Source organism: Bradyrhizobium sp. C9, from assembly GCF_002532045.1.
Lineage (GTDB): Bacteria > Pseudomonadota > Alphaproteobacteria > Rhizobiales > Xanthobacteraceae > Bradyrhizobium.
In genome coordinates this window covers 67555-122408 of record NZ_NWTG01000011.1, presented here as the reverse complement: position 1 = coordinate 122408, position 54854 = coordinate 67555, and the positions used below count along the sequence as shown (strand labels likewise).

The following is a 54854-nucleotide window of genomic DNA, read 5'->3' as shown; positions in this document are numbered from 1 at the left end:
CTGCCCGGCGGCGTTCCCGACGATTTCTACGCAAGGCTGGCAAGGATGACGAAGCAGCATGGCGCCAGGATGGTTCTGGACACATCCGGGCAGGCGCTTGCGGCCGCTGTCGCCGAAGGCGTTGACCTGATCAAGCCAAACTTGCGGGAAATGCGCGAACTGACCGACAGCGAGCCATCCGACGCTACCGAATGGGAAGCCACCGCCAGATCCCTCGTCCACCATGGTAAGGTGGCCGTCATCGCCCTGACCATGGGTCACCTCGGCGCCGTCCTGGTGACCCCGGACCAAGTCTTGCGAGCGGAGCCGCTTCCGGTCACGCCAGTCAGCGCGGTCGGCGCGGGCGATAGTTTTCTTGGCGCACTGATCTGGCGACTGGCGTCGGGAGCCGATCTCGAAAATTCCTTCCGGCATGCCGTCGCCGCCGGCGCTGCGGCCCTTCTCAATCCGGGGACCGAACTTTGCCGGCCGGACGACGTCAAATGTCTTGCCGACGACGTAGTCCTTAGAAGCGCCTGACCGAGCCGACGGGACTGACGGTCTTTTCGCGGTCGGCGGGCGACACCTCATGATTGAGTTGGTCAAGCGAAAGCAACAAGCCGCCGACCCTTTCCAGCGAAGAGACCCAATCGGCAACGCGGCTGTAATTATCGACAAGCCAGTTGAACGATCCCTGGACAAGCGTGAAGGCGGCGGCGGCCTGGGTGAGTTCGCCGAGCGTCATTGCGTCGGCCAGGAATTTCGGGGCGCACAGGACGAGCCCGATGATTGGTGCCAACAGCGAGTTTCCATGCGATACCAACGTCGTGCGCATGAGCTGCCAGCGCAGCCGTCGCCACTGCATCATTGCGTCCTGCAGTGCCTGCCGGAGGCCCCGCTTGACTTTGACTTCAGCCTCCTCCCCTTTCTGCGTTACTCCCTCGCCGATGTCCCGGAGCAGATGAGCCGCCGTGATCAATTCAGCCTCGGCCTGATCCTTGATCTGAATGACCCTCGTCAGCGGCGAACCTACCAGCAGCATCGCCATCGTGACGATGCCGGAATACACCACGACACTGACGACGAGATAGCCGGGAATCCAAAGCCTGTAATCAAACACCGAAAAGGCAGCTTCGCCGCCGACATTCCACAGGATCTGAATGAAGATGATTGCAGTCAAAAGGGATGAGACAAGCCCGAGCGCAAAATCGATCGGCGCGTCGGTTGCAATCCTCGCATCCTCCGCGATGCGATATTCAGGAATCTTGTGTTCGCCCTGGACCTGGGCCAGACGGGCATATCGCTCGTTCTCCACCCAATAATCGATCAGATGGGTGGTCAGCCATTCGCGCCATTTGCGCTGCACCGTCATGCGCCCCCAGACCGAGGCGACCGCGAGTACGATGCTCGCGCCGCACAAAGGAACCAGCAACAGCGCCTGGGTTCGCAGCCGATCAGGACTCCGGCTCTCCAGCGCGTTGAAGAAGTCGCGGTTCCAGTAGTTGAAGCGGAACTGCACGTAGAGTTGCAGCACAACGATAACGACGAGCAACGCGCAAAACAGCCAAACCCGCCACGCCGCCAAGCCTCGCCAGAAGCCAGAAGCGCTTTGCCAAAATCGGAGCCACTCTTGATGCGGGTTGCCGGTGCTGTTCTCGGACATCGTTAGATTAAAATATTAAAGGCACATCATCGACGGCGGTTGATCTTTCGCAAAGTCCACCATGCGCCGAGCGACCAGAGTGTCCACAATTGGATCGGCTCGTTGACGTCGAAACCGACCGATGCTGCAGCGCGGGAGAATGCGCGATGGATATTCCTGGTTACGTTCGATGGTTCGAGGATATCCGGCTGGAGGACGTTCCTCTGGTTGGGGGCAAGACCGCTTCGCTGGGCGAGCTCTATTCAGCGCTTTCGTCGCAGGGCGTCCGGGTGCCCAATGGTTTCGCGCTGACGGCGAGCGCTTATCGCGACGCGCTGACGCAGGCCGGAGCTTGGGACGAACTCCGTAGCCTGCTTGCCGGGGTCGACAAGCGGCGGATTTCGGATCTCGCCAGACGCGCCGCCGCGGCGCGCGCCATCGTCTATGCCGCCGCGGATCAGGAGGATTTGCGCCGGGAGGTGACGGAAGCGTATCGAAAACTCGAGAGGGAATACGGTGGAAATGTCGCGGTCGGCGTGCGTAGTTCGGCAACCGCCGAGGATCTGCCGACCGCGAGTTTCGCGGGGCAGCACGAAAGCTTCCTCAACATTCGCGGGCCGCACGATCTCATGGACGCCTGCCGGCGCTGCTTCGCCTCGCTCTTCACGGACCGTGCGATATCCTATCGCATCGACAACGGATTCGATCATTTCAAGGTCGCGTTATCGGTTGCGGTCATGAAGATGGTCCGTTCCGACCTCGCGGCAAGTGGCGTGATCTTCACGCTCGACACCGAATCGGGCTTCCGCGATGTGGTCTTCGTGACCGGCGCCTATGGCCTCGGCGAAAATATCGTCCAGGGGGCTGTCGATCCGGACGAGTTCTATGTACACAAACCGACCTTCATTAAGGGATTCCGCTCCGTATTGTCGCGCCGATTGGGCGGCAAGGAGAAGCGGATGATTTATGGGCGAGGGCACGCAACCACCCGCAATGTGAAGACGCCGCCGGCGGATCGCAAGCGGTTCTGCATCGGCGACAACGATGTGCTCGAACTCGCGCGATGTGCACTCGTCGTGGAAATGCACTATTCGGACAAGGCGGGCACGCCCACACCGATGGACGTGGAGTGGGCGAAGGACGGCAGCGACGGCAAGCTCTATATTATCCAGGCGCGTCCGGAGACCGTTGCATCCCGCCGCAAGCCGGAGGCCCTCGAGAGCTACGCTCTCAAATCGACAGGCAAGGTCGTTGCTACCGGTCGCGCTGTTGGCGAGAAGATTGCAGCCGGAAAAGTCCGCCTGATCACCAATGAACGCGATCTTCGTGCTTTCAAGCCTGGCGAGGTGCTGGTTGCGCCTGCGACAAGTCCGGATTGGGAGCCGGTGATGAAAGTTGCCGCCGCCATCGTCACCGACCATGGCGGCAGAACCTGTCATGCGGCCATAGTCGCCCGCGAGCTTGGCGTACCGGCCGTCGTCGGGACCGAGAGTTTCACACGGAAAGTGACGAATGGGAGGCCCGTCACCGTCTCCTGTGCAGAGGGCGATATCGGCCACGTCTACGACGGCAACCTGCCATTCGAGGTCGAGCGGATCGCGACCGACAGCCTCGCAAAGCCGCGTACTGAAATCATGGTCAATCTCGGCAATCCGGAGCTTGCGTTCAAGACGGCAATGGCACCGAGCGATGGCGTCGGACTGGCCAGGATGGAATTCATCATCAATCAGCATATCGGCATCCATCCGATGGCTCTGGCCCAGCCCGAAAAAGTCAAATCCGCACGGGATCGCCGGACGATCAAGCTCTTGACCGCACGCTACAAGAAGCCGTCGGACTATTTCGTCGAGCGCCTGTCGGAGGGCGTTGGAACCATTGCAGCGGCATTCTACCCGCGCCCGGTCATCGTGCGGCTGTCCGACTTCAAGACCAATGAATATGCAAAGCTTATGGCCGGCGCCGATTTCGAGCCGGAGGAAGAAAACCCGATGCTCGGCTTCCGTGGCGCTGCGCGCTATGCCCATCCCGCCTATGCCGCGGGGTTTGCGCTGGAATGCGCGGCGCTGCGGCGGGTACGAGACGTGATGGGCCTGACCAATCTCAAGATCATGATCCCGTTTTGTCGACGCCTCGAGGAGGCACGCAAGGTGATCGAAGCGATGGCCCAGCACGGCCTCAAGCGGGGTGAAGGTGGCCTCGAGATATTCATGATGTGCGAGATTCCGAACAACGTGATCCTGATCGATCAGTTCGCCAAACTGTTTGACGGATTTTCAATCGGCTCCAACGACCTGACGCAGCTCACCCTTGGCGTCGACCGGGACTCCGATATTGTCGCGTTCGACTTTGACGAGCGAGATCCGGGAATGCTGCAAATGCTGACGATGGCGGTGACGGGCGCCAAACGCAATCGGCGTCATGTGGGTATTTGCGGCGAAGCCCCGGCGAACTATCCGGAGATGGCCCGCTTTCTGACCGGGCTTGGCATCGATTCAATCAGCGTCAATCCGTCCAGCATCCTGCGTACATCGGAGATTGTTCGCGAGGCCGAGCAAGTGACGATCAAATCACAGGCTGTCGGAAGTTAGCGCGCTGCCATCCCCAGCGATGATGTTGGAATAGCGGTAGTTGACCTTGCTCAAAATTCGCTTTCCGGACACCCGGTAGGTTTTATCAATGAAAGCGACACAATCATCGTCAGCGACCTGGCTTGACGTTCCGAAAAGCATTTGGGCGCTCGGCATTGTTTCGCTGCTGATGGACGTCTCGTCCGAGCTCATTCACAGCCTGCTTCCCGTGTTTCTCGTGACCGTGGTCGGCGCCAGTACGACGGCGGTTGGCCTGATCGAAGGGGTTGCCGAGGCCACCGCAGCGACGGCCAAGGTTTTCTCAGGCGCCCTTTCCGACCGCATCGGCAAGCGCAAACTCCTGGTCGTCATTGGTTATGCACTGGCCGCGGGCACCAAGCCGATATTTCCCCTCGCGAGCACGGCTTGGGAAGTTCTGGTCGCGCGTTTCGTCGATCGCGTCGGCAAGGGTATCCGCGATGCACCGCGCGATGCTCTTGTGGCCGACATTACTCCACCCGCAATTCGAGGCGCTGGCTACGGCATCCGCCAGGCGCTCGATACAGTGGGGGGATTTGCGGGACCATTGCTCGCGATGATGCTGATGGCGCTCTATGCGAACGAATTCCGCTCCGTGTTTTGGTGGGCGGTGGTTCCGGCCGCCTTGGCAGTACTGCTCGCTATTGTCGGCGTGCACGAGCCAGACAGCGCCAAGGGAACGAAGAAGCGCGGCTCGCCGATCCGCAAGGACGAACTGAGGCGCTTGTCCCGAGGCTTCTGGGTGGTCGTGATGGTTGGCGCCATGTTCACGTTGGCCCGTTTCAGCCAAGCTTTTCTCGTGCTGAAGGCACAAGCCGAAGGACTTGCGCTGGCCTTGATTCCGCTGGTGTTCGTATGGATGAATTTGGTCTACGCCCTGGTCGCAACCCCGGCCGGAATTCTCTCGGACAGGATAGGGCGGCCGAAACTGCTGTCTTGGGGGCTGGGAACATTGTTCTTTGCCGATCTCACGCTGGCCTTTGTCCCCGGCCTTGGCGGCGTGCTCGCGGGTGTCGCGCTCTGGGGCCTTCATTTGGGACTTTCGCAAGGGTTATTGTCGGCGTTGGTCGCCGATACCGCCCCTGAAGATTTGCGCGGCACCGCCTTCGGCCTGTTTAACCTTGTAACGGGGGGTACGCTCCTTGTCGCGAGCGTCCTCGCGGGTTGGCTGTGGCAGGCTTTTGGGTCGACGTCGACATTTCTCGCCGGCGCGGCCTTCTCAGGCGCGGCGGTGTTCATAATATACGTTGCCATGAAGGCAGAAACGACACCGGCAGGCCCGCGCGCGGGAGATCGCTAATACATAAGGACCTTCTGAAGAAACTGGAACGACGTTTTGGACGAGTGCATGCGAAACGGCGGCTGGGGTCAAGACCGATCACGAAGCGCATTCGGACAAGGTCTGACTCTCTTCCACATCGAGAACTGATATTGGGCTCGTTCCGTGAGCCGAAACACGCTCGAGTTAGTAGGGTTCATCGCGCAGGTGGGCGCGGTAGAGAATGCGCGACAGGACGACCTCACCGACAAAGAACATCCCTACGCAAATTGCGATGTCGACCGCCGTCAGTGCGAGCGCCGCACGGCACGCCAGTAGCGACAACAGAGATTCCGGCAACTGGTCTATCCCGAGCGCCTGACTGCTTGGCGGAAATTTCAATCGGCGTTTGACGAAGCTGGATCCGAGATCGCCTGCCATGGCAGCAGTTGCCGCGATCGCACCGACGCTAAAGTCCAGGCCGATCAGCGGCGCGAGTGCGGTTGTCACCGCAACGGAAAGCAATATCCCGCGGATGGTTTTCGATCGGCCGAATAGCGGCTGTCCATCCAAAAATACAAGGCCGCCATCAAGTGGCAGCGCAAAGGATTGCCCGAAAATCTTTTTGGCGACGACGGGTGTGCCGTTAGCCAGCGCCAGCAAGGCGAGCGCCTGTAGGATCGAAAACGGCTGCAACTGCAAGAATCACCTCCTGATCCGACCGCCGATGTTCAATGATGCCATGGGTAGTCAGAAAGTCTGACGTCTGTTTCCCGCCGACCGGCGTCCCTGGTTCACGCGCAAAAAGCTCAGAAATAAAAACAAAAAGCCCACTTGGACTATCGACGGATATCTACCGCAGGATCGGCGGCACTGGCAGGCGCGATTCGATCGCGAGGTGGGGGTGGTCAATTCCTCGGGAGCCCTCAGCTCGCGGACCGGCCATCCTGACCGCGACCGGAGAGCGCGAGGATAGTCTCCGTCCACCCGGCGCGTCGCTCGGAGTACAAAAATGCGAGCCGGCGCGACCTGGCGACCGTCGCCTCGCGCTCGCATTCGGGTCGGTGAGCCGCGTCCGCCAAGAAATGCGCGTGTTCGGGCGGGATCCCGACCGATCGGACGGCGAAACCGGGAACAAAGGGAAACATTTCCTCCCCGAAACATCGCTGGCGTCAGCTGGCGGCTCTCATCGGCTACCGGATTTTGGTCTTGCGGCGACCATGTATGTCTCCAAATCTGAGTCGCTGTCCGCCTGAAAACGGGGCACAATGGAACTTGGCTCGTGGATTCAGCTCAAGAAAGGGAAAGGAGAAGTCGCGCCGTGCCGGAATTTGTGATGCAGGCCAACATCGCCCATTACAAGGAGCTGTTAGGCTCAGAAACCGACCGCGATAAGATCGCAGCCCTCCGCAAGCTATTGGCGGAGGAAGAGGCCAAGCTTGCCGAATGGCGAGCCAAAAATCGCAGGACCCCTGAAAAGAAGTGAAGATGCTTCCGCATTGATGCGGTGCTTTTGACGATCGTCAAACGGTCCTGCTGGGACAGTGACTATTTTTACAACTATGCCATGGATGAGCATAGAAAGTGCCCCCTTCGAACAGGACTTGGAATTGGCCGTCATTGAGGCCGATGAGGACATACATGCCGTGGTCTTCCCCTGCCGTCGCGTTGTCGGCGGTTGGACCAAAACTGCTACCGGCAGTCGAGTAGAGCTTCATCCGACGCACTGGCGATACTGGGAAAAGAAATAGGCCGCCTCAGTTGGCGACCGCGTTCGATGTGCAGAGCTGGTGATGCTCTCGCTCGGTGCATCGGATTGCCCCCCGATGTGATCCAGATCAAACGGAGCCTCACGAGATTCGTATCATGCAATTTTTAGGCAGTGGGAACACGTCATGGTCGAACAGCCCCATTTTGCTTCGTATTCGGTCCCAGCGCGCGTCTGTCTCGGCATCGCGATCTTCAGCGCCGCGTTGCTTGTCACGGCTACGCTAACGCACGCCTTCCTCATGCAATGAGAGCATAGACTTCGCAGGGCGTTTACGAGCCGCTCGCGGCCATCGCGTGAACGACGACAATGTCGCTGTCGTCTTGGCCAAGCTTCGCAGTGCGCACCTGCTTGCTGTGAAGAAACACGGGGCGGCAAGCAGTCGAGCTCAAATCCCAATGGGCCACCGTGTCTCTCTCTGGTATCGATCGCTCAGAAGAAGCGGTTTGCGCCACCGGGATGGCGTCGTTGGTGGACAGGTATAGGTGAGTCTTCGGTAGCAAAAGCGTGATTGCGAAAATGGCGAGCTTCAGTTCCAGGCGCATGCCTAACCTCCCGCTCTTTACTCATGTCGCGCGCGCGAAGCCTGCATGTGGCGCGAGCTTACCGTCCGCCGTTGCTGGCCTCTGCACAGCGTTGGTCTTCCTCAAGCGGCGAACGACGACGACTCCGGTGTCGGTGGTGCTTCTTCGCTCTGAACGTGCTGCTTTCCACGCGCACACCTGCTGCTTGAGGTTCGAAGCCCAAGCCTCGTCTACAGCTCGACGAACGTGGGGCGGCACAATTTCCGGCATGATCGTCACCGAGAGCGCCTGTTGATAACCCGCACCGCGGCCGGTCTCGAATTTTTGTAGAGGTCCCAAACGTGAGCGCCGAAGAGGCCGACGCTCACCAAATAAAGCGAGATCGCAATCATGGCTGCCTCCGTTCTCATTGCTATGTGGTAGAGTAGCAAAGGAAGCCGCGTCTCGAAATTTCGGTAGTTCGCTTAAGTAGTTTTCCGGAAGCCATTCAAGCCGGCATTCCATGCCCCCTCAACTCGCTTTCGGTGCGGGGTATTGAGCCAAACCCCACAAAATCAGCTCGGGTTCGATTGCTTTGACCTGGATCAACGGCTGGCGCAACGGGGATTTAGCCTCCACGCCTGGCGCTGCTCGATCTCTTGCGGAAGCTGTCGATTCCCGGCGACCGCTGGGAGCGGATATTTGGTGCTCCTTTCGGTCCCCAGTTCTCACGTAGACCCGCGTAACCATATTGCTCATTCAACCTTGAAGGCTTCGCCCCGGCCAAAATCGATTCAGCCCGGCTGGATCCTTCGCTGGTCACCTGGCATCGAACCGATGCTCGAGGGGCCGACGGTTGAAGAGGTCAGCTATACGTTGGAAGCGTTAAGCAAGACCTCGATCAATCTCGCCATTGGGCCACAAAAGATTTGTCGCCCTGTCTCACCGATCTCGGCCTGCTACCATCGTAACCCAGCTAGATTTCCGATCCTGTTTGACTTTCGGATTTCAATTGCGATGTGGGCCTTCGGCCGACAGCACCTCCTTGATCACACGAGTTTCTCGGGACTGGCAAAAACTTCACCCAGCGTTTCCAGGAAGCGCGCGGCATCCGCCGTCGAACACCATGCGATGGTCGCAGCAAAGGGTGACGAACGTTCCCTCCGCACGAATGGCGGCGACCGCGAGGATTGCGGAAGCACCGGCCGGCACCACCGCAACGAACGACTCCACCCCTGCAAACGTACCGAGATTCGACGGATAGAATGTAGCGCCACGATAGTCGGCAAGCGCCAGGCGCTTCGCGTTGACCTTGCCGAACAGGCTCCGTCAATCGCTGGCGAGCTCGGCGGCGGAACGCCCTGCGACGTCGCGGAGCACCGGTGCAAACAGGCTGCCCGCGGCGTCGACTGCGACGCCGATATAGATCCGTGTCCGATGGGCAAAACCGTGCGTCATATAGGCGGAATTGAGCAGCGGATGTGCCGAGGTCGCCGCGGCGCAGGCTCGCGCGAGCAAGACAGTCAACGAGAGACTCTGCTTTTTGCCAAGGGTCTGCAAGGGTTCGAGCGAAGATCGTGCCGTTACCCGGAACGTCGGCGGCGCCCTTCCTGCTTCTGATCGTTGCCCACTGTCCTCCGCCAGTCTGCCGAAGGAGCGCCTCCACCCATTTCTTCCAACCCGACTGCCAGCTGGGGGGCGAGCTGGCAGCCTTTGGGGTAGTTGGGGTACGCAGTGGGGTCTGCGCAAATTAAGTGGATCAGATTGCAGACGCGCTGATGTTGATCTGAATCAATCGCGCTTGCGACGGCCGTCTTGCTTGACCAGGGTCAAATACGATCGCCGTGCGGCCGCTAAACTTTTTAGAATTGATCTTATGAGGATATCCACAAATGCCCCACAAGCAGGTTCTTTTTCACGCAGCTGCTCGCGAGAAGGTATTGCGCGGCGCCGCGCTTCTCGCGGATGCCGTACGGGTCACGCTGGGCCCGAAATCTAAATCGGTGCTGATCCAGAAGGGCTGGGGCACGCCAATCGTCTGCAATGACGGTGTGACGATTGCAAAGGAATTCGACCTCAAGGATCCCGAAGAAAACCTCGGCGCACAAGTGCTCAGGCAGGCGGCCGAGAAGACCGGCGACGTCGTTGGTGATGGAACGAGCACTGCGACAATCCTGGCGCACGCGATCCTCGCTGACGGGGTCAGGAACGTCGTTGCGGGCGCCAGCGCCATCGACTTAAAGCGTGGGCTCGACCGCGCGGCGCGTGCTGCGACCGCAGCACTCCGCGGGATGGCCCGGCCTGTCAAGACGAAAGAGGAAAAGGCGCAGGTTGCCACGATCTCGGCGCACAACGATCCGTCGATCGGCAGCCTGGTCGCCGACGCCCTAGAACGGGTCGGTGGCGAAGGCGTGATCTCGGTCGAAGAGTCCAAGACCACCGAGACATCCCTCGACGTCGTAGAAGGGATGAAATTCGATCGCGGCTTCCTCTCCCCCTATTTCGTCAGCGACGCAGAGCGGATGGAAGCGATCCTCGACGACCCCTTCATCCTGCTGTGTGACCACAAGATCAGCGCGTTGAACGAACTCGTACCCCTGCTCGAGCAAATCGCCAAGTCAGGACGACCACTGCTGATCATCGCCGAGGATATCGAGGGTGACGCGCTTGCAACCTTGGTCGTCAACCGGCTTCGCGGCGTCCTGAAGATCTGCGCCGCGAAGGCTCCGGGATTTGGCGATCGGCGCAAGGCGATGTTGGAAGACATCGCGATCTTGACCGGCGCCCAAGTGATATCCGGCGAGGTCGGGCTGAAGCTCGAGAATGTCACTGTGGAACAGCTCGGCCACGCCTCGCGCGTCGTCTGCGACAAGGAAAATACCACGCTGATCGGCAGCAAGGGCGGTCGTGCGCTGATCGAGGCGCGCTTGCAGCAGATCCGGCGCGAAATAGAGAAAACGACCAGCCAATACGACAAGGAAAAGCTCGAGGAGCGGCTCGCAAAGCTGTCCGGCGGGGTCGCGGTGATCAGGGTCGGCGCGCCCACCGAGGCGGAGATGAAGGCCAAGAAGGAAGCACTCGACGACGCCATCAGCTCGACCAAGGCAGCTGTGGCCGAAGGCATCGTCCCGGGTGGCGGACTTGCCCTTCTCAGGTGCACGGATGCCGTCAGCAAGGAGGAAGCGGCTTGCGAAGGTGACGAGAAGACCGGGATTCTGATCCTGAAGCGCGCGCTCGAGGCTCCAGTCCGCCAGATCGCCGAGAACTCCGCGGTCGACGGCGGCGTGGTGGTGGCGCGCATGTTGGGCGGCCAAGGCAATTTCGGCTTCGATGCAGCGCGCAAGGAATATGTCGATCTCGTCGAGGCCGGTATCGTCGATCCGGTCAAGGTGGTGAGGATCGCACTGGAAAACGCCGTGTCGGTCGCAAGCATCCTGTTGCTGACCGAAGCAACCATGACGGAGATTCCGGAGCCGAAGCGCGACCGCATGCCTGAGCCGGATATGGCCTTATGAGGAAGACGGCTTGCAGGAGTTGGCCAGTTGGTCCACGCCGATCGCGTCAGACGCGTATCGTATCCTCCATGACCGCCGCTGGGTCACCCCAAGCGGCATAAAACGCTGACCTGGATCAATCTGGCCGGACGGATGACGCGGCGCTGCTTCATCCGTATTTGTGCTTAGGGATCGGTCCCGGATTTTCAGGCGCGGATTCACCGGGCAGACTGACTTCACCGAGCCATCTCGAGAAGCAGCCGTGAGCCACTCCTTCCACACAACAGATCGGGCGACCTACCGCAAGATTGTCGTAGTCGCTGTTGCAGCAATCGTCGCGATGACCTTCATCGCGTCGTATGGTCGAGGAGAGAGCAAGGTCGACACGTCCAATCGCAAGGTCGCTATCTACCGTCCCTCCGCGCCAAGCGCTTCTCAGGCGCTTGCTCTTGCCGAGCTGAAGTGAAGTCGAGGCAAGGGAAGATTTGATCTGACGCAAACGCGGCGTCCGTATGGACATGTATCGTTTTGCCGTAACGTCAATCCAGCACATGAGGTACGAAAATGGCAGAGAACGTAAGCAAGCTTCCCGTCAAGGCTGACGACAAGGCTGCAGCTCTCGCGTCGGCATGGCGTCCTTTTGAAAGCCTGCGCAGCGAAATGAACCGCCTGTTCGACGATTTCGATCGCGGCTTCTGGCGTTCGCCCTTCCGCAGCTCACTCCTCGACATCGTCCCGCAGCGCCAGGCTGCTTGGGCGTCCGCACCGGCTGTCGACGTGGTCGAGAAAGACAATGCCTACGAGATCACGGCCGAGCTGCCCGGCATGGACGAGAAGAACATCGAGGTCAAGGTCGCCAACGACGTCCTGACGATCAAGGGCGAGAAGCGCGAGGAAAAAGAAGAGAAGAAGACGGACTACTACCTCCAGGAGCGCAGCTTCGGTTCGTTCGAGCGATCCTTCGCCATGCCGCAGGGCGTCGATGCCGACAAGATCGAGGCAGCATTCGCCAAAGGCGTGCTCTCGGTGAAGCTTCCGAAGAAACCCGAAGCGGTCAAGTCCGCGAAGCAGATTCCCGTGAAGGCAGCCTGATCATTCAAGGACTCCCCGACTGCCCCGGACGCTCCATGCGTCCGGGGCATGTTCTTGCGCTTCGGCCGACAGGCCTCGCTCCGTTCGGTGGTGACCGATAAGCCCCTCTCGGGGTGAGAACTACGGCACCCAGCGTAGAATGACCGGTGGCTTGCGGGAACCGCCGGCCGGCACCGCGCGTGGCACGCCCAGGATGATTGGGGCAATGGCCGCGCCGCTTTCCGGAATTCCGAGCTCCGCCTTGATCTCAGGCGCATTTAGAATGCCGACCGCAAACCCGATGCAGCAGGTGCCAAGCCCCTGCGCGGTGGCTGCGAGCATGAGATTCTGTGCCGCCAGCCAGCAATCCGCCTCGACGAACGGCCCCTTCGCCTTGCAACACACGACGATTAGCGTGCCGGCGTCATAGAACACGTTGAAGTTGGGGTCGGACAGCATCGCCAGTGCGCGCGGCTCGGCCTTCTGGAAATGGGACGTCGCTTGCTGCTGGCCGAGCAGCAGGGCCTTGGCGCGATCTGAATATTGTCGCAAGCGTGCCTTGTCCTGAATGACCACAAATGCCCAGGGCTCCGCATGAAGCGCTGTGGGCGCCTGCACCGCCGCGCCAAGCAATTGTTCGATCGTGCCTCGTTCAATTTCATCGGGCGCATAACTTCTCACGGCCCGCCGCTGATAGATTGCCGTCAGGGTGTCGAGCTTGGAATAGGTCAGCATCAGCTTCTCCTTGCGAAAAGCCAATATCAGACCTTCATGGCAATCCACACCTTGACCCAGCGCAATTGCGCCATCCATCGACGCGTCCTGCTGGCGAGTTCACTGTGGCGCCTGCACTGGCAGGTTGATGCGCATCAAGCCATTATCGGCTCGTTCCGCGTTATTGTTATTTTTGAAACTGTTTTCGTGACGTCGGAACTTGACTTGGCTGCTCCGCGAGCAAGTCAGTCGGTGAACGCTTGACGGAGATCCGTTTGCCGTACCGCTTGAACGAAGACCTTCCACTCCCGATCCGCAGTCATCTGCCGTCTCACGCCCAGGACATCTATCGCGAGGCCTTCAACCATTGCTTTGCCGCGCATGCCGGAGACCGCCGGCAAGAAGAGATCGCTCACCGGACCGCATGGTCCGCGGTCAAACGTTCGTACGTCAAGCTCGGTGATCATTGGGTTGCCCGGTCGGATCGTCGCTAGACTACGCCCGCCGCACAATTGTCATGACCTCCATAAGTCGATTGACGGGCCGTACAGCAGCCGGCCTAGTGCGACATCATCAAGCAGATGGGAGCTTGCTGGAGCAGACTCCGCGTCATGCCACCAAAAATCCATTCACCAAGCCGGCTGTGCCCGTAACCTCCGGTGACGATCAGGTCTGCCCCCTCTCTCTCCGCCAGCCTGATGAGATAATCTCCATCCGGTTCGGCCGCATGGACGCGGACCTCGAACTGGCAATTGACGCCGTGCCGCTCCAGGTAGCCGGCAACGTCACGCAGCCGACGGGCCGCAACGTCCTGCTCATCTGACGTACAGATCTCGGCAACCGTTACTTTCGAAGCCCGGGTCAGGAACGGCAGCGCGTCCCGAATGGCCAGCCGCGCCTCGCGGGTGTCCTTCCAGCCAACGACGATGCGATCTCCCGACAGCTTGGTCACGCCTTCCGGCACCGAGAGTGTCGGACGCCCCATCCGAACGACGGCCTCGGCCGAGTCGAGGTAGTGAAAACGATCGGATTCGATTTTCCTGCGCCTGAAGACAACGAGATCCGCAGCTCTTGCCTGCTCCGCCAGGAACGTAGTTGGGGATTCCAGGGCCGAGCGCCATTGCACCTCATGGCGCCCCCCGCGAGCGATCTTGCTGAACCATTCCGCCTTCGCCGCGAGATCTGCTTGCTTTCTCTTCAGCTCCTCCTCTGTCGTTTGCTCGATGACCACTCCATCGACCACGAGGGGAGGATCGATGGGAGATGCACAAACGCCGATGATCGATGCGTGGAACGTCTCCGCGATCCCTGCAGCGACACGAATCTGCCCCTCGTCCTGCTGCCCGGGGTCGACATACACCATGACATTGGCCAAGAACATTTGCCTGCTCCCTGGATCGATCTCACCGATCATTCCGCCACCCTTCGCATTTCAGCCGATCGTCATACGATCCTCGACTGATTGAACCCCGGGTGCCGACCACGCGGCCCGCTCGATTGCGCGCCGCTCCTGCCAGTTGTCGACTTTTCCCTCGAGCAGCACATTGTCGTTGTCGCGGACGGTCACGCGGATCGCCTTTGCCTGCGTCGCGGCGTGCCGCTTCAATGCGTCCTCGATCTTGGCCTTGACGTTCTCGGACTTGATGCGTGGAGCAATCTGGATGTTATTGCTGAGGCCGCTGATGCCGGACAGCTTCTTGATATCATCCTCGGCGGCCCGCTTCTGGAAATGCCAGTCGACGTTTCCCGACAGCGTGACCCAGCCATCCCGGACCAGAACGGTAATCCCGGGCGGCACCACCGTATCCCAAGCGAGCATGTCCAGCGCCCTCTTGGCGATTTCATCATCGGCGGTCTTCTTGTCAGCCGGAGCACGAACATCGATCTCGTCCGCGATCGCCTTCACGCCCTTGACTCGGCGCGCCGCCGAGATCGCTGACAGCTTCTGCAGGTAGCTCTCGACGTACCCGCTCAGCGTGACAACGCCTCCTTCCGCCGTGACACCGATGTGGGCAGCGTTCACGCTGGGTTCGAACTCAAGCTCGTCCAACACGTTCTGACGCAGTTCCAGTGCACTCATGACTGCCTCCGGTTCCTTTTGAAATTGCTATGAAAGCGCCGGTCAGCCGCCGCTTCCTTGCGCTGGATCAACCCCGCTCGCCCGCTCCAGTTATTGATCGAACATAGGACGCTCAGCTTCCTCGGCGGCGTCTCGTTCGACCGGCTCGTTGTTGCCGAGAGGCACATCGCGCTCCACGTCGACCTCGTGACCATCGACAAGGCTGGGCGCCTCGTCCAGTTCATCGACCGGCCCGCAACGTTCCCTTCGCGGACCCAACAGCATATCGCGCATCGTCGACAACTTCGTTTTACCTGCAGCCCGCTCGCGCGGACAGTACCGGTCAATTCAGCAAATGCTTCTCGATTTCCCAGATCGGATGCTTGGTGAGGTCCTTTGCAATCTCGGCGACGATATGGTGCTTGACATCGGGATGCAGCACAGTCCTCAGCTCAGCCAACGTTCGTGGCGGCGCAACGATGACAAGCGCCTTCGCTCTTCCACTGCGAACGATCAGCTCAGCGGCCTCCGCCACCTGCTTCGTAAAGCGATGCTCCTCGAGACGGTGCCAGTCTGTCGATTCGACAGCGCTCCTTTGCCCTGAATGAAGTCCTTTGGCCAGGTGCCCCGGTCGGTCAGTGCCTTGCATGTGCGTTGCCGGGTTCTGATCTTCGAAGACAGCTTCGGGCTTCAAGTTGGGAACTCTTTCGTCGCCTTCATTGCGAAGAAACAGCGCCTTGCGCCCGTCGCCAACAAACACGAGAGCATTATGCGGAATCCTCGTCATCGAACTCCCTCCACTTCTGGGGAGAATTTCTAGAGCAACGATAGCTCCGACCAATTGATCGGGATCAACCACGATAGGGACCGATCCTGCGATATGGCACTTTGCCTGTTCACAGGGAGCCCCGTCATGCAAGCACGCGATGTCATGGTTTCGCCCGTCATTACCGTTGGGGTAAATGCGACGGTGCAGCGAGTTGCCGCCATTCTGCTGCAGCACCGCATCAGCGCTGTTCCTGTCGTCGATGACGGCGGCAAGGTCGTCGGCATCGTCACGGAAAGCGATCTGATGCATCGGACCGAGGCGGGCACGGAACGTCCCTATTCGTGGTGGCTGCGGCTGCTGTCCGGCGATGCGCAAATGGCCTCCGACTATGTGAAGTCCCATGCCGTCAAGATCAGGGACATCATGACCCGAGAGGTCGCAACCGCGACGCCCGAAACTCCTGTGCATGACATAGCGGCGCTGCTCGAAAAGCACCGGATCAAGCGTGTTCCGATCGTCGATAAACATGGCCAGCTTGTCGGCATCGTCAGCAGGGCCAATCTGCTCCAGGCGGTCGCGAGCGCCCGCCCGAAACTTGAGATTTCACCTGCCGATTCAGTCATTCGGAAGAAGTTGCTTGACGAGCTTCGGAAGCAGCCTTGGGCGCACATTTTCAACCTGAATGCGACCGTTCAGAACGGCGTCGTCGACCTGTGGGGCTATGCTTCTTCTGCCGCCGAGCGAGCGGCGATTCGCGTTGCCGCCGAGGCCATCCCCGGCGTCACCGCCGTGAACGACCACCTTCTGGAGACACCGATACTCGCGTACTGATCCCAGCGATGGCGAGACGCTAGGTACGGTGGCCAAGGCAATTGAGCTCACCTGCGGTCACGTGAATGTCGGCAGGCGTCGGAAGAAAGCGCGGCCGTCGATCATCCCGGATGCCTTCGCAGCTGCTATTTTAGCTGAATTCGGTTCAGATAATCGATGATGGCGAGGATACGTGTTCGCACAACGACCTCCCGCAAATCCCGCGAAGGATCGAGCGCGTCGTAGGGCGGATCGACTATGTGAGGCAAGCTCTTGACGGGGTTGAATCGTTCTCCCCAAATCGGCATTTCATGCGTGCCGTGCGCTGAGATTGTTCTCCGTCCATCTATGGCTTCATAAACGGCGCTTATAGGAAAGACCCCGTTATTGTTCTTGGCCAAGGTCGTCAGATCGGCAGGCGGCACCTTCAGCAGCTCACTGACGGGTCCTCTGCCCTTTCCATCCGCACCATGGCAGCTTGCGCACGAGGCTAGAAATTCGGCCTTGCCGACATCGGCATCTTCAGCGTGGACGGCGGCACTGAAGGCAGCGGTAAGACCGGCAATCACCAACGACTTCAGGCAATGGGTCATCATGTCGGGCCCCCGATTTTCGGATAAAGCCGCTTGGCGGCGCGGGCTTTCTTCAGCTTGACTGAAGTCCATGAATAGCCCTCTCCCCCCGCCCTTGCGGTGCAGTTAGTCCTATCATTCCGGAACGGCGGAGTGGAGAATTTCATGCGCAGCGACCAGCTTGTGGCTAAGACCAACGGACGTGTGTCCATCCATTCCTAACCATCCGCTGCTGACCGCGCGCTAGGCCAGACGTTTCCCAAATCTGGCTCGTTCAAGCGGCCTTCCGCGACGTCTCGGTTTCGCCATTGGTCCGTGACGCGAACAGATTCAGCTCGATATTGCCGAGCGCCCGTGCCGTCTCGATAAAGTATGTTGCGTCCTCGGCACTGCGCAGCGTGACGCCCTTGATCCAGTCCTGCAGGGTCTCGATCCGTTCAGTGACCGAGGTGGTGGTCCCCAACTTTCGAAATAGCTCCCAGGCTTCATTCGATTCAGTTTGAATCTGCTCCATCCAGTGCTTGCTCGCCTCGATCAGCTTTTCGGAGAACTCCGACTGGACCACCATCGCGCGCTTTGCACCGGCCTGAATGGCCTCCACGGAGGCATTTGCGTGCACTTGATTCTCACTGCGATCTGTCATGATCAATGCCTCGGTTGTAGACATTCCCTTATCGCCTCGGGCGTCAAACCGAGCGTTGATTTGAGTCAAGTGCATCTCAGCACCGTCGACCGGCTCCAGCTGCACCTGTCATGATTGGCGGCTAACGCCGGCCGTAGCCAGGCTCTTCTTGCGGAAAACCACCTCGCTCCAAGAGGAGCTGACAGGGGCGCTGACAATCATCTCTTTCAGGCGGTGTCAGAGGGCACCGGTAGCGAAGCGGATAATTCAAATAGATGCGCTCGTCGCAGACTGCGGCGGGCCAGATCGGTCCGAGGCTGGACACTTCACTTGGTTCGGGTTGGAGGCCGGAATATCCCGAAAGCAGTTCTTCCCATTCCTTCGCTTCCCTCATCCAAAATGCCTCATTCTCGCCCTCAAACACGGAGCGCTGGCGGCAGAACGCCACCATGGCTCGGCAGTGCGCAAGCATGTCCATTGATCTTCTCCAATCCAGACGTGCCCAGAGGCTATTTCGATTTGTCTTTGCGTGGCTCGGCTCAAATCGTCTGTCATCTCGAAACAAAGCGGCATCGGCCACTGGTACACGACACGGAACATGTTGAAGTACATCAGCTCACCCCGCAAATTGACTCATGTCAAAATGGTCAACCACGGTCGGAGGCAGCCAGTCTGTGCGCACTGCTCCGCGCTTTGGTCAACTTCGGATAAGACCAGAAGCTGGCCGCCAAGCCGACTTCACGGTGGCGCCCGACGAATTGCCTCGCCGGGCCTCGACCGCAGGGCAACGTCCGTGAGAACAGCCACGGGATCGTGGCATGCGACCTATCGCCGCGCCATTGACGTTTGAAAGCGAGAGGATGTCAGCCTACCTGTTCATCAACCTGGTACCCGCCATATCAGACTCAACTCGGTGCGGGTCAATCTCGCAAGCGGAATGACACCTTAGCGTGTTGCTGTTGCTTGCGGTGGCAAGCTGCGCGTTTCCTCGAGGCACGCCAGACGGTGCCGTACTTGAAAGCCCGCCCAAATGGCGGCCTGGTTTTTCATCCCCTAATTCATTGTCGCAATGCGAATCGAAGTCGATCCGCAATAGTCCGAGTCGAATCCTATGTCAGCATCCACAACGAGCAGGATCGCACTGTTTATTGACGGCGCCAATCTCCACGCTACCGCGAAGGCGCTTGGTTTCGATATCGACTACAAGCTTCTCCTGAAGGAATTTGAACGCCAAGGGGCGCTTCTGCGTGCGATCTATTACACTCCCGTCATCGAGGATCAGGAATTTTCTTCGTTTCGTCCGTTGATCGACTGGTTGGACTACAATGGATTTAGAGTTGTCACCAAGGCGGCCAAAGAGTTCGTCGACGGCAGCGGCCGACGGAAAATCAAAGGCAATATGGACGTCGATCTGGCTGTCGATGCCATGGAGATGGCCGAGCATATCGATCAGATGGTGCTATTCTCCGGCGACAGCAATTTCCGCTCATTGGTGGCGGCGATGCAGCGGCGCGGCGTGCAAGTTACCGTGGTCTCCACAATGATCGGCCGGCCATCAATGATTGCCGACGAATTGCGCCGACAGGCTGATACCTTCATTGACATTGCCGAATTGCAATCCAGGATCAGGCGCGATGCGGCCGACCGTCAAAGTCCGCGCGAAATACTTAGTCCGCTCAAGCCACGATGAACGGAGGTGCGCAACCTGCGTCAGGAAATGTGCGTGCGGGTCCGTGCAATGATACCCGCGGCGATCTGCATGGACGCACCAAAAACCCAGCCCCAAAACTCGGCTCTAGCGCCTTGAGGACGTGCGACCTCGTCGAGAATAATGCTGCTCACTGCAATAACGGCCATAATCGCGGTGAGAAAGGTGCCGGCTGCACTGAGCACTTCGACCGCGTCCGCCCTGGACCCGAAGCCCCTCGGGGACAGCTCTCTGATTAGCTTCGGAGCAGGAGGCAGATCGATGCCAAGATAGTAGCCGGCGGCGCCATACATCATCACGACTGCGATCACGCCATCGGAGCCGATCAGACCGAAATCGGATCTTGCAGTATAGGCTGCCACGAACAGCCCACACGATCCACCGGCCAAGGCAAGCCCCGTTCGCTCCACGATATGAGCGAACCTGCTGAGAAGGGAGCGTGTTCTCCAGTTTTCGCCATTTACGACCATCTTCTTTTGATAGCGAATTCTCAAGTCCTTCCGTTGACCAAGATCAAACGGTGCACCGCTTGCAGCGGGATCGAAGCGAAGCGGGACGATTGAACCGAGAGGCCAAAAATCGAGCTACGCGACCACCTGGATGCCGCTCGATTGCCCCGTATGGCAAAGCGGCGCGAATTGCTCGGCCGTCAGGGTTTCCTGCTTGATGAGGATCTCGACCCCATCCTCCAAGTCCTTGCGCCGTCTCTGCAGGACATCCTGCGCGGTTGCGTCACCCGCCTCGACTAATCGCCGCACCGCAAGATCAATCTCACGGCTGGTCTCCTGGGCTGCGCTCGCGACAACGTCCTGCATCGCGGGCATGAAGGCCTGCGGCTTCGGAGCGTAAGTTCGCTGTCCGACGTTCGCGTCCATTCCATATTTGGTCACCATCTCGATTGCGATCTCGGTGGCACGCTGCAGGTCGTCGGCCGCTCCGGTCGAGACATCGCCATCGAAAATCAGGCGCTCCGCCGCGCGACCGCCCATCAAGACCGCTATCCTGTTCTTCAGCTCGCTGACCGTCAGGAGGAACCTGTCCTCAGTAGGGCGCTGCATCGTGTATCCGAGCGCACCGACGCCCCGCGGGATGATCGACACCTTTTGCACAGGGTCGACGCCAGGAAGACTGGCGGCCACTAGGGCATGACCCATCTCGTGATAGGCAGTCCGCCTGCGCTCGCTCTGATTAAGCGTTCGGCTCTTCTTTTCAATACCGGCAATGATCCGCTCGATGGCAGCCGTAAAGTCGTCGAAGGTAACCTCATCGGCATTGCGTCGCGTCGCTGCAATCGCCGCTTCGTTGATCAGGTTGGCCAGATCGGCGCCCGTGAAGCCGGTGGTCAGGGCTGCAATTCGGTCCAGATCCACGTCAGAACCAATCCTGATCTTTCCAACGTGAACCTTGAGGATGGCAAGTCGTCCGGACCTGTCCGGACGATCGACCAGCACCTGACGATCAAAACGACCGGCGCGGAGCAACGCCGGGTCGAGAATCTCCGGCCGATTGGTCGCAGCCAGCAGAATTACACCTGCCCGCGGATCGAATCCATCGAGCTCGGCGAGCAGTTGATTGAGCGTCTGCTCTTTCTCGTCGTAGCCGCCGAATGCGCCGGGCATCCGGCTGCGGCCGAGCGCATCGAGCTCATCCACGAAGATGATGCAGGGCGCGGCCTTCCTTGCCTGCTCGAACAGATCGCGCACCCGTGCCGCGCCGACGCCGACGAACAGCTCGACAAACTCCGATCCCGATATCGAGAAGAAAGGCACGCCCGCCTCGCCGGCAACCGCTCGCGCCAGCAATGTCTTGCCCGTTCCCGGTGGGCCGACCAGCAATATCCCTTTTGGAACGTGTGCGCCCAATCGGCCGTAGCTCTTGGGATCCCTGAGAAACGAGACCACCTCTTGCAGTTCGAACTTGGCCTCGTCGACACCCGCCACATCGGCGAAAGTTACCTTGATGTCTTTCTCAACGTAAACCTTGGCGCGAGATTTTCCGATGCCCAAGAGGCCGCCGGCTCCTTGCCGATCGCCAAGACGGCCGAACATGAAATACCAGAAGCCATACATGAGAATGAGTGGAAAGACCCATGAAATCAGGTTTCCGAACCAGCCGTCGGACGCAGTCCCCGTCACCGAAACGCCCTTGGCGGCGAGCTTCTCCGCCAACGGCATGTCCACCCGCGTCGTCACGAAGGCCGATCTTCCGTCCGGAAGCCTCTCCTTGAGGCTACCCTCAATCGTGTCCTTGCCAACGACAACGTTGGTGACGGCGCCCTGCGCGACAAGCTCTTCAAACCTGCTGTAGGGGATGGTTTCGATCGTGCTGTGTGAGGTCAGGAACCACTGCATCAACAACATGCCGAACCAGCCAAATGCCAATATCGCAAGCCAAGGAACCTGTTTCCGCGTTGGTGAATTGTCGCTCATCGATTTATGGCCGGACTAGCGCGGCTGCGTCTTGGCGTCCCGTGCCATCTCCAGGCAAATCAGCAACTCGACATAGCTGCCGCTACCGTCGGCAGTTGTTTCTTGTGTGCAAATGGACCTGTCGCGGGCTGCGAATTGCGTCCACTGGATCTGAAGTTGTGAGCGGGCCCGTTCCTCGTCTTGGGTGCATCGTTCGAGAGATATCTCCGGTCCACTCTCCGACCGGCATTCGCGCGCGATGTCGAACGTCGGTACGGCCTTCGCGACAGAGGTTGGCGGCAGCGCAGCGAGGATCACAATCGGCAGGTGCAGTAACATTCGGGCTCTCCAATATTGGATGGCCAACCTTCCCATGCCGCGCACCTCCAAGGGTTGATTCGGATCAAGGAGGCCGAGGCTTATAACCAGGGCACAACAAGTCAGCTTCGAGTCTCGGACCACAGGCGACGCGCTATCGCCGACGCTATGATTTGCTTTCGCTCGGCGTAGAATTTGATGTCGTTGGCTGCGGCGGTACCGCCGGGTGGGCAAGCCTCCTATGGTCCCGATGCCGCCGACGTCGCCGCGCGCGGCGCCTGCGTGGACCGTATCCTCAGAGGCGAACGGCCGGCCGATCTTCCGGTTCAAGCCCCCGACCACCAATCCCGCCTGATCGCAACAGCGCAAGCCGTGAAGCGTAACGGCTAGAATCAGTCGCGTTCGAAGACCTTAGCGCCAGGGTAGACGCGTCGGGCATACGCGACGACCCACTTGCGGTCCTGAGTCTCCGGGAACGGTGTCCGGATCTTGCACGACCCGACGATAAGGTGCCAAAGGCCATTAAGCTTCTGAATGTTGATGGTCATTTGCGTTTTCCTCGAATAGAGGTGTAGCAGGAGTGCGTCGCTGTGCGACCGCTTATGACATCGCGTCCATCTGCTTCTTCTAGCGTTTCCCTTCTGCCCGGTTTTTGTCGGGAGCGCTATTCCGGTCGACTACGTTCGGGGAATGTACGTAAGGTCGATGCACCCGCACCAGCTAACGGCCGATATCGATCCGCCGGTTCGCGTGGTTCCAATTCGATGCAGTCGAGAAGAGGGTAAAAAAACCCCGGCAGCCTCTAACAGGACGCCGGGCGCAGCGCAGGAGATGCTAACGGGTGTGTGGATGCCACAGCGTTGTGCAATAGCTCCGGACGATGCGGTCCTGAATGTCCGGTAGATTCAGTTTGCTCATTTTCGCATTTCAATGATGAACCGGGCGATGTCCCGGGCGTCGTTGCGGCTCAGCGGCAGGTTCGGCATTGTGGCGTGCGGCAGAAGCAGAAACGTGGCGATCATGTCGACGTTGATCGTCTCCCTGGCTGCAATTGCGGCGAATGGTGGCGCGGCGTACAATTTGGCCGGCACAGGACCGATGGCATGACACTCGGAACACCATCGCTCGGACAACCGCCTTCCATTCTCGACATCCTGCGCGACGGCCGCTTGCGCCGCTCCGAAGAGAAGCAGCGTGGCCGCGATGCGATGGGCGGTTTTTAGGAGATCCAATCGATCCTCGGCGGCTTTCGCGAAACAGCTGGTGGCGTCGATCTCGGATGTCCGAGAATGATGGGGGCAACCGGCACATCAGTTTCAGGCAGCTTCAGCAGCGACTTGCCGGCGGGAGTCTCAAGCCAGCTCTGCGCAAACCCGATCCAGCACGAACCGAGCCCTGAAGGCCCGCACCGCGCGCCGACCGTAGATCGCTTTCCGGAAATTAACGTCCATGTTCGTCTCAATACTGAACGGATCAATCCAACCGGCCCTTGATTTCGATCAAACTATCCCGCGCGCAGCGAGAACATATTCATCAGAGGAGAGCTTTGAGCACATCGGAATCTGTCATGGCAGAAACCCTTACCTCGGAAAAACGATCTCCTGACGAACCGGCGTCGTTTCGAACACTCCGCCAGAAAATGGTTGAACGCGACATTGCGGCGCGCGGTGTGTGCGATCAATTGGTCCTCGAGGCAATGCGCAAGGTGCCGCGGGAATTATTCCTGCCAAAGAACCTCCGCGAATTCGCCTACGATGACTCGCCGCTCCCGATTGCCGGCGAACAGACCATCTCCCAGCCTTATATCGTCGCCTTCATGGCCGAAGCCTTGATGCTCAAGGGCGGCGAAAAAATCCTCGAAATCGGTGCTGGATCCGGTTATGCGGCCGCGGTGCTGTCGGAGATCGCAGCCAACGTCTACACGATCGAGCGACTCGGGCCGCTTGCGGAGAATGCCGCAGCGACGTTAGCCCAGCTCGGTTATGACAACGTTCATGTCCTGCATGGCGACGGCACCCGGGGATGGCCGGAGCATGCGCCTTACGACGCCATCATCGTGGCGGCCGGCGGACCGCATGTTCCGGAACCTCTCAAGGCGCAACTGAAAATCGGCGGCCGGTTGGTGATCCCCGTTGGGACGGACCAACGCTGTCAGGAACTGGTCAGAGTCACCCGGGTTTCCGCCAACGAATATCGCAGCGAAGATATTGCCGACGTTCGGTTTGTCCCGCTGATCGGTGAGGAAGGGTGGGCGACCGCAAAGGGAGGTATTCCCTCGCCGGCGCGCCGTCGAGAAGGCCCGACTTCCTCTGACGACGAGATGCTGGTCAGAAACCTTGCCAATGCCGCAGAGTCGTTTCCATCGATCGAGGCTGCCGATCTCAATCCGATGCTGGAACGGATCGGGTCTGCGCGGATCGTATTGCTCGGCGAAGCCACCCACGGCACGTCAGAGTTTTACAGGATGCGTGCGCGCATCACCCGGGACCTCATCGTCAAGAAGGGATTCCACTTCGTTGCGGTGGAGGCGGACTGGCCAGACGCCGCTCGCGTCGATCACTATGTGCGGCACTTCCAGTATCCACCCTCGGAATGGACTGCATTTGCGCGGTTCCCGACCTGGATGTGGCGGAACACGGAGATGCGCGATTTCATCAGCTGGTTGCGCAAGCACAACGGTACAGCGGAGCGAAAGCAGCGCGTCGCCTTCCACGGCCTTGATCTCTACAGCCTCTATGACTCGATCCGCTCGGTTCTGAACTATCTGGACGACGTTGACCCGGAATCCGCGAAAGTCGCGCGCGAGCGTTACGGGTGTCTCACGCCGTGGCAGCACGACCCCTCGACCTACGGCCATGCTGCGCTGACAGGATCCTATCCGACGTGCGAGGCTCATGTGGTCCGTACGCTGACGGATTTGCTGACGAAACGCCGGACCTATGCCGAACACGATGGGGAACGTTTCCTCGACGCTGAGCAGAACGCGCGTCTGATCGCGAATGCGGAACGCTACTATCGGATCATGTATTACGGCTCCCGCGCATCCTGGAATTTGCGCGACAGTCACATGTTCGAAACACTGAAGAATCTGCTGTCGTTTCACGGCACGGACAGCAAAGCCGTTGTCTGGGCACATAACTCCCATATAGGCAACGCCGGTGCGACCGAGATGGCGGCGCGCGGCGAATACAATCTGGGACAACTTTGCCGCAAGGAGTTCGGCGATGCCGCCTATCTGATCGGTTTCGGTACCCACTCCGGCACCGTGGCTGCCGCGTCCGAGTGGAACGGTCCGATGGAAGTGAAGACCATGCGACCGTCGCTGCCCCAGAGCTACGAACGCTTGTGCCACGGAACCGGGCTTGCCCGTTTCACGTTGGGGCTGCGCAATCAGGGCGATCTGTACGGTCCTGCGGGGCTCGGCAAGGAGCGCCTGGAGCGGGCAATCGGCGTCATCTACCGGCCGGAGAGCGAAATGGCGAGCCATTATTTCCGGGCCAACCTGCCGCGGCAGTTCGACGAGTATGTCTGGTTCGACAACAGCTGCGCAGTAACCTCGCTGGACACGGCGGAGGTGAAGGGGCTTCCGGATACTTATCCGTTCGGCGTGTAGTTCGAGACAAGCGTCGGCGACTGCGAATTACGGCTTCCAACGTCGTATGCCGACGCCGACGATTTCGAATACACGCTGGCGCAACCGGCCACGAGATCATGGTTGCAATGACACTCTTATGAGTCGCAGCACAACCGCGCCGCCGCGTCTTACGGATCGAGCTCAGTATCCCAGTAGAGATAATCGAGCCAGCTCTCGTGCAGATAGTTCGGCGGGAACAGCCGGCCGTTGCGGTGAAGCTGATGCACCGTCGGGGCGTAGGGCGTCTGCTTCGGAAACATCTTGGCCTGCTGCGGGGTCAGGTTGCCCTTGCGCAGATTGCAGGGCGAGCAGGCGGCGACGACGTTCTCCCAGGTGGTCTGGCCACCCTTGCTGCGCGGAATGATGTGATCGAAGGTGAGGTCGTCGCCCGACAGGCAATATTGGCAGCTGAATCGGTCGCGAAGGAAAACGTTGAACCGGGTGAAGGCGGGGTGGGTGGTCGGCTTGACGAAGGATTTGAGGGATACGACGCTCGGCAGCTGGATTTCGAAGGAAGGACTTCGTACCGCCCGGTCGTAATATTCGACGATGTTGACACGATCGAGGAACACCGCCTTGATCGCGTCCTGCCAGGACCAGAGCGACAGCGGGTAATAACTCAGCGGCCGGAAGTCCGCATTCAAGACCAGCACCGGCCAACCGCCTTGCGAGACATGTGCGTTCAAATAACGCTCCTGATCTCCCATTAGCTGCGAAGCAGCATGCACTCACATACTACAGGCAGCGTGACGGGATTGTGAAGAGCAATGAGCGGCTTATCCGCCATGCCCTGCCATGTTCCTGCCCCGATTGCCTCCCGGCCGCGAGGCCCGTAAAGGGAGCCGCAAGGCCCTGTCGGCCAGTGACGGACCCTGCCGATGACCACGACCACAAGCTATCTCGAGGCGCCGCGCCGGTTGCGCGCATTCGTGCGTGCGCACGAGACGAGCCTCGTGGTCCTGGCGGTGCTGATCGGCGCGATCGGCGGCCTCGTGGTCGCGGTCATGAGCAGCCTGGTCACGGTATTGCATTCGGTGCTGTTCAATCTGCCCTTGGGAGAGCGGCTGTCGAGCCAGCCCAGCATCGACCCCGTGCGGGCGCTCGTGGTTCCAACGGTTGGCGGACTGGTGCTCGGCGTAGCGTTCCTGCTGCTGCTCAGGGTCCGGCCGGCCCGGGAAATCGACCCGATCGAGGCCAACGCGCTTTATGGCGGCCGGATGTCGTTCCGCGGCAGCGTGATCGTGGCGCTGCAGACGATCTGGTCGAGCGGCGTCGGCGGCTCGGTCGGGCTCGAGGCCGGTTACACCCAGCTGTCCAGTGGCCTCGCCGCCTCGCTCGGCCGCGGTTTCCATCTCCGCCGCAACGACCAGCGAATCATGGTCGGCTGCGGCGCGGCGGCGGCCATCGCCGGAGCCTTCAGCGCGCCGCTGGCGGGCGCGTTCTATGCTTTCGAACTTGTGATCGGCGGCTATACGCCGGCGAGCCTGACCCCGGTCGGCGTTGCCGCGGTGACCGGCTATTTCGTTGCCCATGCCTTCGAGCCGCTGCCGCTCGGGGTCGGCGTCGGAACCGTCGGCGACGTGCTCGGACGGGATCTTGCGATCGCCGCGCTGCTTGGCGTGGTCGCGGCCCTGACCGGGATTGCGATCATGCGCGGGGTGGCGCTGTGCGAGACGTTGCTCGCCAAGACCCGGCTCTGGCCACCGCTGCGGCCGGCGCTGGGCGGGCTTGCGGTCGGCGCCATGGCGCTGCTGACGCCGCAGGTGATGTCGTCGGGCCATGGCGCGCTGCGCTTCGCCGGCATCGTGGCGATGCCGCTCACCTTCATCGCCGGCGTGTTCGCGCTGAAGGCGGTGGCCTCGATCGTGTCGCTCGGCTCCGGCTTCCGCGGCGGATTGTTCTTCGCCACGCTGTTCATGGGCGCGCTCGGCGGCCGGCTGTTCGCGGCCGGCGTCGACATCGTGTGGCCGGGGCTCAACCTCGATCCCAACGCCTATGCCGTGATCGGCATGAGCGCGCTGTCGGCCTCGGTGATCGGTGGTCCATTGACGATGTCGTTCATCGCGCTGGAATCCACCGGCAATCTCTGGCTCACCACCGCGGTGCTGGTCGCGGTCATCATCTCGACCACGATCACGCGCGAACTGTTCGGCTATTCGTTCGCGACCTGGCGGCTGCATCTGCGCGGCGAGACGATCCGCAGTGCCGCCGATATCGGCTGGATCCGCGATCTCACGGTCGGCAAGATGATGCGGCAGGACATGACGACGGTGAACGCCGCGATGCCGATCGAGGCGTTCCGCGAGGAGTTCCCGCCCGGCTCGAAGACCCAGGTCGTCGCGGTCGATGGCGATGGACGTTATGCCGGGCTTGCGCTGGTCGCGGAAGCGCACGCGCCCGATCTGGAGGCCGACAAGGGCCTCGCCGGCATCCTGCGTTATGCCGACGTGGTGCTGCATCCCGACATGAATGTGCAGGAGGCGATTGCGGTGTTCGACGCCGCCGAAGCGGAATCGCTCGCCGTGGTCGAGGGCGATGGCGACCGGCGGCCGATCGGCCTGCTCACCGAAGCCCACGCGATGCGGCGCTACGCGGAAGAGTCCGAGCTGCGCCGCCGCGAGGTGATCGGCGAGGTTTGATTGTCGGTGGCCCGTCATATGCAGGGTCGTCCCGGCGGAGACCGGGACGACAGCTCAGCATGTGGCGCCGCTCGCTCCGCTACGCCGTCACCCGCTCCAGCTTCTGCAAGCACCGCGTCACGCGCACCGCGGCCGGCATTTCGGTGTCCGGAAAGCTGGTCTTCCAGTCGGTGACGCCGACTTCCCCGACATAGATGTCGCCGCGCGAATCCAGCGCGATGCCGTGCGGCGCCAGGAATTTTCCGGTCTCGACGCCGGGGCCGTGCTCACCGCCGAGCCGGGCGATGCGCTTGCCGGTGCCATCGACGATCGACAGCCGCGGGCCGAGATTGGGCACCTTGCGATTCACTGCCATGCCGGGGCCGAGCTCGCCGATCACGAAGTTCGGCTGCTCGCCGCCGCCGCAGCAGCACAGCGCACAGGGCCGGTGCAGATTGTTCCACTGAGTCTCGTATCTGCCGTTGCCGTCGAACACTTGAACACGATGGTTCTCGCGGTCGGCGACATAGACCCAGCCGTCGGCGTCGGCCACGATGTTGTGCACGATGTTGAACTGGCCGGGATCGGTGCCGGGCTCGCCCCAGGTTTTGATCAGCCTGCCGTCCGGCGTGTATTTGTGGACGCAGGCATTGCCGTAGCCGTCCGAGACATAGATCTCGCCGTTCGGCGACAGCGCGGTATGGGTGCAGCGATGGAACGGCTCGCCGCTCATGAACGGCGCCGGCTTGTTCGGGATGCCGATCGTCAGCAGAACCTTGCCGTCGGTGGAGCATTTGCGCACGGTGTGGTCGCCGTCGTCGGTGCAATAGAGATTGTCGTCGGCGTCGATGTGCAGGCCATGGGCGCGGGCGAACACGCCTTCGCCGAAGCTCCGGATAAAATTCCCCTCGCGGTCGAGCACCACCATCGGATGTTCGCCGCGGTTGAAGACATAGACGCGGTCCTTGCTGTCGACCGCGACGGAGGCGACATCCGTCAGGCTCCAGCCGTCGGGGAGCTTTGCGAAGTTCTCCACCACGCGGTAGCGATGTTCGCCGGTGCCGAGGATGGCTGGCATAAGGTTGCTCCTCTGGTGTGTCGTTCCGGGGCGCGAAGCGAACCCGGAACCTCGAGATTCCGGGTTCGATGCTGCGCATCGCCCCGGAATGACGGTGGTGGGAGTTACGAAAGCCTCGCCACAGGCCCGACGTCGCGCGGCAACAGACCTTCCTCGATCGCCTTGATCTGCAGCGCGAGATAGCGCGAGTTGATGCGGCATTGCGCGAGGCTGCCGGCGATGAACCACAGGCCGGGCTGCGGCGTGCGGGTATACATGTTGCGCAGCTCCTGGCCGTCGCCAAAGCCCCAGATCGGGCCGACCCGCGCGGCGATCGCCTCGCCGAACAGCCGCTTCACCAGCTCTTCCTGCGGCCGGTAGCCGGTCGCGAGCACGATCAGGTCGGCGGCGACGGTCTCGCCGCTCTTCAGCCGGGCGCCTTCGCTCACGAAGGTCTCGATATCGGCGAACTGCTGCAGCTTCACCGCACCGCTGGCGACCAGATCGGAGCAGCCGACGTTGAAGTAGTAGCCGCCGCCGCGGGTCAGATACTTGAACTGCCAGCCGGTGCCGCCGTCGCCGAAATCGAGCTTGAAACCCTTGCGTGCGAGACCGTCGAGCAGCGGCTTGTCGAGTTCTTTCGACTGCTCGGTCATCAGCACATGGCTGCGCTTGGCGAGCGCCAGCGGCATCGAGGTCGCGATCAAATCGTTGTCTTCCAGCGAGCCTTCATTGTAGGCGGCATAGGCCAGCTGCGCCGAGGGCTCGATATTGGTGACCAACGTCGAGGAACGCTGTACCAGGGTGACGTCAGCGCCGGAGGAGTGCAGATCCTGCGCGATGTCGTGGCCGCTGTTGCCGGTGCCGATCACCAGCGCGCGCTTGCCGGTCCAGTGCTCGCCGTCCTCATAGCCGCTGGAGTGTATGATCTTGCCGGAGAAAGTCTTCAGCGACGGGATATCAGGCACGCTGGGGATGCCGCTGACGCCGGTGGCCATCACGACATGGCGCGGCTGCATTCTTCGCGTCGTGCCGTCGGCGCGACGCAGCTCGACGGTCCAGCGTCCCTGTGCGTCGTCATAGCTGCCGCCGACGAATTCCGTGCCGGTCCAGAAGTTCAGCTCCATGGCGTCGACATAGGATTCGAACCAGTTGGCGAGCTTGTCCTTTGGGATGTAGGTCGGCCAGTTCGGCGGGAACGGCATGTAGGGCATGTGATTGACCTGCACCTGGTTGTGCAGCGTCAGCGCGTGGTAGCGCTTGCGCCAATTGTCGCCGACGCGGGCCTCGCGGTCGACGATCAGCGCATCGATCCTGAGCTGTTGCAGCCGGGCTGCGATCGCAAGCCCGGCCTGTCCGCCGCCGACCACCAGCACGTCGGGATCGCGGCCGGCATATTCCGCGGAGGCCTTGCGCAGGTCGAGCCAATTGGGGCCGCGGAAGTCGCGCGAGTAAGCTTGGCCACGCGGCCTCGTGTGTCCCTGCTGCTCCTCGAATCCCTTCAGCTCCTCCAGCGCGGTCAGCAACGTCCAGGCCTTCAGCCGATCGTCGTCGGCGGTATCGGGAATCAGCCGCACGATGCCGTGGCCGCGGCCGACAGCGGTTTCGAACTTGAAGATCGCCTCGATCGCGTTGGTGCCGGCGCGCATCACCCGGCGGGGCGGTGCGCGCTCGGCATCGATGCGGAAATCATGCGGCGCGCTGCGGCGGGCATGCGCGGGCAGTTCCTCGACGATGGCAAAGGCGCGGTTGACGGTCTGGATGTTCCAGCTCAGCGCCAGCACGTCGCGCCAGTAGCTCTCGGGATGGAACAGCGGCTTCAGCAGCACATCGTCGGGGCCCGCCAGCGCATCCTCGAACTGCACAAGCCAATTGTCGGCGGCGACCGAAATATCGTCCGTCTTGTCGAGCATCGGGCGTTTCTCGTCATCGGCCGCCCTTGGCGTGGGTTTCTTGGCGGCGTTCCCTTGACCGCTAGCCTATACCCATTGGCGAGGCCGCAGAAAGGGCGTGACGGGATATCGCCTATTCGGCCAGCGACAGAATCAGGCCTTGATCCGGCGGAACGCGGCCCTGCAGGGTATCGAGATAGGCCTCGCGCACCGCGGCCGGGCCGCGCCGCTCGACCACATCGAGCCAATTGGGCAGATGCGGCACGAGCTCCGTCCATGCGGCGCCGAAGCGCTGGTCGATACCGCCGGGACCCCATTCCTTGGCGCGCTTGCGGATCTGGTCGGGTGCGAAGAACCACACCGGCTTGGCGCCGGGCAGCGTCGGCTCGTCCGGCTCGCTCGCGCGATGCGTGAGCCCGACCCGGCCGGAATAGACCATCTGCGCACCGAAGTGCCGGTGCAGGGTCTCGCGCAACGCACTGTTGCCGGCCATGTCGACATAGGCCACCGGCTCGCCCGCCGGGATCGCGGCGACCTGATCATAGGTGACGACCTCGTCGTAGCAGCCGAGCGAGCTGACGAAATCGACATTGCTCTTCGAGGTCAGCCCGATCACCCGGATGCCGCGCTTGTGCAGCAGATGGGCGAGCCCGAACGCGGTCTTGCTCGAGGCCGACGACAGGATGGCGCGGCGCGCGCCGTAGAACGCGTTTTCGGCGAGGAAGTCGTCGACCAAGAACGACAGCATGAACAGCGGCAGCAGCAGCGCGCGGAAATCGCCTTGCTGGCCGGCATAGGTCGGATCGCCGGAGACGCGGGCATAGGCGTTGTAGACCGGCGAGACCTCTTGCCGGTGCGCGGCGCCGTCGCGCAGGCCGCGCTTGCTGACATCGGCAGCTTCAATGACAAGATGGGTTGCCATCGGGAAATAGCCGAACAGCGTTTCGCCGGCTGCGATCATGGGATGTTTCGAGGCCAGCACCTCGCCAAAACCCCACACCGGGATGATGCCGTAGCCGTCTGGCGCCGGGAACAGGTGCCAGTATTTCAGCTGTTCGCCGGTCACGGCGTAGGTGATGTTGTTGGCGGTGAAGGCGAAGCGGGTCACCTTCACCAGCAGCGCGTCGTCCGGCAGCGCCGCGGCATCGGGCAATCGCGTCTCGATCACCTTGCATTGCTGCAGGTCGTTGCGGATGACGATGAAGTCAGTGGCGTTCATGGCGATGATCCCGGCTTCGGATGCGGGCGCATCGTTGCGTCGATCGCCGGCGTTTTGCAACAGCAACTAAGTTTCAAACGCCGTTCGCCTCGCCGTCACCTCGTCAGCGAAGCTGTCCTTCGCGATAGAGGTCGCGCAGCTTGCGCTTGAAGATCTTGCCGGTGGCCTCACGCGGCAGCGCGTCCATGAAGCGGATGTCCCTCGGCACCTTGAAATTGGCAAGCTTGCCGCGCAGGAATTCCTGGATCGCCGCGACCGACAGCGCAGCGCCCGCTTCCGGCTCGACGCAGGCGAACAGCCGCTCGCCATATTCGTCGTCGGGCACGCCGAACACCGCGCAGTCGCGGACACCGTCCATGCCGATCAGCGTGTTCTCGATCTCGGCGGGGTAGATGTTGACGCCGCCCGAGATCACCATGTCGCGCTTGCGGTCGCACAGGAACAGATAGCCGTCGGCGTCGAGATAGCCGACATCGCCGACGCTGATCAGGCCCTCGCGGTCGGCCTCGGCGCGCGCCTTGGCGTTACCATGATAGTCGAAGTCCGAGATCAACGTCTGACGCATGAAGATCTCGCCGGGCTCGCCGATGTCGCAAAGCGTGCCGTCGGGCCGGAATATCTTGACGATGCCGCCCTCGATCGCCCGCCCGACGGTGCCGGGCTTGGCCAGCGCTTCCACTGCAGAATGCCACACCGGGATGCCGGTCTCGGTCGAGCCGAGATATTCGTTGATCACGGGACCCCACCACTCGATCATCGCGCGCTTGACGTCGACCGGGCAGGGCGCCGCGCCATGGATGATGAAGCGCAGCGACGACAGGTCGTAGCGCTGCCGCGTCTCCTCCGGCAGGCGCAGCAGCCGCACGAACATGGTCGGTACCATATGCATGTGGGTGACGCGGTGACGCTCGATCAGTTGCAGCAGATCCTCGGGATCGAAGCGCGGTTCGAGCACGATGCTGCAGCCGTTGCGGAACGCGAGCATGCCGTAGGAATGCGGGGCCGAATGATACATCGGCCCGTTCATCAGGATCACCTGATCTTCGTCAGGTTTGACGCCGTAGGTGAGCGCACCGATGCGGGCCGCCGCCGGCAGCTGCTCGGGACGCATCGGCTTGCGCCGCACGCCCTTCGGCAGTCCGGTCGTGCCCGAGGTGTAGAACATCGGCGCGGCGCCGAGCGGGGCGTCGGTCAGCGGCGCATGGGTGTCGCGCCATTGATCCCAGTCGGCGACGCCATCGGGCACGCGCGTGAGTTCCGGCGCCACGCCATAGGCGGCGGCGATCTCCGGCGGCGTCGTCACCACCAGCAGCTTGATCCCCGGCGGCAACCCGTCGCGGATCTGCGGCAGCAGGTCGGCGTGGCAGACCAGCGTGTCGGCGCCGCTGTCGGACAGGATGTAGCCGACCTCGTCGGCCTTCAGATGCCAGTTGATCGGCACCACCGGACTGCCGAGCGCGGCCGAGGCTGCGACCACCTCGAACAGCGCGAAATCGTTGCGCAGCATCATGCCGACCGGCTTGCCGCCCTGAACGCCGAGCGCGCGGAAGCCGGTCGCAGCCCGCGCGATGCGGGCATGAATGTCGCCATAGCTGATCTGTCTATCGCCGCTGATGATCATGATGGGTCCCGTCTTTCTAGCGGTCGTCCAGGATGTCGCCGAAGCCGACCCAACTCTTGCCGTCGAACCGGCGCAACCGCAACTGCTGGAATGGCAGATAATCGTCCGGTCCGGTCGACACCGTCATGCCCGGCAACAGCAGCGGCAACGAAACCTCGCGCAACGACGCCGCCTGGCGCAGGACATTCTCGCGGCTGAAATCGTCCTTGCAGGCCCTGAGCACGGCCATCAGCAGCGTCGCATAGTGATAACCCGCCGAGTAGTTCGAGTTGTTGAGATCGGCATTGGGCATGTACTGCTTCATGAACGCAAGGTAGTCCTTGACCGCGGCGTCGTCGGCCCACTGCGCGTCCATCGTGTCCTTCTGGTTGCTCGACGAGATCAGGCCCACCGCGTTATCGAGGCCCGCGGGCTCCAGGAACGAGATCGACGAGGCCGAGGTCGGCACGAAGAACAGCTCCGGCTTCCAGCCGATCTCGGCGACGCCCTTGATCATCTGGGAGGTGAATTTGCCGAGCACGACGCCGAACAGCACGTTGGCGCCGGACGCCTTCAGGGTCGCAAGCTGCGAGCTGATGGTCGGTGCGGTTGCCTCATAGCTCGCTTCGGCGACGATCATGCTCGCCGCCCGAGCGCCCAGCGCACGCTTGAAGCCCGCGACATAGTCGCGGCCGAAATCGTCGTTCTGCGCGAGGATCGCGATCCTGGCATCGGGCTTGGTCTGCAGCACGTGCTTGGCGTAGACCACGCCCTCGGACTCGTAGGCGGCCATGCCCGGCATGGTCCACGGATAGTGCTGTGGGTCGGCCCATTTGGTGGCGCCGCTTAGCACGAACAGCTGCGGCACCTTCTTGGTGTTGAGATAGCGGTGCACGGCGTTGTTGGTCGCGGTTCCGAGCGAGCCGAACATCATCAACACCTCGTCCTGCTCGACCAGCTTGCGGGTTTGCTCGACGGTTTTCGGCGGCGAATAGGCATCGTCCAGGGTGATGAACTTCACCTTGCGGCCGTTGATGCCACCCTCCGCGTTGATCTTCGCGAAGAACGCCTCCTCGGTCCGTCCGATGGTGCCGAAGCCGGAGAGCGGCCCGCTATACGGCAGGGTCTGGCCGATCTTGATGTCCTCCTTGCCGTTGTCGGCAGCGGCACCCGTGAGCCCGCACGCGGCCAGAATCGCCGCCAGCGCAAATTGCGCGCGTTTCATCGCTTTCTCCCCGGTCTTGATTATTGCTCGCGATCAGGCGCTGAGCCGCGTCGTGAAGCTGTCGCGCGCCTGCGCAAGCTCCGCCTTCATCCGCGCTACCAGCTCGGCGACCGGCGGGGCGTCGGTGATCTGGCCGATGCCCTGGCCCGAACCCCAGATGTCGCGCCAGGCCTTGGCCTTGGTGTTGCCGCCGGAGCCGAAATTCATCTTGGACTTGTCGGCGACCGGCAGGTTGGCCGGATCGAGGCCCGCGGCCGCGATCGACGGTCCGAGGTAGTTGCCGTGCACGCCGGTGAACAGGTTCGAATAGACGATGTCGTGCGCGGCGTATTCGGTCAGCGCCTGCTTGTACCTGAGGTCGGCGTTGGCTTCCTCGGTCGCGATGAAGCGGGTGCCGACATAGGCGAGGTCGGCGCCGAGCGCGAGTGCGGACGCGATGCTCCAGCCGTCGGAGATCGCGCCCGACAGCAGGATGGTGCCCTTGAACCACTGCTTGACCTCGCGCACCAGCGCGAACGGCGACAGCGTGCCGGCATGGCCGCCCGCGCCGGCGCAGACCAGGATCAATCCGTCGACGCCCTGCTCGGCGGCCTTGCGGGCGTGCTTCACGTTGATGACGTCGTGGAACACCACGCCGCCGTAGGAATGCGCGGCCTCGACGATCTCGGACGGCGGGCGCAGCGAGGTGATGATGATGGGCACCTTGTGCTTCACGCAGGTTTCCATGTCGTGCATCAGCCGGTCGTTGGAGGCGTGGCAGATCTGGTTGACCGCGTAGGGCGCGACCTTCTTCTCCGGGTGCTTCGCCTGGTACTCGCCGAGCTCGTTCTCGATCTGCGTCAGCCATTCGTCGAGCTTCTCGACCGGGCGGGCGTTGAGCGCCGGGAATGAGCCGACGATGCCGGCCTTGCACTGCGCGATCACCAGCTCGGGCCCCGAGACGATGAACAGCGGGGAGCCGACGACCGGCAGTTCGAGCCTGTTGGCGAGCGAGGCGGGCAGCGACATTGTTTGGATCCTCCATGCGCCGCCCGGCCGGTGCCGGGGCGGATCGCGATTTGTTGTGATGGCCGGAAGCGGCGGCTCCCTTGGCGCGGCAATATAAGGCTGGACGGCCGCGTCATGACGTTCAATATTGAACGGCTAACTAGCCAGAAATGAACAACGGGCGCAGGCGGGCGGCATGGACTGGGAGCTTTGCAAGACCTTCGTCGCGGTGGCCGAGACGCGCAGCTTCGCCGGCGCGGCGCGGCGGCTGCGCGTCAGCCATCCCACCGTCGGCCGCAACGTCGCGGCGCTCGAGAAGCAGCTCGGGACCCGCCTGTTCGCCCGATCCAATGACGGCCTGTCGCTGACGTCGCACGGCCGCAAATTCCGCGAGCACACCGAGGTGATGGCCGCTGCAGCCCTGCGCGCGGAGGCGGCCGCGTCCGCCACCGGCGAGCAGGCCCGCGGCGTCGTGAAGCTGTCGATCGGCGCGACGCTGGCGGCGCATTGGCTGATGCCGCGCCTCGGGCCGTTCCTGCGCGATCACGCCAACATCCAGCTCGAGATCATCACCCACCCGTTTCCGGCGAGCGTGCGCCGGCGCGAGGCCGACGTGGTGCTGCGGCCGGTCGATGCCGGCGATGAGAACCTGATCGGGCGCAAGATCGGACGGCTCGGCGCCGGCTTTTATGCGTCACGTGGCTATGCGGCCGGGCGCAAGCTGCCGGAGCGGCCGGACGAATGGCGGGGACACAGCGTGATCGGATTTGCCGACCAGGCCTCGAATGTGCGCCTCGCGCAGTGGAGCGATGTCATCACGCGGCAGGGCACGCTGGTGATGCGCTGCTCCTCGCAGGGCGACATGCTCGCGGCGGCGCGGGCCGGGCTCGGGATTTGCGCGCTGTCCTGCCTGGTCGGGGCGGATTATCCCGATCTGGTTCGGGTCGCGCCGCAAAAGCTGTCGAGCCTCTCCGATCTCTGGCTGCTCGCCCATCCCGATCTGGTCGAGCTTCCCTCGGTGCGCGCCGTCATCGGCTTCGTCACCGATTGCGCGCGCGAGGACCGCGTCAGGCTGCGCGGTTAAAGCGCGCTTTCAGGCGCGGGTCCGCCATAACGTTACCGCGAGCAACATGAAGGCAGCGCAAGTCCACAGCGACTGCCAGTTCTCCGGCCCTTCGTTGAGCCCTGTGTAGACCGCCGCTGCAAGGAAAATGCCGGCAAACATCGATTCCGCCAGAGGGCGGTTTCCCTTCCCGGGAGGATTGAGCAGCGTCAAGGCTGCAAAAGGCACCGCCGCCATCGTAAGGGGCGCGAACGGAAAATCGATGAAGCGCGGGTCGAAGATCAGGCCGAGTGCCGTCGCCGTGCCGATCACGGCGGTGACCATCAAGGCCAATCCGTGCATCGTCACCAGTATCGATTCAGTGTGGTAGCCTTTCGGACCCAGCAATTCGGCAAAGCTGGGCGGTGCGCGGCCCGACATCAGTGCGTTGGCACAGAACACCGGCGAGGCCGTTGCCGCCACGAGAAGCGAGCCCCACATGAGCCAGCCTCCGGTGCCGTAGCTCTCATAGACCAGTCGTTGCGCGGCGACCCCGAACAGGATTCCGGCTGTGGTCGCAGAGAGTCCGACCGCAAGCCACGACACCAGCCTTGCTTCCTTTGGCTCCCTCGGCTTGCGGTGCGAGGTCAGCCAGGCCACGCCGAATACCAGGATCGCCAGCGCCATTCCGCTGCCCATTTGCAGTTTCCAGAACGGAAAATTGCTGATCGGCAGGCCGGGCGGATATTTCAGGGTGCGCTCTTCGGAAGAGAACAGGCCCCAGGACCCGCCGACCGTGCCCTCGATCTCGCGCTTCCATCCTTCATCGTACGCCTCGAATAAATTGACGCGGAAATGCTCGCGCCGGGCTAGGTCGAGCACCTCCGAGACCACCCGCGCCTGATTGACGCGCGACGGCAGCGCGGACTCGCGCATGCGCCCCTCGCTCGGCCAGCCGACTTCTCCGATGAAGATTTCCTTGCCGGGAAAAACCGCCGCGATCTGCCGACGCATCTCGTCAGCGTGCGCGGCGGCCCGCTCCGCGGGGATCGGGATATTCTCCCAGTATGGCAGGATGTGAATCGTGATGAAGTCGACGGCGTCGGAAAGTTCGCGGTTGCTCAGCCAGAATTCCCAGACGTCGGCATAGGTGACGGGGACGCTGACCTGCGCCTTGATCGAACGGATCAGGTCGCCGAGGTCGGACGCCGACATTTCCTTGCGCAGCAAAACCTCGTTGCCGACCACGAGCGCGATGATCGTGTCAGGATATTCCTTGGCGAGGCGGATCGCCGTTTCGACCTGCGTCGCATTCTTCTTTCGATCCCGATCGAGGAAAATGCCCTGAATGACTTTCAGCCCCGCCTTGGCTGCGAGCCCGGGGATCTGGTCGAGCCCGAGATCGGTCGCATAGGTGCGGATGCAGTCGGATATCTTCGCGAGTTGCGCGAGATCTTCCGCGATCTGTTCCGGCGTGACCTGCGTTGCGGGAGCAAGTGACGTCTGATTGTTGCGGAACGGGGCGTAGGAGATGCACTGGACCTTGTCGCCCGGATCGATCGGAGCGCGCACCAGGTTGACCGGGATGCCCAGCCACCACCATGCCGCGGCGATCGCGCCCAGGGAGATCAGGAGAACCGTCAGCGGGGTGCGAAGCGAAACCAGGTCCGTCCTCCTTGCAGGAAGGATGTGCTGGGCATCATCAATGCGCGAGACCTGCAAATTGAATAAGTATTCGTCTGCTGATGCTATATCACGCGATCACGCAGTTGGAATGTTTTCTCGACGACCTACTTCGCGCCGGCGATCACGCCTTCGCGATTCCTGAGCACGCGATAATAGGCCCACCACAGATGCGCGGCGGCACCGCGCAGCGGACGCCACGGTTCGGCGAGCGGGGCCATCTGCTTCGGCGTCGGCCGCTCCTTCAGCCCGAGCCCGACCTTGACCGCTTCCTGCACCGCGAGGTCGCCCGCCGGCCACGCATCGCCGTGGCCGAGGCAGAACAACAGATAGACGTCGGCGGTCCACGGGCCGATCCCGGGCAGCGCGGTCAGCGTGTTGTGCGCGGCATCGGCCTCTTCGTTGGCGAGTACGTCGAGGTTCAGCCGCTCCTCGGCGAGCTCGCGGGCGATGTGTTTCAGCGTCTTGATCTTGGCCGCTGAGAGCCCGAGCCGGCCGAGCCGGTCGGCCCGCGCCTTGCGGATCGCATCATGGTGGAACGGGTCGAACGCCTTGCTGACGCGGCCCCAGATCGCGGCAGCACTCGCGGTCGACAGCTGCTGGCCGCAGACGATCGCGGCAAGCCCCGCAAACCCCGGCTCACGCTGCCGGATGGCCGGCATGCCGGTCAGTTCGAGGATCGGGCGCAGCCGCCGATCCTGGTCGACCAGCTTCTGGATGGCCTCGTCGAGGTCGGCCTGGGTTTCGAGATGGATCAGCATTGCGGGATCTGCATTCGGCTCGTCATGCGCGGGCTTGACCCGCGCATCCATCTCCTATCGTAACAGAGTCTTGTCCAGCCGCATGGTCCGGAAAAGTGGAAACCGGTTTTCCCCTCGCGACAGACGCCAGGCGTTCGCGCGAAGATCATGCCCCACCAGGGATCGCCGGTCCGGCCCGGCAATGACGCGCGATCGAACGCCATGCCACCCGTTTTCCGCTTTGCACCGAGTCCGAACGGCTACCTGCATCTCGGCCATGCCTATTCGGCGCTGCTCAACCACGACCTCGCGAAGCAGTCGGGCGGACGCTTGCTGCTGCGGATCGAGGACATCGACGCGACGCGCTGCCGTCCGGAATTCGAACAGGCGATCTATGAGGACCTGGCCTGGCTCGGCATCGCGTGGGAGACCCCGGTGCGGCGGCAGTCGGAGCATTTTGCCGCCTACGGCGCGGCGATCGATCGTCTGGCGGCGCAGGGACTGGTCTATCCGAGCTTCGAGAGCCGCGCCGAGGTCGCGCGGCTGGTCGCGGAGCGCGAGGCGGGTGGCGCGTGGCCGCGCGATCCGGACGGCGCCGCGCTCTATCCGGGAGCGGCGAGATCGCTGTCGGCCGAGCAGCGCGACCGGCTGATCGGGCAGGGCGCGCCGTTCGCGCTGCGGCTCGACATGGCGGCGGCACGCGCGCGCACCGGCGGCCTACGCTGGCAGGAGGCCGGCGAGGGCCCGGCTGGCGAGACCGGAGAGGTGACGGCCCGGCCGGAGGCCTGGGGCGATGTGATCATGGCGCGCAAGGAGACCCCAACCAGTTACCATCTCTCGGTCGTGATCGACGACGCCCTGCAAGGCGTCACCGATGTGGTCAGGGGCGTTGACCTGTTCTGGTCGACCAGCGTGCATCGGCTGCTGCAGGAACTACTTGGCCTGCCCGTGCCGGTCTACCGGCACCATGCGCTGATCCGCGACGGCGCCGGCCAAAAGCTGTCGAAATCGACCCGGGCGACCGGACTGCGCGAGCTGCGGGCGGAGGGCGCCGGCCCGGCCGATATCCGCCGCCTGGTCGGCTTGCCCTAGCGTGCTGCACATGATTTCGGAATAATGGAATTTTGCCGCTGATTTGCCCGACGTGTCAAGTTGCCGTGTCGAACGCCGGTGGCTGCCGGCTACTTTGCATGGGGTTGTTTTCGATATTTTGGCGGCGTGTCCCTGCGACGGTTGGCTATCGCGCATGGCTGTCAGCCAACTGCCATGTGCGACAGCCCTGCCCGCAAGCGGGTGAGGTACCGCGGGTGGACGGACTGGTTACCATCATCCTGACTTGCCATGGCTACACCAAAAGGGCGCCGTGACTCTGCCTCTCCTGGCATGCCATGCTGCCCGCGGGGCGGGGTCACGGAGATCATGGCGAAAGTATCGCGCGGAGGGCGCAGCAAGCGGCGAGCCAAGGGCGAGCCGCCGAAGGCCCGCATCGCCAAGTCGGTCGTCAAGTCGGTCACCAAGGCGGTCGCGAAGCCGGGCCGCAAGCGAACTGCGCCGAAGGCCTCCCCGAAGGCCGGTCCCGGCCTGATCGAGACCGCGCTTGCCGCCTTTGCCCATGAGGTCCGGACCCCGCTGACCGGAATCCTCGCGATCAGCAACCTGCTCGCGACGTCGGATCTCGACGAGCGCGAGCGGCGCTGGGTCGATACCATCAAGGCCGGTGCCGAGCATCTGGCGAGCCTTGCGACCCTGTTCGTGGACGCTGCCCGGAGCGAGGGACCGGGTCTCGAGATCCGGCAGGACTTCTTCGATCTGTGCACGCTGGCGCGCCACGCCGGGGATTCGCTGGCCGGCCGCGCCGCAGCCAAGGGATTGCGGGCCTCGGTCGAGATCTCGGCCAAGCTGCCGGCGTTTGCGGTCGGCGATCCGGTCCGGCTGCGCGCGGCGCTGGAAAACCTGATCGACAACGCCGTCAAGTTCACCGAGCAGGGCAGCATCGAGCTGCGCGTCGCGCCGGTGCGCGCGGCCAAGGGAGCGGCAAAGGGCAAGGCGGACGGCAGGATCGGCGTTGCCTTTGCGATCTCCGACAGCGGCATCGGCCTGACGCTATCGGAGGTCAAGCGCCTGTTCCGCCCGTTCTCGCAGGCCAATGTCTCGATAGCCGCGCGGTTCGGCGGCGCGGGGCTCGGCCTGTCCTCGGTCAAGCAGCTCGCCCGCGCCATGGGTGGCGATATCGTCGTGGCCCAGCGCAAGGGCGGCGGCACCGTCTTCACGCTCAACGTGCTGCTGGCTTCAGCCGCAGGACCGGCCAGTGCGTCATCGAGCGAAGGCGCGGCGGTGCGGCCATCGCAGGGGCTGCGGCTGCTCAGCGTCGAGGACAATCCGTTCGGCCGCGTCGTGCTCAACACGATCCTGACCGAGCTGGGCCACCATGCCGAATTCATCGGTCAGGGTGAGGGCGCGCCCGATCGCCTCGCTCAGGGCGCCTTCGATGCCGTGCTGATGGACATGGTGCTGCCCGGCATCGGCGGTGTCGAGGCCATCAGGCGCATCCGCGCGCTGCCGCCGCCGCACGGCCGTACCGTGATCGTCGGGATTTCCGGCCGTGCCGAGGACGAGGCCGCGGCGCGCGACGCCGGCGCCGACGCCTTCCTGGTCAAGCCTGTTTCTCCGCGGGCGCTCGCGACTGCGCTGCTTGAAGCGACACGCCGCGCGGCAACCGCGACTTGATGATCGCGGCGTTCAGCTCGCCGCCGAACACGAAGATCGCGGCGATGAAATACAGGAACACCAGCGCGATCACCACCGAGGCCAGCCCCGCATACATCGTGACGTAGTTGTTGGCGAAGCGCGCCAGATACATGCCGAAGCCGATGCCCGAGATCAGCGACGCCACCACGGTAAAGATGATGCCGGGCAGGATCTGCGTGAAGCCGCGGCGCCCCGCCGGCAGCCAGGCATGCAGGATGAAGAGCGCGATGACCAGGGCCAGCACCGTGATGCCGTAACGGGCGGTGTTGAGCAGGCTCTCGTTGGATTCGACGAAGAACGGAATATAGCGCCGCGCCGCTTCGATGATCAGCGGACCGAGCACGATCAGGAACGCCATCGCGAGCGAGGTGAACGCGGCGACCAGCGTGTAGCCGATCGATTCCAGCCGCAGCCAGTACCAGCGCCGCAGCTCGATCACGGCATAGGCGCGGTTCAGCGCCACCCGCAGCGCCTCGACGCCGTTGGAGGCGAAGTACACCGCGAGCACCGCGCCGATGGTCAGGATGTCGCCGCGGGTGTTGGTCAGCACGTCGTGGATCTGGCCCGACAGCGCCTCGGCGACCTGCTGCGGCCAGACCTGCAGCAACAGTCCGACCGCCTGGTCGGCAAGCTCCTTGGAGCCGAAGAAGCCTGCCACCGACGTCAGCACGATCAGGAATGGAAACAGCGCCATCAGGGTCGACAGCGCGATGTGGCTCGCGATCGCCCAGCCGTCGTCGGCGAGGAACGTGTAAAAGGCATCCATCACGACGTCGTAGACGTAACGAAGCTGCTTCACATTCCACCCGGCATTGTCGACAACCGCTCGGTCCGAGGACGGACCCAGCATCTGATATTACGCAGTGAAAAGCCAGTTGGTTGCATGCGCCGCCTGTGTGGAAGTCCGCGTCCTGCGGTGTTATGTACCGCAGATGACATCTGTCCTCAGCACGATCATTCTTCCCATCGCCGTCGGCGCCGTCGCACTGGTGCTCCTGCTCGGCCTCGTCAACATGATGAAGGGCGGCTCGCCGAACACATCGCAGAAGCTGATGCGGCTGCGCGTGCTGCTGCAGTTCGTCGCCATCGTCATCGCGATGCTCGCGGTCTGGGCGATGGGGCGGTAGGGCGTTTTCGAGCGACGTGCGCGATGCGCAAACCTTAGGAGATCACGGCCATGGTCGTTCTCAATCGGATCTACACGCGCACCGGCGATGACGGCACCACCGCGCTCGGTAGCGGCGAGCGGCGGCCGAAATACGATCTGCGGGTTGCCGCCTATGGCACCGTCGACGAGACCAACGCCGCGATCGGCGTGGTGCGGATGCATCTGGCCGACAGCCCCGAGGTCGATGCGATGCTCGGCCGGATCCAGAACGATCTGTTCGATCTCGGCGCCGACCTTGCGGTGCCCGAACGCGAGGGCAAGGCCGAGCGCCTGCGGATGCTGGCGAGCCAGGTCGAGCGGCTCGAGCGCGACATCGACAGCCTGAACGACCAGCTCGCGCCGCTGACCTCGTTCGTGCTGCCCGGTGGGACGCCGGCTTCTGCATATCTGCATCTCGCCCGGACGATATGTCGCCGCGCGGAACGGATCATGGTGGAACTCGCCGCGCGGCCGGACGAGACGGTCAATTCCGCTGGCATCCAGTATATGAACCGGCTGTCGGATTTCCTGTTCGTTGCCAGCCGCTTCCAGAACAATAAAGGGGCCGGCGACGTGTTGTGGGTGCCGGGCCAAAACCGCTAAACTGGTTCAAAACCGGGGGACGGTTTTTTGGCTTTGCCGCGTTGACCGGGGGGTACGGGACCTTTAGGTTCCGCGCCAGCCAACCGAAACCCATAAAATCAAAGCGAAAGAGGATCGATGAAGGTTCTTGTGCCGGTAAAGCGGGTCGTCGACTACAACGTCAAGGTCCGCGTCAAGAGTGACGGGACGGGCGTGGAGCTCGCCAACGTCAAGATGTCGATGAACCCGTTCGACGAAATCGCCGTCGAGGAAGCGCTGCGGCTGAAGGAAGCCGGCAAGGCGACCGAAGTGGTGGTGGTGTCGATCGGACCGGCGCAGGCTTCCGAGACGATTCGCACCGGGCTTGCGATGGGTGCCGACCGCGGCATCCTGGTCAAGGCCGAAGGCAATGTCGAACCGCTCGCGGTCGCCAAGATCCTCAAGGCGGTGGTTGAGGCGGAGCAGCCCGGCCTCGTCATTCTCGGCAAGCAGGCGATCGACGACGACAGCAATCAGACCGGCCAGATGCTGGCCGCGCTGCTCGGCTGGTCGCAGGCGACCTTCGCCTCCAAGCTCGAGGTCGATGGTTCTGACTTCAAGGTCACGCGCGAAGTCGACGGCGGCCTGCAGACCATCAAGCTGAAGGGCCCGGCGATCGTCACCACCGACCTGCGCCTCAACGAGCCGCGCTATGCGTCGCTGCCCAACATCATGAAGGCGAAGAAGAAGCCGATCGACGACAAGAGCGTCGCCGACTACGGCGTCGACGTGACGCCGCGTCTGGAAGTGCTGAAGACCGCGGAACCGGCAGGCCGCAAGGCAGGCGTCAAGGTCAAGGACGTCGCCGAACTCGTGAACAAGCTCAAGACCGAAGGCGGGGTTCTCTGATGACGACGCTGTTGATTGCCGAACACGACCACGAGACCCTGAAGGACTCGACCAACAAGGCGCTGACCGCGGCTTCCCAGCTCGGCGGCGACGTCCATGTGCTGGTCGCCGGTGGCGGCCAGGGCACCAAGGCGGCAGCCGAAGCGGCCGCCAAGCTTGCCGGCGTTGCGAAGGTGCTGGTGGCCGAAGGTCCCGCCTATGAGCACGACCTTGCCGAGCCGCTGGCCGCGCTGATCGTCGCGCTGGCGCCGAATTATGACGCCTTCGTCGCGCCCGCGACCTCGCGCTTCAAGAACGTGATGCCGCGCGTCGCCGCGCTGCTCGACGTCATGCAGGTCTCCGAGATCATCAAGGTCGTCGCGCCCGACACCTATGAGCGGCCGATCTATGCCGGCAACGCGATCCAGACCGTGAAGTCGAAGGATGCCAAGAAGGTCATCACGGTCCGCACCTCGACCTTCGCCGCAGCCGGTGAAGGCGGCAGCGCCGCGATCGAGAACGCCGCAGCCGCCGCCGATCCGGGCCTGTCGACGTTCGTCGGCGAGGAAGTCGCCAAGAGCGACCGTCCGGAACTGACCTCGGCCAAGATCATCGTCTCGGGCGGCCGCGCCATGCAGAGCCGCGAGAACTTCGCCAAATACATCGAGCCGCTCGCCGACAAGCTCGGCGCCGGCGTCGGCGCCTCGCGCGCCGCGGTCGATGCCGGCTATGCCCCGAACGACTGGCAGGTCGGCCAGACCGGCAAGGTAGTGGCCCCGGAACTCTATGTCGCGGTCGGCATCTCCGGCGCGATCCAGCATCTGGCCGGCATGAAGGACTCCAAGGTGATCGTCGCCATCAACAAGGATGAGGACGCGCCGATCTTCCAGGTCGCCGATTACGGCCTGGTCGCCGACCTCTACCAGGCGGTTCCGGAGCTGACCGAAGCACTCGGCAAGCTCGGAAAGTAAGCGACAAGACACCGGCCGGGTGGCTAAGCTCCGGCCGGTGTTGTTATTTTCGAGGCAATGATCCGGAAACGTTTTTCCGGAAGGATCATGCCCGACAGGGGAAATGGGATCGGGATGTGATTGCCTGCAATCACATCATGGTCCCGGGAAACGTTTTCCGGCGGATTGGGCAACCGGAAGGCTTCACTTCGGGTATCGTTGGAATTGGGCAGGCGCGACATGCGCGCCGTTCCGGTGGATGACAAGATGACGGTGGCAATCAAAAAGGTCGGCGTGATCGGTTCGGGCCAGATGGGCAATGGCATTGCCCATGTGGCGGCGCTGGCCGGTTTCGACGTGGTGCTCAATGACGTCTCCGCGGACCGGCTGAAGTCGGCGCTGGCGACCATCAATGGCAATCTGACCCGCCAGGTCGCCAAGAAGGCGATCAGCGAGGGTGAGCGCAAGCAGGCGCTCGACCGCATCGCCTCCGCCGAGACCATCGATGCGCTGGCCGATTGCGATCTCGTGATCGAGACCGCGGTCGAGAAGGAAGAGACCAAGCGCAAGATCTTCCACGACGTCTGTGCGGTGCTGAAGCCGGAAGCGATCGTCGCGACCAACTCGTCGTCGATCTCGATCACACGGCTCGCGGCCTCGACGGACCGCCCGGAGAAATTCATCGGCATTCATTTCATGAATCCGGTGCCGGCGATGGAACTGGTCGAGCTGATCCGCGGCATCGCCACCGACGACACGACTTTCGACACCGCCAAGGCGTTCGTCGCCAAGCTCGGCAAGCAGGTCGCGGTGTCGGAAGATTTCCCCGCCTTCATCGTCAACCGCATTCTGCTGCCGATGATCAACGAGGCGATCTACACGCTGTATGAGGGCGTCGGTAACGTCGAGGCGATCGATGCCGCGATGAAGCTCGGCGCGCACCATCCGATGGGCCCGCTCGAGCTCGCCGACTTCATCGGCCTCGACACCTGCCTGTCGATCATGCAGGTGCTGCACGAGGGGCTGGCCGATTCCAAGTACCGGCCGTGCCCGCTGCTGGTGAAATACGTCGAGGCCGGTTGGCTCGGACGCAAATCCCAGCGCGGCTTCTACGACTATCGCGGCGACAAGCCGGTCCCGACGCGGTAATCCACGCGCTCTCGTTTCAGGTCAGTGCCCGCAACAGCGCCAGCGTCGCGGGCACAAGACCTGCAATCATCGCCACACCCGTTCCAAGTCCGAGCAGATGCGCTGCCAGCGCGAGACGCTGGCTTTGCCCGCGCGCCGTCATTGCAGCGCCTCGCAGGCGCGCTGCAGCCGCCTGCCGGCCGCCTCGATGATCAATGACGGGTTGGCGAAGCTGATCCGGATATAGGGTGACAGCCCGAGATCTTCGCCGGGAAACACCACCAGATCTGCTTGCTCGAGCAGGTAGGCCGCAAAATTGCGGTCGGTCGCAATCGGCTTGCCGCCGGGCGGGCGCTTGCCGATCACGCCGGCGCAACTGACCAGCAGATAGAACGTGCCTTCCGGCGGCGCGCAGGAAAGCCCGCTGCATCCGTTCACGAGCTCGGCAAAGCGGTCACGCCTCGCGCGAAGGATGGCGGCGCGCTCGGCCAGCAGGTCCTGCGCGCCATCGAGGGCGGCGACCGCGGCGGCCTGGCTGATCGACGAGGCGCCGGACGTGGTCTGCGACTGGATTGTGATCATCGCGCGGATCAGCGCCGATGGTCCGGCGGCGTAGCCGATGCGCCATCCCATCATGGCGTAGCTCTTGGCGAGACCGCTGACGGTCAGCGTCCGCGGCCTCAGGCGCGGCTCGATCTGTGCAAGCGTCGGCGCAGGTCGGCCGTTGAACACGATGTGCTCGTAGAGCCCGTCGGCAAGCACCCAGATGTCGGGATGCTGCAACAGGACCGCGGCGATCCCAGCCAGATCCTCCGCGGAATAAACCGCACCGGAGGGATTGACCGGGTTGTTGATCACGATCCAGCGCGTTCGCGCCGAGATCGCCGCCTGCAAATCCTCCGCGCGCAGCTTGAAGCCGTTGTTCTGCGCGCACGGCACCACCACCGGCGTCGCGCCCGCCAGCCGCACCTGATCGAGATAGGGCGCCCAATACGGCGCGGGGATGATCACCTCGTCCTCAGGCGCCAGTGTCGCCAGCAGTGCATTGAACAGCGCTTGCGTCGAGCCGTTGGTGATGACGATCTCGTCGAGCCGGTAGTCGAGACGATGGTCGCGCAGCAGCGCGGCCTGCACCGCACGCTTCAGTTCCGGCGTGCCGTCGACATCGGTGTAGCGGGTTTCGCCGCGCAAGGCAGCGTCATGCGCTGCCGCGATCACATGGTCAGGTGTCGGGAAGTCGAGATTGCCCGAGGACAGCTCGATGATGTCGCGCCCGGCGGCGCGCAATTCGCGGGCGCGACGGCGCAGCACCGATGCGGGCGAAGCCTTGATGCCGCTCATGCGCGGCGAGAGGATCGGTGTCGCGGTCATCGGACGTACTGCGCCTCACCGTTGCCGAACGACCAGTTTTCCGGAAGCACCTCGACGAGGTTGATGAAGATGTCTTCAGTGCGCAGGCCCGGACTCTCCGTCAGCAAGTCGGTGATGCGTCGATAAAGCTTCTGCTTCTGGGCCATCGGGCGGGTGTTGCTGACAGTGATCTGGATGATGACCAGATCGTCGCTGCGCCTGAGGCCGAGATAGTCCGCGCCATAGGCGAAATCGTCGTCATCATGCTCGGAGATCGTCATGAAGCGATCGCCGTCCGGCACATCGAAGGTCTCGCGCATGGCGCGATAGAGGCTCCCGAGAATGGCCTTGCGGTAGGCGGCGGGCTTGCCCCGTCGCAGCGAGACGCGGGTCAGCGGCATGATGCTTGTCTCCTGGTGGCAATCGTTGACTGCGCCGATCCTAGGAGTTCGTTGATCATTTAAAAACGGTATGGTAGTGTATTTCAATGATTTCATTTTTAAATGTATGGTCATGAAGGCGCTCGATGTCGAGGCGGTGCAGGCCTTTGTCCTGGTGGCCGACCTCAGCAGCTTCACGCGCGCGGCGCAGGTCATGGAGACCACGCAGTCCGCGATCAGCCTGAAGATCAGGCGGCTGGAAGACGGGCTCGGCCGGCGGCTGCTGGAGCGAACACCGCGGCTGGTCCGGTTGTCGGCTGAAGGGGCCGCCTTCCTCGGCGCTGCGCGCAACCTGGTGGCCGCGCATCAATCGGCGATGGGATCTTTCGTCGTCGAGCATCGGCGGTTGGTCGTGGGCATCAGCCACCACATCGTCGGATCGGAACTGGCCTCGCTGTTGAAGCGGATGAACACGACCGATCCCGGACTGGTGATTCAGTTGCATGTCGATACGTCACGTTCGGTGCTCAGCGCATTCGATGACGGAAGGCTCGATGCGGCGATCGTGCTGCGCCACGATGCCAAGCGCCGCGATGGCGACGTGCTGTTCGAAGAACCATTCGGTTGGATGGCCGCGCCTGATTTTCACCATCGGCCCGGCGAGCCGCTGCGCCTCGCGACGCAAGCCGAGCCTTGCAGCGTGCGCGCCATGGCGGTCGAGACTCTCGACGCCGCCGGCATCGCCTGGACCGAAGCGTTCGTCGGTGGCGGGCTTTCGACGATCGGTGCCGCGATTTCAGCAGGGCTCGCCGTCGCCGCGCTGGCGCGCCGGGTGGCGCCGGCCGACACCGTCGACCTCGGGTCAAAGCTCGGCCTGCCGCCATTGCCGTCGCGCGACGTCATGCTTCACTCGAAGCTGTCGGACGCCCGGACCCGGCAGGCGCTGCGCACTCTTGGTGCGGCTTTCGCCGCGAACGCGGCCTGATCGCGCACGCATTGTCCGCTCCTCAGTCTGTCAGGCGACAGCCGGCGCGCTTGAGCATGTCGCGGATGATCAGCGGCGTTGCCGGCGTCTCGGTCGCAGCGGTGGCCGCCGCGCTCGCGATCGCATCACGCGCCTGCTGCGCGTCGAGCGTCAGCCGCCGCGCGCAGGGCGGCAGGCCGCGTGCGGCATCGAGCAGCCAGCCGGCGGTTTCGCCGGTCCCGGCCAGATAGGCCGTCAGCGTCTGGCGCGCGGTCGGATTGGTCGCGGCCTGGTCCAGCATGGCCCTGACCTGCGCGACCGAGATTTGTCCACGCGACGTCGAGGGCTGCGCCTGCGCCGCTGTCGTCAAGAGAACGACGGTGCAGATGGCGTGAAGGGGACGAACGAGCATAACTTCATTTCCTTGGTATGTTGACTTGCAGATATTAATTATCGTAAAACAATAATATCAGATCAGCAATCCCGAGGTTGAGCTATGTCCGCGTCCCTCTCGTCAGAGCTTTCCCCATCCGCGCGGCCGGCGCGTCTCGAACGCATCCGCGCGGTCAGCCGCGTGCTCGCCTATGCCTGCACCGGCATTTCGTTCGTGCTCGCAGTCGGTTTGCTGGCCTATTGGCTGGCGAGCCCGGATGAGGCGATCCTGCGCGATGCAGGGCTGACCGGCATTGCGTTCCATCCGATCGGTTGGCTTGTTCGCCTGATGGCTCTGCTGGTCTCGGCGTTACCGCTCGCCTGTCTGATCTGGGGCTTGTCGCGCGTGCGCCGCGCTTTCACCTCGTTCGCGCAGGGCCACTTCTTCACGGCTGCAAACGTCGCGGGGTTACGTGACCTTGCGATTGCGATGCTGGTCTCGACCCTGCTGAAGCCGGTGATCGGTGCGCTGCTCTCGATCCTGCTGAGCTGGCAAACCTACGCGCAGGGCAAGTCCATCGTCATCGCGCTCGGCTCCGACACGCTGCTGGCGTTGCTGTTCGCGGGTCTGGTTGCGGTGACGGCCTGGGTGATGGCCGAAGCCAATGCGATCGCTGACGAACACGCGCAATTCGTCTGAGGCGTTTGCGATGCCGATCCGGGTCCGGCTCAACGTGATGCTCGCCGAGCGCAACGTGAAATCGAAGGAGCTCGCCGAATATGTCGGGATCACCGAGGCCAATCTCTCCCTGCTCAAGCAGGGCAAGGTGAAGGGCGTCAGGTTCGACACGCTGGAACGGATCTGCACCTATCTGAAGTGCCAGCCCGGCGACTTGCTGCGCCATGAGGACGACGATGCGTCAGCCTGACGCGGCCGGCGATTCCCGGGCGGGATTGCGCAAGCCCTCAGCGCGGCGAACGGGGCCTGAGTGGTAAGATGTCATCGATCTGCGTCGCTGATTTAGGTGCACTAGGGGACATCAGACTTCGCAAGGAGTGCAGTATGCTCGTTATTGAACTCGATGCCACGGGCTGGCAGTCATTCCAAGATTTTAACAAAGCGCTGAAGGCGGCTCTTGGTTCGTGCGACGGCCATGGCAACAGCATAGATGCTTGGATCGATTCAATAATCTACGGTGGCATGAACGAAGTTGAAGCGCCTTACGTTGTCTGGATCACCGGAACCGCGGGGTGTGACGTAACGCTCAAAGAGGAGCTAGTGACGTTCTCTGAGGCGATCAGCCAGGCGCGGGCATGGAAGCTGAAGCACCACGGGATCGACGTAGACGTGAGCTTTCGTATTCGAGACGGTTCAAGACCTTCAGATTGAGTCGTCGCCGAGTGGGTGCGTGCCCCGAAAACGATGCGTCAGCCTGACGCGGCCATCCGTTACCCAAACATTAACTTTCGCGCGCTACGCCAAGGCAAGTTTGGGAGTGCCGCGTATGGACATGATGAGCATGGTGTCGAGCATCCTGTCGATGCAGCAGGGCAACCTGCAGGGTGAGATCGCGACCCGCGTCACCAAGCAGAACCTCGATGCGGAAAAGTTCGCGGTTCAGACCCTGCTCGGCACGCCGTCGACCGCCAATCTCGGTCCCGGCGTCGGCGGCAACCTCAACGCCGTCGCCTGATCAGAACCCGGCCGCGGCCGGGGCCAGCGCCGCCTTCACCAGCTTGATCGCGTCGTCGCTCGCCCATTCGGCGGGACCGGCAATATTGGCGATTTCGCAGCCCTTGCCGTCGACCAGCACCGAGGTCGGCATGCCCAGCGCCTTGCCTATGTTCTTAAGATCCTGAAAGACCTTGGCTTTCTGGTCGCTGAAATAGCCGAGATTGGTCAGATTGGCCTCTTTGAGGAAGTTCTTCGGCTTGTCGGGGTCGCGGGTGTCGATGTTGATCGCGACCACCTCGAAATCCTTGCCGCCGAGCTTGGTCTGCAGGCTGTCGAGCGCCGGCATTTCCTTGCGGCAGGGCACGCACCAGGTCGCCCACAGATTGACCAGCACGGTCTTGCCGCGCCAGTCCGAGAGTTTCTTCGGCTGGCCGTTGGCGTCCTCGAAGGTCAGGTCGGGCAGCCTCAAGGGCGTGGTTGCCATGGTCAGCGCCGCGACCTCGCCATGGGCGAGCGGGGCGATCTTCTTCGCCAGATCCACCGCGCTGTTGCAGGCGACGTCGCCGCCGGCGGGATGCCTGAGCCCGGAGACGCCGACATAGCCGATCACGGCCCCGGCCAGCACGGCGCCGATCACCAGCGGGATGCGCCATTTGGCCGTCGGCCTAGCACTCGACTTGGCGGTCGGTTCGGATGGGGTCGTCTCGGGCATATCGTTTGTCATCCTGGGTCAGATATGGCTATGCAGTGCCGGGAATACGTCCGGAACCGCCATGCTGTTTCGCCACCACGGCCAAAGAAACAGCACGGCCTGAAATACAAATTCGTGAGCGAGATGTCATGAGCAACAAGATGTGGGGCGGCCGGTTCTCGGAGCGTCCCGACGCCATCATGGAGGAAATCAACGTCTCCATCGACGTCGACCGTCACCTTTACGCCCAGGACATTGCCGCGTCCAAGGCCCACGCCGCGATGCTCGCTGCGCAAGGCATCATCACCTCAGCTGATGCGAAAAATATCGGCAAAGGTCTAGACACGATTTTGTCAGAAATCGGCAAGGGCGATTTCGATTTCAAGCGCGCGCTCGAGGACATCCATATGAATGTCGAGTCGCGGCTGTCCGAATTGATCGGGCCCGCGGCGGGCCGGCTGCATACCGCGCGCTCGCGCAACGACCAGGTCGCGACCGATTTCCGGCTCTATGTCCGCGACACCATCGACGAGACAAATGCGGCGCTGGCCGCGTTCCAGCAGGCGCTGGTCGCCCGCGCGCTGGAGCATGCCGGAACCGTGATGCCGGGCTTCACCCATCTGCAGACCGCGCAGCCCGTGACCTTCGGTCATCACCTCCTGGCCTATGTCGAGATGGCCGGCCGCGACCGCGGGCGCTTTGTCGATGCGCGCAAGCGGCTGAACGAATCGCCGCTCGGCGCCGCCGCGCTCGCCGGCACCTCGTTTCCGATCGATCGCACGGCGACCGCCAAGGCGCTCGGCTTCGACCGGCCGATGGCCAATTCGCTCGATGCGGTGTCCGACCGCGATTTCGTGCTGGAAACGCTGTCGGCGGCCGCGATCTGCGCGGTGCACATGTCGCGCTTCGCCGAGGAGATCGTGATCTGGACCTCGCCGCTGGTCGGTCTCGTCAAGCTCAGCGACAAGTTCACGACCGGCTCGTCGATCATGCCGCAGAAGCGCAATCCGGACGCCGCCGAACTGGTGCGCGCCAAGACCGGCCGCGTGATCGGTGCGCTCACGGCGCTCCTGATCGTGATGAAGGGCCTGCCGCTCGCCTACCAAAAGGACATGCAGGAGGACAAGCAGGGTGCGATGGAGGCGTTCGAGGCGCTGTCGCTCGCGATCCGCGCCATGACCGGCATGGTCGAGGACCTCGTGCCGGACGAAGCGAGGATGAAGGTCGCAGCCGGCGAGGGCTATGCCACCGCCACAGACCTGGCCGACTGGCTGGTGCGCACCCTGAAAATGCCGTTCCGCGACGCCCACCACGTGACCGGGCGCATCGTCGGCCTGGCCTCGGCGCAGGGCGTGGCGCTGCATGAGCTGCCGCTCAAGGCCATGCAGGAAGTCGAGCCGAAGATTACGGCAGAGGCGCTGAAGGTGCTGAGCGTCGAATCCTCGGTCAAGAGCCGCACCTCGTTTGGCGGTACGGCGCCGAAGAATGTGATGGCGCAGGCCAAAGCCTGGGCCAAGCGGCTGGAAAAAGAGCGAAAATTGGGCTGATCCGGAAAATTTGGCCGTGATTTCTCAGGCCTCCGCCTCTCGCCAGAGCACGCCAATGTTTGTATGGTGCCGCCCAAATTGGGGAATTCGTCGTGATTAGCAAGAACCGCCTGACCCCCTCGGGATGGGCCATCATTGTGCTGGGCGCTGCAACGCTTGCGCTCGGCGGCTGCGGCCGCAAGGGACCGCTCGACCTGCCGCCGACCGCGAACGCCGCACCGGCCGCAGCACCGGGCGACACCGAGCGAGAGCGGGCGGCACAGCCCAGCGTGTTCAATCCGACCTATGGCTCGGATGCCGCGCCGGCAGCGTCGAAAGGCAATAAACGGTCTTTCGTTCTCGATCCCTTGCTCGGCAATTAGCATCTAAAAGCGTGTCATGAACCATTTCGACTATCGCAACGGCGTGCTGCATGCCGAGGCGGTCAATCTCATTGGACTGGCGGAAGCCGTCGG

Annotated in this window: 61 protein-coding genes and 1 pseudogene (2 of these 62 only partly in view); 29 read left to right on the top strand and 33 right to left on the bottom strand. The window is 62.6% G+C overall.

The genetic code is table 11. From position 1 onward, the window contains the following. Positions 1-519, top strand: partial view of a 1-phosphofructokinase family hexose kinase gene (locus CO675_RS22205; protein ID WP_097673985.1) — the 3' portion only. 420 nt of this gene lie to the left of the window's left edge; 519 of the gene's 939 nt are visible here — the last part of the coding sequence; the start codon falls outside the window, past its left edge; its stop codon occupies positions 517-519. On the opposite strand, the gene CO675_RS22200 is transcribed toward CO675_RS22205, so the two are convergent. Continuing rightward, positions 506-1642: an SbmA/BacA-like family transporter gene (locus tag CO675_RS22200; protein ID WP_097673984.1), complete on the bottom strand. Its 1137-nt coding sequence runs from the start codon at positions 1640-1642 to the stop codon at positions 506-508. The two genes, CO675_RS22205 and CO675_RS22200, sit on opposite strands and share 14 nt — an antisense overlap. 146 nt (positions 1643-1788) lie before the next feature. Between CO675_RS22200 and ppsA the strand changes: the two genes are divergently transcribed. Both ppsA and CO675_RS22190 read left to right on the top strand, forming a co-directional pair. After that, entirely contained in the window at positions 1789-4209 is a 2421-nt protein-coding gene (gene ppsA / locus CO675_RS22195) for a phosphoenolpyruvate synthase (RefSeq protein ID WP_097673983.1), read from the top strand. 88 nt (positions 4210-4297) lie between these two features. Further along, positions 4298-5527 carry an MFS transporter gene (locus tag CO675_RS22190; RefSeq protein ID WP_097673982.1) on the top strand — a complete coding sequence of 410 codons (1230 nt, stop codon included), beginning with the start codon at positions 4298-4300 and terminating at the stop codon, positions 5525-5527. A 165-nt stretch (positions 5528-5692) separates the two neighbouring features. Here the strand turns inward: CO675_RS22190 and CO675_RS22185 are convergent, their stop codons facing one another. Then, positions 5693-6187: a CDP-archaeol synthase gene (locus CO675_RS22185; protein WP_245452858.1), complete on the bottom strand. Its 495-nt coding sequence runs from the start codon at positions 6185-6187 to the stop codon at positions 5693-5695. Positions 6188-6806: 619 nt separating this feature from the next. On the opposite strand from CO675_RS22185, the gene CO675_RS41070 reads away from it, so the two are divergent. Beyond that, a complete protein-coding gene (locus CO675_RS41070; RefSeq protein WP_198964701.1) occupies positions 6807-6971 on the top strand; it encodes a hypothetical protein in 165 nt (54 codons plus the stop codon). A 554-nt stretch (positions 6972-7525) separates the two neighbouring features. Here the strand turns inward: CO675_RS41070 and CO675_RS22175 are convergent. Further along, positions 7526-7798: a hypothetical protein gene (locus CO675_RS22175; RefSeq protein ID WP_097673980.1), complete on the bottom strand. Its 273-nt coding sequence runs from the start codon at positions 7796-7798 to the stop codon at positions 7526-7528. 1038 nt (positions 7799-8836) lie between these two features. Then, positions 8837-9316: pseudogene (locus CO675_RS41480) on the bottom strand (2-oxo acid dehydrogenase subunit E2). 332 nt (positions 9317-9648) lie between these two features. Here CO675_RS41480 and groL point away from each other — a divergent pair. The 3 genes from groL to CO675_RS22155 all read left to right on the top strand — a co-directional run bounded on the left by groL (position 9649) and on the right by CO675_RS22155 (position 12342). Beyond that, entirely contained in the window at positions 9649-11271 is a 1623-nt protein-coding gene (gene groL, locus CO675_RS22160; protein WP_097673977.1) for a chaperonin GroEL, read from the top strand. Between the two features lie 241 nt (positions 11272-11512). Further along, positions 11513-11716 (top strand): hypothetical protein, encoded by a 204-nt coding sequence (locus CO675_RS40060; protein WP_143279067.1) that lies wholly within the window; start codon positions 11513-11515, stop codon positions 11714-11716. Between the two features lie 98 nt (positions 11717-11814). Continuing rightward, entirely contained in the window at positions 11815-12342 is a 528-nt protein-coding gene (locus CO675_RS22155; RefSeq protein ID WP_097673976.1) for an Hsp20/alpha crystallin family protein, read from the top strand. A gap of 120 nt (positions 12343-12462) precedes the next feature. On the opposite strand, the gene CO675_RS22150 is transcribed toward CO675_RS22155, so the two are convergent. Further along, on the bottom strand, positions 12463-13134 hold the full coding sequence (locus tag CO675_RS22150; RefSeq protein ID WP_245452857.1) for a nitroreductase family protein: 672 nt from the start codon (positions 13132-13134) through the stop codon (positions 12463-12465). A gap of 161 nt (positions 13135-13295) precedes the next feature. Here CO675_RS22150 and CO675_RS22145 point away from each other — a divergent pair, with 161 nt between their 5' ends. Next, positions 13296-13529: a ChaB family protein gene (locus tag CO675_RS22145; protein WP_502693395.1), complete on the top strand. Its 234-nt coding sequence runs from the start codon at positions 13296-13298 to the stop codon at positions 13527-13529. A 65-nt stretch (positions 13530-13594) separates the two neighbouring features. Here the strand turns inward: CO675_RS22145 and CO675_RS22140 are convergent, their stop codons facing one another. The 4 genes from CO675_RS22140 to CO675_RS22125 all read right to left on the bottom strand — a co-directional run bounded on the left by CO675_RS22140 (position 13595) and on the right by CO675_RS22125 (position 15881). Further along, positions 13595-14449 (bottom strand): universal stress protein, encoded by an 855-nt coding sequence (locus tag CO675_RS22140; RefSeq protein WP_245452856.1) that lies wholly within the window; start codon positions 14447-14449, stop codon positions 13595-13597. Between the two features lie 18 nt (positions 14450-14467). Continuing rightward, on the bottom strand, positions 14468-15115 hold the full coding sequence (locus CO675_RS22135; RefSeq protein ID WP_097673975.1) for a BON domain-containing protein: 648 nt from the start codon (positions 15113-15115) through the stop codon (positions 14468-14470). 90 nt (positions 15116-15205) lie between these two features. Further along, positions 15206-15388, bottom strand: a complete 183-nt coding sequence (locus tag CO675_RS22130) for a hypothetical protein (protein WP_097673974.1) — start codon at positions 15386-15388, stop codon at positions 15206-15208. A gap of 49 nt (positions 15389-15437) precedes the next feature. Beyond that, positions 15438-15881, bottom strand: coding sequence for a baeRF12 domain-containing protein (locus CO675_RS22125; RefSeq protein WP_097673973.1), 444 nt, complete (start codon positions 15879-15881; stop codon positions 15438-15440). A 126-nt stretch (positions 15882-16007) separates the two neighbouring features. On the opposite strand from CO675_RS22125, the gene CO675_RS22120 reads away from it, so the two are divergent. Next, the gene (locus tag CO675_RS22120) at positions 16008-16694 is read left to right on the top strand and encodes a CBS domain-containing protein (RefSeq protein ID WP_097673972.1); all 687 of its coding nucleotides are present in this window, start codon (positions 16008-16010) and stop codon (positions 16692-16694) included. A gap of 125 nt (positions 16695-16819) precedes the next feature. Here CO675_RS22120 and CO675_RS22115 read toward each other — a convergent pair whose 3' ends face one another. The 3 genes from CO675_RS22115 to CO675_RS40055 form a co-directional block, all read right to left on the bottom strand. Then, on the bottom strand, positions 16820-17338 hold the full coding sequence (locus CO675_RS22115; RefSeq protein ID WP_245452855.1) for a c-type cytochrome: 519 nt from the start codon (positions 17336-17338) through the stop codon (positions 16820-16822). Between the two features lie 181 nt (positions 17339-17519). Then, positions 17520-17912, bottom strand: a complete 393-nt coding sequence (locus CO675_RS22110) for a hypothetical protein (RefSeq protein WP_245452854.1) — start codon at positions 17910-17912, stop codon at positions 17520-17522. Between the two features lie 97 nt (positions 17913-18009). Then, complete coding sequence (locus CO675_RS40055; protein WP_143279066.1) at positions 18010-18345, bottom strand: hypothetical protein; 336 nt, start codon at positions 18343-18345, stop codon at positions 18010-18012. Between the two features lie 633 nt (positions 18346-18978). Here CO675_RS40055 and CO675_RS22105 point away from each other — a divergent pair. Continuing rightward, positions 18979-19557, top strand: coding sequence for a LabA-like NYN domain-containing protein (locus tag CO675_RS22105; protein WP_097673970.1), 579 nt, complete (start codon positions 18979-18981; stop codon positions 19555-19557). A gap of 20 nt (positions 19558-19577) precedes the next feature. On the opposite strand, the gene CO675_RS22100 is transcribed toward CO675_RS22105, so the two are convergent. The 3 genes from CO675_RS22100 to CO675_RS22090 all read right to left on the bottom strand — a co-directional run bounded on the left by CO675_RS22100 (position 19578) and on the right by CO675_RS22090 (position 22322). After that, a complete protein-coding gene (locus CO675_RS22100; protein WP_097673969.1) occupies positions 19578-20069 on the bottom strand; it encodes a hypothetical protein in 492 nt (163 codons plus the stop codon). A gap of 90 nt (positions 20070-20159) precedes the next feature. Next, positions 20160-22004: an ATP-dependent zinc metalloprotease FtsH gene (gene ftsH, locus CO675_RS22095; RefSeq protein ID WP_097673968.1), complete on the bottom strand. Its 1845-nt coding sequence runs from the start codon at positions 22002-22004 to the stop codon at positions 20160-20162. Positions 22005-22019: 15 nt separating this feature from the next. After that, positions 22020-22322 (bottom strand): hypothetical protein, encoded by a 303-nt coding sequence (locus tag CO675_RS22090; RefSeq protein WP_097673967.1) that lies wholly within the window; start codon positions 22320-22322, stop codon positions 22020-22022. 177 nt (positions 22323-22499) lie between these two features. On the opposite strand from CO675_RS22090, the gene CO675_RS40050 reads away from it, so the two are divergent. Further along, positions 22500-22691, top strand: a complete 192-nt coding sequence (locus CO675_RS40050) for a hypothetical protein (RefSeq protein ID WP_143279065.1) — start codon at positions 22500-22502, stop codon at positions 22689-22691. Positions 22692-22693: 2 nt separating this feature from the next. Here the strand turns inward: CO675_RS40050 and CO675_RS41065 are convergent, their stop codons facing one another. Both CO675_RS41065 and CO675_RS22085 read right to left on the bottom strand, forming a co-directional pair. Next, entirely contained in the window at positions 22694-22849 is a 156-nt protein-coding gene (locus CO675_RS41065) for a hypothetical protein (RefSeq protein WP_198964700.1), read from the bottom strand. Between the two features lie 366 nt (positions 22850-23215). After that, a complete protein-coding gene (locus CO675_RS22085; RefSeq protein ID WP_245452853.1) occupies positions 23216-23533 on the bottom strand; it encodes a cytochrome c in 318 nt (105 codons plus the stop codon). A gap of 335 nt (positions 23534-23868) precedes the next feature. Here CO675_RS22085 and CO675_RS22080 point away from each other — a divergent pair, with 335 nt between their 5' ends. After that, positions 23869-25914, top strand: coding sequence for a protein-L-isoaspartate(D-aspartate) O-methyltransferase (locus tag CO675_RS22080; RefSeq protein WP_097673966.1), 2046 nt, complete (start codon positions 23869-23871; stop codon positions 25912-25914). A gap of 149 nt (positions 25915-26063) precedes the next feature. Here the strand turns inward: CO675_RS22080 and CO675_RS22075 are convergent, their stop codons facing one another. Beyond that, positions 26064-26621, bottom strand: a complete 558-nt coding sequence (locus CO675_RS22075) for an HNH endonuclease (RefSeq protein ID WP_016845270.1) — start codon at positions 26619-26621, stop codon at positions 26064-26066. Positions 26622-26813: 192 nt separating this feature from the next. Between CO675_RS22075 and CO675_RS22070 the strand changes: the two genes are divergently transcribed. Beyond that, positions 26814-28574 carry a chloride channel protein gene (locus CO675_RS22070; protein ID WP_097673965.1) on the top strand — a complete coding sequence of 587 codons (1761 nt, stop codon included), beginning with the start codon at positions 26814-26816 and terminating at the stop codon, positions 28572-28574. Positions 28575-28653: 79 nt separating this feature from the next. On the opposite strand, the gene CO675_RS22065 is transcribed toward CO675_RS22070, so the two are convergent. The 6 genes from CO675_RS22065 to CO675_RS22040 form a co-directional block, all read right to left on the bottom strand. Further along, positions 28654-29631, bottom strand: coding sequence for a peptidyl-alpha-hydroxyglycine alpha-amidating lyase family protein (locus CO675_RS22065; RefSeq protein ID WP_097673964.1), 978 nt, complete (start codon positions 29629-29631; stop codon positions 28654-28656). A 104-nt stretch (positions 29632-29735) separates the two neighbouring features. Then, entirely contained in the window at positions 29736-31523 is a 1788-nt protein-coding gene (locus CO675_RS22060) for a flavin-containing monooxygenase (protein ID WP_143279064.1), read from the bottom strand. 112 nt (positions 31524-31635) lie between these two features. Continuing rightward, on the bottom strand, positions 31636-32721 hold the full coding sequence (locus tag CO675_RS22055) for a DUF2855 family protein (protein ID WP_097674098.1): 1086 nt from the start codon (positions 32719-32721) through the stop codon (positions 31636-31638). A 103-nt stretch (positions 32722-32824) separates the two neighbouring features. Next, on the bottom strand, positions 32825-34342 hold the full coding sequence (locus tag CO675_RS22050; protein ID WP_097673963.1) for an acyl-CoA synthetase: 1518 nt from the start codon (positions 34340-34342) through the stop codon (positions 32825-32827). A 16-nt stretch (positions 34343-34358) separates the two neighbouring features. After that, positions 34359-35546, bottom strand: coding sequence for an ABC transporter substrate-binding protein (locus CO675_RS22045; RefSeq protein ID WP_097673962.1), 1188 nt, complete (start codon positions 35544-35546; stop codon positions 34359-34361). A gap of 33 nt (positions 35547-35579) precedes the next feature. Next, complete coding sequence (locus CO675_RS22040) at positions 35580-36554, bottom strand: NAD(P)H-dependent flavin oxidoreductase (RefSeq protein WP_097673961.1); 975 nt, start codon at positions 36552-36554, stop codon at positions 35580-35582. 175 nt (positions 36555-36729) lie between these two features. Between CO675_RS22040 and CO675_RS22035 the strand changes: the two genes are divergently transcribed. After that, positions 36730-37617: a LysR family transcriptional regulator gene (locus CO675_RS22035; protein WP_097673960.1), complete on the top strand. Its 888-nt coding sequence runs from the start codon at positions 36730-36732 to the stop codon at positions 37615-37617. A 9-nt stretch (positions 37618-37626) separates the two neighbouring features. Here CO675_RS22035 and CO675_RS22030 read toward each other — a convergent pair whose 3' ends face one another. Continuing rightward, on the bottom strand, positions 37627-39198 hold the full coding sequence (locus CO675_RS22030; RefSeq protein ID WP_097674097.1) for a glycoside hydrolase family 17 protein: 1572 nt from the start codon (positions 39196-39198) through the stop codon (positions 37627-37629). A gap of 167 nt (positions 39199-39365) precedes the next feature. Beyond that, a complete protein-coding gene (locus tag CO675_RS22025) occupies positions 39366-40019 on the bottom strand; it encodes a DNA-3-methyladenine glycosylase family protein (RefSeq protein WP_097674096.1) in 654 nt (217 codons plus the stop codon). Positions 40020-40220: 201 nt separating this feature from the next. On the opposite strand from CO675_RS22025, the gene gluQRS reads away from it, so the two are divergent. Together gluQRS and CO675_RS22015 are read left to right on the top strand one after the other, a co-directional pair. Then, entirely contained in the window at positions 40221-41090 is an 870-nt protein-coding gene (gluQRS, locus tag CO675_RS22020; RefSeq protein ID WP_097673959.1) for a tRNA glutamyl-Q(34) synthetase GluQRS, read from the top strand. A gap of 327 nt (positions 41091-41417) precedes the next feature. Beyond that, positions 41418-42725, top strand: coding sequence for an ATP-binding protein (locus CO675_RS22015; protein ID WP_097673958.1), 1308 nt, complete (start codon positions 41418-41420; stop codon positions 42723-42725). Here the strand turns inward: CO675_RS22015 and CO675_RS22010 are convergent. Further along, complete coding sequence (locus tag CO675_RS22010) at positions 42652-43512, bottom strand: YihY/virulence factor BrkB family protein (RefSeq protein ID WP_502693396.1); 861 nt, start codon at positions 43510-43512, stop codon at positions 42652-42654. The two genes, CO675_RS22015 and CO675_RS22010, sit on opposite strands and share 74 nt — an antisense overlap. Positions 43513-43678: 166 nt before the next feature. Between CO675_RS22010 and CO675_RS22005 the strand changes: the two genes are divergently transcribed. The 4 genes from CO675_RS22005 (at position 43679) to CO675_RS21990 (ending at position 46313) form a co-directional block, all read left to right on the top strand. After that, positions 43679-43873, top strand: a complete 195-nt coding sequence (locus CO675_RS22005; protein WP_097673957.1) for a twin transmembrane helix small protein — start codon at positions 43679-43681, stop codon at positions 43871-43873. A gap of 50 nt (positions 43874-43923) precedes the next feature. Further along, positions 43924-44496: a cob(I)yrinic acid a,c-diamide adenosyltransferase gene (locus CO675_RS22000; protein ID WP_097673956.1), complete on the top strand. Its 573-nt coding sequence runs from the start codon at positions 43924-43926 to the stop codon at positions 44494-44496. 117 nt (positions 44497-44613) lie between these two features. Next, the gene (locus CO675_RS21995) at positions 44614-45363 is read left to right on the top strand and encodes an electron transfer flavoprotein subunit beta/FixA family protein (RefSeq protein WP_097673955.1); all 750 of its coding nucleotides are present in this window, start codon (positions 44614-44616) and stop codon (positions 45361-45363) included. Further along, the gene (locus CO675_RS21990; RefSeq protein ID WP_097673954.1) at positions 45363-46313 is read left to right on the top strand and encodes an electron transfer flavoprotein subunit alpha/FixB family protein; all 951 of its coding nucleotides are present in this window, start codon (positions 45363-45365) and stop codon (positions 46311-46313) included. The genes CO675_RS21995 and CO675_RS21990 overlap by 1 nt, the downstream gene beginning before the upstream one ends. 23 nt (positions 46314-46336) lie before the next feature. Here CO675_RS21990 and CO675_RS40045 read toward each other — a convergent pair whose 3' ends face one another. Beyond that, positions 46337-46534, bottom strand: a complete 198-nt coding sequence (locus CO675_RS40045) for a hypothetical protein (protein WP_143279063.1) — start codon at positions 46532-46534, stop codon at positions 46337-46339. A gap of 25 nt (positions 46535-46559) precedes the next feature. Between CO675_RS40045 and CO675_RS21985 the strand changes: the two genes are divergently transcribed. Further along, entirely contained in the window at positions 46560-47441 is an 882-nt protein-coding gene (locus tag CO675_RS21985) for a 3-hydroxybutyryl-CoA dehydrogenase (RefSeq protein WP_097674094.1), read from the top strand. A 16-nt stretch (positions 47442-47457) separates the two neighbouring features. Here CO675_RS21985 and CO675_RS41780 read toward each other — a convergent pair whose 3' ends face one another. The 3 genes from CO675_RS41780 to CO675_RS21975 are packed head-to-tail and all read right to left on the bottom strand — an operon-like array spanning position 47458 to position 49171. Continuing rightward, positions 47458-47583, bottom strand: a complete 126-nt coding sequence (locus CO675_RS41780; protein WP_283808116.1) for a hypothetical protein — start codon at positions 47581-47583, stop codon at positions 47458-47460. Next, on the bottom strand, positions 47580-48791 hold the full coding sequence (locus CO675_RS21980) for a pyridoxal phosphate-dependent aminotransferase (RefSeq protein ID WP_245452852.1): 1212 nt from the start codon (positions 48789-48791) through the stop codon (positions 47580-47582). The genes CO675_RS41780 and CO675_RS21980 overlap by 4 nt, the downstream gene beginning before the upstream one ends. Beyond that, positions 48788-49171, bottom strand: coding sequence for a tautomerase family protein (locus tag CO675_RS21975; RefSeq protein WP_097673953.1), 384 nt, complete (start codon positions 49169-49171; stop codon positions 48788-48790). The genes CO675_RS21980 and CO675_RS21975 overlap by 4 nt, the downstream gene beginning before the upstream one ends. 106 nt (positions 49172-49277) lie before the next feature. Here CO675_RS21975 and CO675_RS21970 point away from each other — a divergent pair, with 106 nt between their 5' ends. Next, complete coding sequence (locus tag CO675_RS21970; RefSeq protein WP_097673952.1) at positions 49278-50135, top strand: LysR substrate-binding domain-containing protein; 858 nt, start codon at positions 49278-49280, stop codon at positions 50133-50135. A gap of 22 nt (positions 50136-50157) precedes the next feature. On the opposite strand, the gene CO675_RS21965 is transcribed toward CO675_RS21970, so the two are convergent. Then, positions 50158-50526: a chlorophyllide reductase gene (locus CO675_RS21965; protein ID WP_143279062.1), complete on the bottom strand. Its 369-nt coding sequence runs from the start codon at positions 50524-50526 to the stop codon at positions 50158-50160. An 84-nt stretch (positions 50527-50610) separates the two neighbouring features. On the opposite strand from CO675_RS21965, the gene CO675_RS21960 reads away from it, so the two are divergent. The 4 genes from CO675_RS21960 to CO675_RS21945 all read left to right on the top strand — a co-directional run bounded on the left by CO675_RS21960 (position 50611) and on the right by CO675_RS21945 (position 52180). Then, the gene (locus CO675_RS21960) at positions 50611-51186 is read left to right on the top strand and encodes a DUF2975 domain-containing protein (RefSeq protein ID WP_097673950.1); all 576 of its coding nucleotides are present in this window, start codon (positions 50611-50613) and stop codon (positions 51184-51186) included. 10 nt (positions 51187-51196) lie between these two features. After that, positions 51197-51415 carry a helix-turn-helix domain-containing protein gene (locus tag CO675_RS21955; protein ID WP_021079458.1) on the top strand — a complete coding sequence of 73 codons (219 nt, stop codon included), beginning with the start codon at positions 51197-51199 and terminating at the stop codon, positions 51413-51415. Between the two features lie 134 nt (positions 51416-51549). Next, the gene (locus CO675_RS21950) at positions 51550-51876 is read left to right on the top strand and encodes a barstar family protein (protein ID WP_097673949.1); all 327 of its coding nucleotides are present in this window, start codon (positions 51550-51552) and stop codon (positions 51874-51876) included. 115 nt (positions 51877-51991) lie between these two features. Further along, positions 51992-52180 carry a putative motility protein gene (locus CO675_RS21945; RefSeq protein ID WP_097673948.1) on the top strand — a complete coding sequence of 63 codons (189 nt, stop codon included), beginning with the start codon at positions 51992-51994 and terminating at the stop codon, positions 52178-52180. Here CO675_RS21945 and tlpA read toward each other — a convergent pair whose 3' ends face one another. Next, the gene (tlpA, locus tag CO675_RS21940; protein WP_198964699.1) at positions 52181-52885 is read right to left on the bottom strand and encodes a thiol:disulfide interchange protein TlpA; all 705 of its coding nucleotides are present in this window, start codon (positions 52883-52885) and stop codon (positions 52181-52183) included. Between the two features lie 116 nt (positions 52886-53001). Between tlpA and argH the strand changes: the two genes are divergently transcribed. From argH to lysA, 3 genes are all read left to right on the top strand, one after another. After that, positions 53002-54399, top strand: coding sequence for an argininosuccinate lyase (gene argH / locus CO675_RS21935; protein ID WP_097673946.1), 1398 nt, complete (start codon positions 53002-53004; stop codon positions 54397-54399). Positions 54400-54491: 92 nt separating this feature from the next. Beyond that, positions 54492-54761 carry an LPS translocon maturation chaperone LptM gene (lptM, locus tag CO675_RS21930; protein ID WP_097674092.1) on the top strand — a complete coding sequence of 90 codons (270 nt, stop codon included), beginning with the start codon at positions 54492-54494 and terminating at the stop codon, positions 54759-54761. A gap of 16 nt (positions 54762-54777) precedes the next feature. Then, positions 54778-54854, top strand: partial view of a diaminopimelate decarboxylase gene (lysA, locus tag CO675_RS21925; protein WP_097673945.1) — the start only. 1189 nt of this gene lie beyond the right edge of the window; the window shows 77 of its 1266 coding nt (coding positions 1-77); its start codon is at positions 54778-54780; the stop codon falls past the right edge of the window.

Coding starts and splice junctions, on each gene's coding strand:
- CO675_RS22200 (WP_097673984.1), bottom strand. CDS start 1,642: ATGTCCGAGAACAGCACCGGCAACCCGCATCAAGAGTGGCTCCGATTT.
- ppsA (WP_097673983.1), top strand. CDS start 1,789: ATGGATATTCCTGGTTACGTTCGATGGTTCGAGGATATCCGGCTGGAG.
- CO675_RS22190 (WP_097673982.1), top strand. CDS start 4,298: ATGAAAGCGACACAATCATCGTCAGCGACCTGGCTTGACGTTCCGAAA.
- CO675_RS22175 (WP_097673980.1), bottom strand. CDS start 7,798: ATGCGCCTGGAACTGAAGCTCGCCATTTTCGCAATCACGCTTTTGCTA.
- groL (WP_097673977.1), top strand. CDS start 9,649: ATGCCCCACAAGCAGGTTCTTTTTCACGCAGCTGCTCGCGAGAAGGTA.
- CO675_RS22155 (WP_097673976.1), top strand. CDS start 11,815: ATGGCAGAGAACGTAAGCAAGCTTCCCGTCAAGGCTGACGACAAGGCT.
- CO675_RS22150 (WP_245452857.1), bottom strand. CDS start 13,134: ATGGATGGCGCAATTGCGCTGGGTCAAGGTGTGGATTGCCATGAAGGT.
- CO675_RS22140 (WP_245452856.1), bottom strand. CDS start 14,449: ATGATCGGTGAGATCGATCCAGGGAGCAGGCAAATGTTCTTGGCCAAT.
- CO675_RS22135 (WP_097673975.1), bottom strand. CDS start 15,115: ATGAGTGCACTGGAACTGCGTCAGAACGTGTTGGACGAGCTTGAGTTC.
- CO675_RS22130 (WP_097673974.1), bottom strand. CDS start 15,388: ATGCGCGATATGCTGTTGGGTCCGCGAAGGGAACGTTGCGGGCCGGTC.
- CO675_RS22125 (WP_097673973.1), bottom strand. CDS start 15,881: ATGACGAGGATTCCGCATAATGCTCTCGTGTTTGTTGGCGACGGGCGC.
- CO675_RS22120 (WP_097673972.1), top strand. CDS start 16,008: ATGCAAGCACGCGATGTCATGGTTTCGCCCGTCATTACCGTTGGGGTA.
- CO675_RS22115 (WP_245452855.1), bottom strand. CDS start 17,338: ATGGACTTCAGTCAAGCTGAAGAAAGCCCGCGCCGCCAAGCGGCTTTA.
- CO675_RS22110 (WP_245452854.1), bottom strand. CDS start 17,912: ATGTCTACAACCGAGGCATTGATCATGACAGATCGCAGTGAGAATCAA.
- CO675_RS40055 (WP_143279066.1), bottom strand. CDS start 18,345: ATGGACATGCTTGCGCACTGCCGAGCCATGGTGGCGTTCTGCCGCCAG.
- CO675_RS22105 (WP_097673970.1), top strand. CDS start 18,979: ATGTCAGCATCCACAACGAGCAGGATCGCACTGTTTATTGACGGCGCC.
- ftsH (WP_097673968.1), bottom strand. CDS start 22,004: ATGAGCGACAATTCACCAACGCGGAAACAGGTTCCTTGGCTTGCGATA.
- CO675_RS22090 (WP_097673967.1), bottom strand. CDS start 22,322: ATGTTACTGCACCTGCCGATTGTGATCCTCGCTGCGCTGCCGCCAACC.
- CO675_RS40050 (WP_143279065.1), top strand. CDS start 22,500: ATGTCGTTGGCTGCGGCGGTACCGCCGGGTGGGCAAGCCTCCTATGGT.
- CO675_RS41065 (WP_198964700.1), bottom strand. CDS start 22,849: ATGACCATCAACATTCAGAAGCTTAATGGCCTTTGGCACCTTATCGTC.
- CO675_RS22080 (WP_097673966.1), top strand. CDS start 23,869: ATGGCAGAAACCCTTACCTCGGAAAAACGATCTCCTGACGAACCGGCG.
- CO675_RS22070 (WP_097673965.1), top strand. CDS start 26,814: ATGACCACGACCACAAGCTATCTCGAGGCGCCGCGCCGGTTGCGCGCA.
- CO675_RS22065 (WP_097673964.1), bottom strand. CDS start 29,631: ATGCCAGCCATCCTCGGCACCGGCGAACATCGCTACCGCGTGGTGGAG.
- CO675_RS22060 (WP_143279064.1), bottom strand. CDS start 31,523: ATGCTCGACAAGACGGACGATATTTCGGTCGCCGCCGACAATTGGCTT.
- CO675_RS22055 (WP_097674098.1), bottom strand. CDS start 32,721: ATGAACGCCACTGACTTCATCGTCATCCGCAACGACCTGCAGCAATGC.
- CO675_RS22050 (WP_097673963.1), bottom strand. CDS start 34,342: ATGATCATCAGCGGCGATAGACAGATCAGCTATGGCGACATTCATGCC.
- CO675_RS22045 (WP_097673962.1), bottom strand. CDS start 35,546: ATGAAACGCGCGCAATTTGCGCTGGCGGCGATTCTGGCCGCGTGCGGG.
- CO675_RS22040 (WP_097673961.1), bottom strand. CDS start 36,554: ATGTCGCTGCCCGCCTCGCTCGCCAACAGGCTCGAACTGCCGGTCGTC.
- CO675_RS22035 (WP_097673960.1), top strand. CDS start 36,730: ATGGACTGGGAGCTTTGCAAGACCTTCGTCGCGGTGGCCGAGACGCGC.
- CO675_RS22025 (WP_097674096.1), bottom strand. CDS start 40,019: ATGCTGATCCATCTCGAAACCCAGGCCGACCTCGACGAGGCCATCCAG.
- gluQRS (WP_097673959.1), top strand. CDS start 40,221: ATGCCACCCGTTTTCCGCTTTGCACCGAGTCCGAACGGCTACCTGCAT.
- CO675_RS22015 (WP_097673958.1), top strand. CDS start 41,418: ATGGCGAAAGTATCGCGCGGAGGGCGCAGCAAGCGGCGAGCCAAGGGC.
- CO675_RS22010 (WP_502693396.1), bottom strand. CDS start 43,512: ATGGATGCCTTTTACACGTTCCTCGCCGACGACGGCTGGGCGATCGCG.
- CO675_RS22005 (WP_097673957.1), top strand. CDS start 43,679: ATGACATCTGTCCTCAGCACGATCATTCTTCCCATCGCCGTCGGCGCC.
- CO675_RS22000 (WP_097673956.1), top strand. CDS start 43,924: ATGGTCGTTCTCAATCGGATCTACACGCGCACCGGCGATGACGGCACC.
- CO675_RS21995 (WP_097673955.1), top strand. CDS start 44,614: ATGAAGGTTCTTGTGCCGGTAAAGCGGGTCGTCGACTACAACGTCAAG.
- CO675_RS21990 (WP_097673954.1), top strand. CDS start 45,363: ATGACGACGCTGTTGATTGCCGAACACGACCACGAGACCCTGAAGGAC.
- CO675_RS40045 (WP_143279063.1), bottom strand. CDS start 46,534: ATGTCGCGCCTGCCCAATTCCAACGATACCCGAAGTGAAGCCTTCCGG.
- CO675_RS21985 (WP_097674094.1), top strand. CDS start 46,560: ATGACGGTGGCAATCAAAAAGGTCGGCGTGATCGGTTCGGGCCAGATG.
- CO675_RS41780 (WP_283808116.1), bottom strand. CDS start 47,583: ATGACGGCGCGCGGGCAAAGCCAGCGTCTCGCGCTGGCAGCGCATCTG.
- CO675_RS21980 (WP_245452852.1), bottom strand. CDS start 48,791: ATGACCGCGACACCGATCCTCTCGCCGCGCATGAGCGGCATCAAGGCT.
- CO675_RS21975 (WP_097673953.1), bottom strand. CDS start 49,171: ATGCCGCTGACCCGCGTCTCGCTGCGACGGGGCAAGCCCGCCGCCTAC.
- CO675_RS21970 (WP_097673952.1), top strand. CDS start 49,278: ATGGTCATGAAGGCGCTCGATGTCGAGGCGGTGCAGGCCTTTGTCCTG.
- CO675_RS21965 (WP_143279062.1), bottom strand. CDS start 50,526: ATGCTCGTTCGTCCCCTTCACGCCATCTGCACCGTCGTTCTCTTGACG.
- CO675_RS21960 (WP_097673950.1), top strand. CDS start 50,611: ATGTCCGCGTCCCTCTCGTCAGAGCTTTCCCCATCCGCGCGGCCGGCG.
- CO675_RS21955 (WP_021079458.1), top strand. CDS start 51,197: ATGCCGATCCGGGTCCGGCTCAACGTGATGCTCGCCGAGCGCAACGTG.
- CO675_RS21950 (WP_097673949.1), top strand. CDS start 51,550: ATGCTCGTTATTGAACTCGATGCCACGGGCTGGCAGTCATTCCAAGAT.
- CO675_RS21945 (WP_097673948.1), top strand. CDS start 51,992: ATGGACATGATGAGCATGGTGTCGAGCATCCTGTCGATGCAGCAGGGC.
- tlpA (WP_198964699.1), bottom strand. CDS start 52,885: ATGACAAACGATATGCCCGAGACGACCCCATCCGAACCGACCGCCAAG.
- argH (WP_097673946.1), top strand. CDS start 53,002: ATGAGCAACAAGATGTGGGGCGGCCGGTTCTCGGAGCGTCCCGACGCC.